The sequence below is a fragment of the Pseudomonas sp. NFACC10-1 genome, assembly GCF_900119195.1.
Classification (GTDB): domain Bacteria; phylum Pseudomonadota; class Gammaproteobacteria; order Pseudomonadales; family Pseudomonadaceae; genus Aquipseudomonas; species Aquipseudomonas cerasi.
In genome coordinates this window covers 227,928-285,598 of record NZ_FPJB01000003.1, presented here as the reverse complement: position 1 = coordinate 285,598, position 57,671 = coordinate 227,928, and the positions used below count along the sequence as shown (strand labels likewise).

Here is a 57,671-nt window from a genome sequence, read left to right as displayed (position 1 = left end):
GCGCTGGCCTCCATCAAGGCCATCGCCAGCAAGAATCAGCTGTTCAAGACCTACATCGGCCAGGGTTACTACAACACCCACACGCCAGCACCGATCCTGCGCAACCTGCTGGAAAACCCGGCCTGGTACACCGCCTACACGCCCTATCAGCCAGAAATTTCCCAAGGCCGCCTGGAGTCACTGCTCAATTTCCAGACACTGATCAGCGACCTCACCGGCCTGCCGATTGCCAACGCCTCTCTGCTCGACGAAGCCACCGCGGCCGCCGAGGCAATGACCTTTTGCAAACGCTTGAGCAAAAACAAGGCTAGCCAACAGTTTTTCGCGTCCAGCCACTGCCACCCGCAGACCCTCGACGTGCTGCGTACCCGCGCCGAGCCGCTGGGCATCACCGTGGTCGTAGCCGACGAGCACGAGCTGGGCGATGTCAGCGATTACTTCGGCGCGCTGCTGCAATACCCGGCCAGCAATGGTGACGTATTCGATTACCGAGAGCTGGTCGAGCGCTTCCACGCGGCCAATGCACTGGTCGCCGTGGCTGCCGACCTGCTGGCCCTCACCCTGCTGACCCCGCCAGGCGAATTCGGCGCTGACGTGGCAATCGGGAGCGCGCAACGCTTCGGCGTGCCGCTGGGCTTCGGCGGCCCGCATGCGGCCTACTTCTCGACCCGCGATGCCTTCAAACGTGACATGCCCGGCCGTCTGGTCGGCGTGTCGGTAGATCGTCACGGCAAGCAGGCCCTGCGTCTGGCCATGCAGACCCGCGAACAGCATATTCGTCGCGAGAAGGCCACCAGCAACATCTGCACCGCGCAGGTGCTGCTGGCCAACATCGCCAGCATGTACGCGGTCTATCATGGTCCGCGCGGCCTGACACAGATCGCCAATCGCGTTCACCACCTGACCGCAATTCTGGCTGAAGGCCTGAGCAGCCTGGGCCTGAAGGCCGAGCAGGCATTTTTCTTCGACAGCCTGACCCTGCACACCGGCGGCAGAACCGCTGCACTGCATGCCGCCGCACGCGCCAGGCACATCAACCTGCGCGAAATCGATGACCAGCGTCTGGGTCTGTCGCTGGACGAAACCACCTCGCAGTCGGCCGTCGAAACCCTGTGGGCAATCTTCGCCAGCGAAGGCCAGAGCTTGCCGGACTTCGCCGCATTGGCAGACAGCGTGCAATCGCGTCTGCCGGCCGGGCTGTTGCGTCAGTCAGCGATCCTCAGCCACCCGGTGTTCAACCGCTATCACTCGGAAACCGAGCTGATGCGCTACCTGCGCAAACTGGCCGACAAGGACCTGGCGCTGGATCGCACCATGATTCCGCTGGGCTCGTGCACCATGAAGCTCAACGCTGCCAGCGAAATGATCCCGGTGACCTGGGCCGAGTTCGGCAACCTGCACCCGTTTGCTCCGGCCGAGCAAAGCGCCGGTTACCAGCAACTGACCGACGAACTGGAGGCCATGCTCTGTGCGGCCACCGGTTATGACGCGATCTCGCTGCAGCCGAACGCCGGTTCACAGGGTGAATACGCCGGACTGCTGGCGATCCGCGCCTATCACCAGAGCCGTGGCGATGAACATCGCGACATCTGCCTGATCCCGTCCTCGGCGCACGGTACCAACCCGGCGACTGCCAACATGGCGGGTATGCGCGTCGTAGTGACTGCTTGTGATGCACGCGGCAACGTCGACATGGAAGACCTGCGCGCCAAGGCCATTCAGCATCGTGACCAGCTTGCGGCAATCATGATCACTTACCCGTCGACCCACGGCGTGTTCGAAGAAGGCATTCGCGAAATCTGTGGCATCGTTCATGACAACGGTGGCCAGGTCTACATCGATGGCGCAAACATGAACGCCATGGTTGGTCTCTGCGCTCCGGGCAAGTTCGGCGGCGACGTGTCGCACCTCAACCTGCACAAGACGTTCTGCATCCCCCACGGCGGTGGCGGCCCGGGCGTTGGCCCGATCGGCGTAAAATCCCATCTCGCGCCGTTCATGCCCGGCCATGCACGCATGGAGCGCAAGGAAGGCGCGGTCTGCGCAGCACCGTTCGGCAGCGCCAGCATTCTGCCCATTACCTGGATGTACATCCGCATGATGGGCGGTGACGGCCTCAAACGCGCTTCGCAACTGGCGATTCTCAACGCCAACTACATCTCGCGCCGCCTGGAGGAGCATTACCCTGTGCTCTACACCGGCAGCAATGGTCTGGTCGCCCACGAGTGCATCCTAGACCTGCGCCCGATCAAGGACAGCAGCGGCATCAGCGTCGACGACGTGGCCAAGCGCCTGATCGATTTCGGCTTCCATGCCCCGACCATGTCGTTCCCGGTCGCCGGGACGCTGATGATCGAGCCGACCGAGAGTGAATCCAGAGAAGAACTGGACCGCTTCTGCGATGCCATGATCAAGATCCGCGAAGAAATCCGCGCAGTTGAAAACGGCACCCTGGACAAGGATGACAACCCGCTGAAAAACGCGCCGCATACCGCTGCCGAAATCGTCGGCCAATGGAGCCATCCTTACAGCCGCGAACAGGCGGTGTACCCGGTCGATTCGTTGATCGAGAACAAGTACTGGCCTCCGGTCGGTCGTGTCGACAACGTCTTCGGCGACCGCAACCTGGTCTGCGCCTGCCCGTCCATCGAGAACTATCAGGAAGCGTGACAGCCCCGCCTGGCATTGCCTGATCGCGCTGCGCGCACAGGCAATGCCATTGGCACGGCCCGCTCAACAAGGAATCGAACATGTCCACAGAATCACTGCTGACCACTCCCCTGCACGCCCTGCACCGCGAACTCGGCGCGAAGATGGTGCCCTTCGCCGGTTACGACATGCCTGTTCAATACCCGGCTGGCGTAATGAAAGAGCACCTGCACACCCGCGCACAGGCCGGTCTGTTCGATGTCTCGCACATGGGCCAGATTCGCCTCACCGGTACGGACGCGGCCAAGGCACTCGAAGCCCTGGTGCCGGTGGACATCATTGACCTGCCGGTCGGCATGCAGCGTTACGCGATGTTCACCGACGAGAACGGCGGCATTCTCGATGACCTGATGGTGGCCAATCTCGGCAACGACCAGTTGATGCTGGTGGTCAACGCGGCCTGCAAGGATCAGGATCTGGCGCACCTGTGCAAGCACCTGGCCGGGCATTGCAAGATCGAACCACTGTTCGAAGAACGCGCCCTGCTTGCGCTGCAAGGGCCGGCCGCGGTGACCGTACTGGCACGCCTCGCCCCGGAAGTTGCCAAAATGACCTTCATGCAGTTCGCCAGCGTCACGCTGCTCGGCGTCAAATGCTATGTCAGTCGCTCGGGTTATACCGGTGAAGACGGCTATGAAATTTCAGTGCCTGCCGAACAGGCTGAAGCCCTGGCACGCCGCCTCTTGGATGAGCCGGAAGTGGCACCGATCGGTCTGGGCGCACGTGATTCGCTGCGACTGGAAGCCGGTCTGTGCCTGTACGGCCATGACATGGACACACATACCTCGCCGATCGAGGCCAGTCTGTTGTGGGCCATTTCCAAAGTGCGTCGCGCCGACGGTGCGCGTGCAGGCGGCTTTCCGGGCGCCGAGCGAATCTTTGCCCAGCAACAGAACGGCGTCAGCAAGAAGCGAGTCGGCCTGCTCCCCCAGGAGCGCACACCCGTGCGTGAAGGTACCGAGATCGTCGATGAACAGGGCGCTGTTATCGGCACCGTATGCAGCGGCGGTTTTGGACCGTCGCTGACCGGGCCGCTGGCCATGGGTTATCTGCATAACGATTACACGGCGCTGAATACATCTGTCTGGGCAATGGTGCGCGGCAAGAGAGTCCCCATGCTCGTCGCAAAAATGCCTTTTGTTGCGCAACGTTACTTCCGCGGTTAAATAGCGGCGTCAAAAAAACAGCAACACTTCGGTGTTGCTGAAGCGCTGTTCCCCAGCAGTGTTTCGTCAGTATTTCGAACACGTGAACAGCCTGTCATATATGCAAAAAATGCACCTATAAAGTGCAAAATGTTATGACGGATCAATCACCGTGCACGCGGCGCAAACACTGCACATACAAGGCCAAAGCCCCGGAAACGGGGTGCCAAGCAAGGGGGTTGTATTTGTAACGGGACTTGGCGTAGAGTTTCCGAACTGTGTTTGCATGGGTCGCCGAATCTGGACCTGGGCAGTAGCTCTAGGTTTGCTACAACCCGTTCTACGTTTCTTACTTCCTGCAACCAGCCCCAGTGCTCTTTCATACGAAAGAGGCTGTAACCAATTCAAGTCAAGCGTCAAGGAAATAAGAAAATGGCTGAACGTCAGAGCGGTACCGTCAAGTGGTTCAACGACGAAAAAGGTTTTGGTTTTATCACTCCTGAGAGCGGGCCGGATCTGTTCGTACACTTCCGCGCCATTCAGGGTAACGGCTTCAAGAGCCTGAAAGAAGGTCAGAAAGTTACCTTCGTTGCGGTGCAGGGCCAGAAAGGCATGCAGGCTGACGAAGTTCAAGCCGAAGGCTGATAACGACGCACCCACGCAGATACAAGAAGGCCTCTGGCAGCGATGCCAGGGGCTTTTTTGCATGCGGGATTTGCAGGGCTCCGCAAGCGCCCATGAAAAAAGCCGACCCAAGGGTCGGCTCTTTTCAATAAGGCGGATGCATTACCCGGCGCGGCGTAACAGAAGTACCCCGGCCAGCGCACAGGCGGCAGCAGGCAGCAGCACTGCCAGCAAAGGCGGGAAGCCGAACAGCAAGCTCGATGGACCGAGCAGGTCCTGAATGATGCGGAAGGTAAAGCCGACCACCACACCGGTGAACACGCGCTGCCCCAGCGTAACCGAACGCAGCGGGCCGAAGATGAACGAGATCGCCATCAGCACCAATGCGACGGTCACCGCCGGTTGCAGGACCTTGGTCCAGAATGCCAGCCAGTAGCGGCCATTGCTCAAGCCCTGATCAGCCAGGTAATGCGCGTAGCTCCAGAGGCCGCTGATGGACAGCGACTCGGGCGGCATGATCACCGTGCTCAGCAGTTGTGGGCTCAGCGCCACGTCCCAACGCTCGACCGGGGTGTTGATGACCTTGGTGCTGCCGTCATTGAAGTGCGTGGTGGTGACGTCCTTCAATTCCCAGTAATCGGTTTTGAAGTTGGCCTCTTTGGCAAAGCTGGAGGTCAGCATGTGGCGCTGATCGTCGAAACGATAACGTGTCACACCGAGCATCAGGCCATTGGGCTGTACCGTGTTGATGTGGATGAACTCATCGCCCTGGCGGTGCCACAGACCATGACGGGCGCTCTGCGCATCACCTGAGCCCTGCGCCAGCGAGCGCGCGGCCTGGGCCTGGTTCTCGGCGTAGGGAGCGACGTATTCGCCGACCAGCACGCCCGCGATCATCAGCAGCAGCATAGGCTTCATGACCGCCCAGACGATGCGCCCGATGGACACACCCGCCGCACGCATGATGGTCAGCTCGCTGCTGCTGGCCAGCGTACCCAGACCGATCAGGCAACCGATCAGGGCGGCCATCGGCAAGGTGTCGTAGACACGACGTGGCGCCGTCAGCATGACGTAGCTGAGGGCATCCGCCAGTGTGTAGGTGTCGCTGATATCGCCCATCTCGTCGATGAACGCGAACAGCGAGACCAGACCCAGAATGATGCCCAGAACCGCGAGAATCGCCAGCAGGACGCTTTTGCCAATGTATCGATCAAGCTTGACCACGAGTCACCTCCGTGACGCTGCGACGACTCGCCATCTTCAGACGCAGAGGCTCCCAATAGAACAGCAACAGGCCGATGGACAGGTAGATGGCATGCACCCACCACATCCCCAGACTAAGTGGCAGCTTGCCTTTCTCCAGCGAACTGCGCACCGAAATCAGAATGGCCAGGTACGACATATACAGCAGGATCGCCGGCAGCAGTTTCAGGTAACGGCCCTGACGCGGATTGACCCGTGACAGCGGAATGGCCATCAGTGTCACGATGAACACCGACAGCGGCAGCGAAATACGCCACTGCAACTCGGCCACGGAACGCGGTGCCGGGTTGCCGATCAGCTCGCTGGTCGGAATGGCTTCACGGTCGGTGATTTCTTCACTGATTTCCGGCTTGGGCAGCATCGCCCCGTAGGTGTCGTACTTGATCACGCGATAGTCGGCCGCCCCGGGATTGCCGTCATAGCGATAGCCGTTCTCGAGGATCAGGAAGCGACTGCCGTTGGGCCGTACCTCCTGGTGGCCCTTCTCCGCGACCAGCACGGTGATGCCGTTGTCCTTGCTCTTGTCGCTGGACATGCGCTTTTCAGAGATGAACACACCGGCCAGTTGCGAGCGGTCCTCCGACAGTTCCTTGGTGTAGGTGATACGCGTACCGTCGCGCAGCGCCTGAAAACGGCCCGGCACCAGCGTGTCGAACTCGGTCATGGCGTCCTGCTGATTGATCAGCAGCGAAAACTGCGTAGCGCCCTGCGGAGCCAGGCTGAAGCTCAGCCAGGCAACCAGCAGACCGACCAGCGTGGCCGGCCCCATGGTGAAGGCCAGCAGACGCTGCTGACTCATGCCGGTGGCGGCCAGCACGGTCATCTCGCTTTCCAGGTACAGGCGTCCGTACGCCATGAGGATGCCGAGGAACAGGCCAAGGGGCAGAATGACCTGCAGAAAGCCCGGCAGGCGGAAGCCCATGATCAGGAACAGTACGCCCGGATCGAGTGCACCGGATGCGGCCTGCGCCAGGTACTTGATGAAGCGTCCGCTCATGATGAAGACCAGCAGTACGGCGCTGACCGCACTCAAGGTAAGCAGCACTTCTCGGGACAGATAACGGAAGACAATCAAACCAGACACTCCAGAGTTGTCAGGCTCAGGCAGCCAAACAGGGAAAATTTGTGAGCCACGGCAACCAGAGCTTCACGCCGAAAAAAGGCGTGGGCCTCAAAAAATATGCGGCATTATCCTGTGATTGTGTGTTTCTGTCACTGCGCACCGGGGATAGTTCGCACATAGACGCCAGACAGGCAGCTCTGCGGGGTTGTCAGCAGTCGTGCAGCGGGGTCAAACTGCAAGGCTTAGCGCAGGCATCACCCCTGAAAACACTCAGGCCATGCCGCGTACGACATTTATATTGCGACTCTCATCGTCTATTCGGGGACCCCACATGGAATTGGTTGTTAAAAGCGTAAGCCCAGAAACCTTGAAAACCGCAACGCTGGTGGTCACCGTCGGTGAAAGCCGTGTACTGGCCGGTGCGGCCAGGACGGTGGATATCCTCAGCGGCGGAGCCATTTCGCTGATCCTCAAGCGCGGCGATCTGGCCGGCAAGGTCGGCCAGAGCCTGCTGTTGCACAATCTGCCCAACATCAAGGCCGAACGCGTGCTGCTGGTGGGTACGGGCAAGGAAGACGAGCTGTCGGACCGTCAGTTGAAAAAACTCGTCGGCGCAGCGCTCACCTGCCTCAAGGGCCTGGGCGGTACCGATGCAGCGATCGCGCTCGATGACCTGGCGGTGAAAAACCGCGACACCTATGGCATGGCTCGTCTGCTGGTCGAAGCCCTGGCCGACGGTGAATACGTCTTCGACCGCTTCAAGAGCCAGAAAGCCGAAGTTCGCGCCCTGAAGAAAATCACCCTGCTGACCGACAAGGTCAAGGCGGCCGATGTCGAGCGCGCGTCGACTCACGCTCAGGCAATCGCCACCGGCATGGCACTGACCCGCGACCTCGGCAATCTGCCGCCGAACATCTGCCACCCGACCTACCTGGGCGAAGAAGCCAAGGCGCTGGGCAAGGCACACAAGAACCTGAAAGTGGAAGTCCACGACGAGAAGAAACTGGCCGACCTGGGCATGGGTTCTTTCCTCGCGGTAGCACAGGGCAGCGCCCAGCCGCCGCGCCTCATCGTCATGAACTACCAGGGTGCCAAAAAAGGCGACCAGCCGTTCGTGCTGGTCGGTAAAGGCATCACCTTCGATACCGGCGGCATCAGCATCAAGCCTGCCTCGGGCATGGACGAGATGAAGTTCGACATGTGCGGCGCTGCCAGCGTGTTCGGCACCCTGCGTGCGGTGCTCGAATTGAAGCTGCCGATCAATCTGGTGTGCATTCTGGCCTGTGCCGAAAACATGCCGAGCGGCACCGCGACACGTCCGGGCGACATCGTCACGACCATGAGCGGCCAGACCGTCGAAATCCTCAACACCGACGCCGAAGGCCGTCTGGTGCTGTGCGATGCACTGACCTACGCCGAGCGTTTCAAGCCGCAGGCGGTCATCGATATCGCAACCCTGACCGGCGCCTGCGTCGTTGCACTGGGCGGCCACACCTCCGGCCTGCTGGGCAATAACGACGCGCTGATCAATCAGTTGCTCGACGCGGGCAAACAGGCCGATGACCGTGCCTGGCAGTTGCCGTTGTTCGATGAGTACCAAGAGCAACTCGACAGCCCGTTCGCCGACATCGCCAACATCGGCGGCCCGAAAGGCGGCACCATCACCGCGGCCTGCTTCCTGTCGCGCTTCACCAAGGCCTACCACTGGGCTCACCTGGACATCGCCGGCACGGCATGGCTGAGCGGCGGCAAGGAAAAAGGCGCCACCGGGCGTCCGGTTCCGCTGCTGACCCAATACCTGCTCGACCGCGCCGGCGTATAAAAAGAGACCCTGGCGTATCGACTGCACAGTCGATACGCCTCCGGTTCTGGAACCCACATGACTCAAGTCGACTTCTACATCCTGCCCAGCGCCGATCCTGCGGCCCGCCTGGACTTTGCCTGCAAGCTGACGGAAAAGGCCTGGCGTCTGGGTCACAAGGTCTATCTGCATTGCAGCGATGCTGCGCAGCGTGAGGACCTCGATGCCCGGCTCTGGCGTTTCAGAGGTGAAGTGTTTCTACCCCATGGCGACGCCGAGAGCGATCACGATGCTGCCGTGGTACTGGGCCTGGGCGACGACTCGGGCGAACACAGTGACCTGCTGGTCAACCTCGACCTGAGCATTCCGGCCTTCTTCAAACGTTTCGCCCGCGTGGCCGAAGTCGTTGTCGAAGACCCCGCCATACGTCTTGCCGCACGCGAGAGTTTCCGTTCCTATCGAGAACAGGGCTATCCTCCGCAAGATCACCGACTGCAGCGCCTTTGAGGACACGATGGATACTTCAAAAAAAGCTGAATCCGCGCACTTGCTGAACGACCTCGAGTCGATCCGCCAACTGCTCGGCGATGACCCCGCTCACTCCCCCGTGTCGAACGACACGGCTCGTCCCGAAGGCCAGATTCCCCTGTTGTTCGATGTCGTCGGCGCTCGCCCCGACGCGGCGTATCAACAGGACTTCGACGAAGACGACATCCCGACGCTGACACCTGATACCCATACAGCGCCCGCCCCGCAGGTGCAGCAGACAGCCCAGCCGCAAGCCCAGCCCAACCCTGATGCACTGTTACATCTGGACAGCGAGTTGCGCGCAGCCGCGCAATTGATCATGCAGGACGTGATCGACGACTTCGCCCCACATATCGAAAACGAGATCAAGCGCCGGCTGGAGGCAAGGCTGGAGCGGTTATTGGCGCAGCAGCGGAAGTGAAGCCTGGAACCTGGCGCTTAAATGTCTGGGCACTCTGCTAGCGTCGATTCAATTCAGCGCGGATGCTGGCTACCAACCGCCCCATGTCTGCCTCACGATGAATAAGTGAATTCAAGCTTTCGTCCAGTCGCCTATGTTCGCCCACTACTCCATCAATACTTTCCAGTATTTCGATGGAGGCTGCATGGGCTCGTCGGTTTCGAGCTACCGCATTTTGAAATTGGGAATAACTGGCGCCCGGCACGCGCGCCACGTCATCAAGAATTGATTGTGCTCGGCGACCAAGGCTTTTGATCTCTTTGTCCATTCCTTGCTTGATGTTCGCCGCTGAGCGTTCGAACTGTGCTGTGAAGGTGTCATTTTTGAGCATGGCAGGCGAAAGGTCTGTCTTGTTGCTCAACATCTTGCGAATAGTCAACAGTTCGTCTGGATCGCCTACATTAATCCACGGCTTTTTTATCAGCCCGAATACCTTTTCACGCATTGAACGGGATGTTTCCGCCAAATTGTTCGCAGCTTTTAACGGTAGGTTTTCGATTATCTTTGCCAATACTTCGTTGGGGAGACGTTGGAAATGAGTTTTCTTGGGAAACATGGTCAGCCCAAGCACCCTGAACGATGAGATATGCCCGCCCGGATCACTCCTGTTAACCGGATCCCCCTGACAGTAGGCATACGCATTCAGGCCTCCCCGTCCAAATGGACTCAGCGAGTCTGGTCGGTTGAAACGCATCAGCACCGGGTTGAACGCGCGGTAGCCGTTACCCAGCAGGTAATGCCCGGTCACAGGGTCCGCGCGCTCGCCGTTGAAGCCGGAAAACGGGCCGCCCTGTGCGCGATGTCCGTAAGGGCTATAAGCCAGCGGCTGCCGTTCCTGTGAACCCACAGCCTGCAGCACGCTGTTTTGCCTGTCGGTGCCCAGCAGGTCCACTCGCTCGGCAGCGCCGTCAGCCTCATACTCCGCCAACAAACGGTCCTCACCGTGAAACACACAACGGCGCGTTGCACCCTGTATCTCGACCGTCAGACGGTTCTTTTGATAGAACCGCGACAACGCCTCCTGCGCCTCGGGGTCGACAACGGCAATACGGTCCAGCGCGTCATAGCGATAGCGACACAGCACGCGTCTGGTTTCAGGCGTATCGTCCATGGCAGCGTCCGCCCTGCAAGTAAAGTCTGAATACCGATCATGCCGTCTGGCCGACACGCCTCCTACTGACAGAACTACCAGCTTGCAGCTTGCAGCTTGAAGCTCACAGCTACTCCTGTGGCTTGTCGCTGGCCGTCAGGTCTATACTTACCGGTTTCCGAATCAATGCCACAGGTTCCCGCCGCGCATGGACAAGACTTACCAGCCGCACGCCATCGAAACTTCCTGGTACCAGACCTGGGAGTCCGAGAACTATTTCGCTCCGCAAGGCGTGGGTGACTCGTACACCATCATGATCCCGCCGCCGAACGTCACCGGCAGCCTGCACATGGGCCACGGTTTCAATAACGCGATCATGGATGCACTGATCCGTTTCCGTCGCATGCAGGGCCGCAATACGCTGTGGCAACCGGGCACCGACCACGCGGGTATCGCCACGCAGATGCTGGTCGAGCGTCGTCTCGAAGCGCAAGGCGTAAGCCGTCATGAACTGGGCCGCGAGAAGTTTCTGGACAAGATCTGGGAATGGAAAGCCGAGTCCGGCGGCAACATCAGCCGTCAGATCCGCCGCCTGGGCTCGTCCGTCGACTGGAGCCGCGAGCGCTTCACCATGGACGACGGCCTGTCCGAAGCGGTCAAGGAAGCTTTCGTGCGCCTGCATGAAGACGGCCTGATCTACCGTGGCAAGCGTCTGGTCAACTGGGACACCAAGCTGCACACCGCTATTTCTGATCTCGAAGTGGAGAACCACGACGAGAAAGGCCATTTGTGGAACCTGCGTTATCCACTGGCTGACGGCGCAAAGACCGCTGAAGGTCTGGATTACCTGATCGTGGCCACCACCCGTCCGGAAACCATGCTCGGTGATGCTGCCGTTGCGGTGAACCCGCAGGACGAGCGCTACAAGGCGCTGATCGGCAAGTTCGTCGAGTTGCCTCTGGTAGGCCGCCTTATCCCGATCATCGCGGATGATTACTGCGATCCCGAGTTCGGCACCGGCTGCGTGAAAATCACCCCGGCCCACGATTTCAACGACTATGAAGTCGGCAAACGCCACAACCTGCCACTGCTGAACATTTTCGACAAGAATGCCAACGTATTGCCCGCCGCTCAGGTGTTCAACCTAGACGGCACGCTGAACGAAAGCGTCGACGGCAGCCTGCCCGCTGCCTATGCCGGGCTGGACCGCTTCGAAGCGCGCAAGCAGATCGTTGCCGCGTTCGACGCCGCCGGGTTGCTGGTCAGCGTTGATGATCACGCACTGAAGGTGCCGAAAGGCGACCGTTCCGGCACCATCATCGAACCGTGGCTGACCGATCAGTGGTACGTCTCCACCAAGCCGCTGGCCGAGCCTGCAATTGCCGCTGTCGAAGACGGCCGCATCGCGTTCGTGCCCAAGCAATACGAAAACATGTACTTCTCGTGGATGCGCGACATCCAGGACTGGTGCATCAGCCGTCAGCTCTGGTGGGGCCACCGCATTCCGGCGTGGTACGACGAGTCCGGCAAGGTCTACGTCGGCCGCGACGAAGCCGAAGTCCGTGCCAAGAACAACCTTGGGCCGGAAGTCGCGCTGCAGCAGGACAACGACGTGCTGGACACCTGGTTCAGCTCGGGCCTGTGGACCTTCTCCACGCTCGGCTGGCCGGAAAAGACCAAGGCACTGGAAACCTTCCACTCCACCGACGTGCTAGTCACCGGCTTCGACATCATTTTCTTCTGGGTCGCGCGGATGATCATGCTCACCATGCACCTGGTGAAGAACGAGGACGGCACGCCGCAAGTTCCGTTCAAGACTGTCTATGTGCATGGTCTGGTGCGCGATGGCCAGGGCCAGAAGATGTCCAAGTCCAAGGGCAACGTGCTTGACCCGCTGGACATCGTCGACGGTATCGACCTCGAAACGCTGGTAGAGAAACGCACCAGTGGCCTGATGCAGCCGCAACTGGCGAAAAAGATCGAGAAGCAGACCCGCCAGGAATTCGCCGAGGGCATCGCCAGCTACGGCACCGATGCCCTGCGCTTTACCTTCTGCTCGCTGGCGTCTACCGGTCGCGACATCAAGTTCGACATGGGCCGCGTCGAAGGCTACCGCAACTTCTGCAACAAGATCTGGAACGCAGCGCGCTACGTGCTGGACAAGGGCGAAGACTGCGGTCAGAACGGCGAAGCGGTCGAACTGTCGCTGGCTGATCGCTGGATCATCTCGCAGTTGCAACGCACCGAAGCCGAAGTGACCCGCCAGCTGGACCAGTTCCGCTTCGACCTCGCCGCCCAGGCGTTGTACGAGTTCATCTGGAACCAGTATTGCGACTGGTATCTGGAGCTGTCCAAGCCCGTACTGTGGGACGAAACAGCGCCGGTCGAGCGTCAGCGCGGCACACGTCGCACGCTGGTTCGCGTTCTGGAAGTCGCATTGCGTCTTGCGCACCCGTTCATGCCGTTCATCACCGAAGAAATCTGGCAGCGCCTCGCGCCGCTGGCCGGTGCGCAAGGCAAGACCATCATGCTGCAACCCTGGCCGGTGGCCAATGAAGCACGCATCGATCAAGCCGCCGAGGACGACATCGAATGGCTCAAGGGCCTGATGCTCGCCGTGCGTAATATCCGTGGCGAGATGAACATCGGTCCGGGCAAGCCGCTGCAACTGTTCCTCAAGAACGTCAGCGCCGAAGATCAGCGTCGTTTGAGCGAAAACGATTACCTGCTCAAGAAGCTCGCCAAGCTCGAATCCATGACCGTACTGACCGAAGGCGCGGAAGCACCGCTGTCCGCCACCGCGCTGGTCGGTGACATCGAAGTACTGGTGCCGATGGCCGGGCTGATCGATAAAGGGGCCGAACTGGCGCGCCTGGACAAGGAAATCCAGCGTCTGCAAGGCGAAGTGCAACGCGTCGGCGGCAAGCTGTCCAACGCCGCCTTCGTCGACAAGGCACCGCCTGAAGTCATCGCCAAGGAGCGCGCCAAGCTGACCGAAGCCGAACAGGCACTGGGCAAGCTGGCCGAGCAACACGCACGCATCGCCAGCCTGTAAGGTGGCCAGAAAAGCCAGCCCGATTATGGGCTGGCTTTTTGTTATCTGAACTTCTGTACTGACTTATTCGCGAGCAAGACCTGTCACGCCGAAGGCGACACGTCGCTTGCTCGCGAATAAGCCAGGCAACTCAACCTCACGGCTGACAATCGAATCCATGACCGATACCCGCAAACCACCGCGCAAGAAGCCTCAGCGGCCAGCCAAACCTGCTGCGCCGCGTGAAAAGGCCACCTTGCACCCGCGCAATCGGCATCAGGGCCAGTACGACTTTGCGAAGCTGATCAAATCCAGCCCCGAACTGGCAGCCTTCGTGATCCTCAATCCTTACGGCAAGGAAAGCATCGACTTCGCCAATCCGCAGGCGGTACGGGTGTTCAACCGCGCGCTGCTCAAAGCGTTCTATGGCATTGCCCATTGGGACATTCCGGCCGATTACCTGTGCCCGCCGATTCCGGGGCGCGCGGACTATCTGCACTTCCTCGCCGACCTGCTGGCTGAAGACCATGACGGCGTAATACCCCGCGGTGCATCCATCAAGGCGCTGGACATCGGCACCGGCGCCAATTGCATCTACCCGCTGCTGGGGCACAGCGACTATGGCTGGCAGTTCGTGGGTTCGGACATCGACAGCACGGCCATCGCGGCGGCTACCACGATCATCAAAGCCAATGGCCTCAGCAAGGCCATCAGCGTGCGCCAGCAGGGCAATCGCAAGCAGATCCTGCTCGGGTTGCTCGACAGCAGCGAACGCTTCCACATGAGCCTCTGCAACCCGCCCTTCCATGCTTCGCTGGAAGAAGCGCAGCGTGGCAGCCAACGAAAATGGCGCGCACTGGGCAAGGCGGATCCCAAGCGCAAGCTGCCGGTTCTCAACTTCGGCGGGCAATCTCAGGAGTTGTGGTGCGAAGGCGGCGAGATTGGCTTCGTGACCCAATTGATCCAGGAAAGCGCCACATTGCCGGGCCAGGTGGTGTGGTTCAGCACCCTGGTGTCCAAGGCATACAACCTGCCGCCGATCCAGAGCGCCCTGAAAAAAGCCGGCGCGCTTGAAGTGAAGGTAGTCGAGATGGGCCAGGGCCAGAAACAAAGCCGCTTCGTGGCCTGGACCTTCCTTGACAAGGCACAACGCACACCCCACTGATAAGGCTATCGTGCCGCATCGACGATCGTGCGACGCCACGTCGGCAGGCCTTAATCTCTACTATCGTTCGACGCCTCGTCGTCATGCCTTAGTCTCGATTATCGTGCGACGCTCCGCGTCGCATGCCGTTCTGGACGCTCTGCGTCCTCTCTTGAGTATGCAGTGCGGCACAGATCTGTGACGCGGAGCGTCACGCAAGGCATTCCCACGCTGGAGCGTGAGGAACGATAATCTCAACTACCGTACGACGCACCGCCGACATGCCTTAGCCTCGACTATCGTGCGACGCTCCGCGTCGCATGCCGTTCTGGACGCTCTGCGTCCTCTCTTGAGCATGCAGTGCGGCACAGATCTGTGACGCAGAGCGTCACGCAAGGCATTCCCACGCTGGAGCGTGAGGAACGATAATCTCAACTACCGTACGACGCACCGCCGACATGCCTTAGCCTCGACTATCGTGCGACGCTCCGCGTCGCATGCCGTTCTGGACGCTCTGCGTCCTCTCTTGAGTATGCAGTGCAGCACAGATCTGTGATCAGACGCCCACAAAAAAGCCGTGCCCGGTTAACCGGTGCACGGCTTTTTCACAGCAAGCGGTTGCTTACTTGTTGATCGAGTCGGTCAGCACTTTGGCTGGAACGAACTTGATAACTTTCTTGGCAGCGATTTCGATGGCAGCGCCAGTCGAAGGGTTGCGGCCAGTGCGAGCCGGACGCTCTGCAACTTTCAGTTTGCCGATACCTGGCAAAGTGATTTCCACGCCGTTTTCCAATTGGTCGGCAACAATTTGGCCCAATTGCTCAAGAGCATTACGCGCGGTGGTTTTTGGCGCGTCGATAGCTTCAGCGATATCGGCGATCAATTGGTCTTTAGTAAGAGCCATGGTGGTGTTCCTTCCCTATCAAATTCATTTGGATTGCAGAGCGCAACGTCGGCCCGTGGCCAGGCAATGAACCTGGCCACCCGCTAGCAGCCACGATTAATCGCGAAAGTGTAGATACTGAAACCGGGTAATGGTTCGACCTACGTGTGCGCTAACTGCATGCTTGACGCGCTAAGTGCGCAAGACCGCGCAAAACTAGCACAGAGCCGGGCAAATATCCGCCTCTACCTATCCTTTTGGTCAGGTTTTAATGCTAATTGCACAAAAAACACCCAGCAAACACTCGCTGCAGGCGAAAACCAGCCTGCCCCGGGCCATCAGGCGCATGCGTGCGTTACACTGGGCACCTTGCAACGAGCCGCACGCTCTTCACCTTTTTCAGCCGAGAAGCCCATGCCGATCCGTCACTGCATCGTCCACCTGATCGAGAAGAAACCCGACGGTACGCCCGCTGTTCTCCATGCACGCGACTCCGAACTCGCTGAGTCCCAGGCCATCGAGAACATGCTGGCCGACCTCAACGAAAGCTATAACGCCAAACAGGGCAAGGCATGGGGCCTGTTCCATCCCGAGTCCGGCGCACATCCATTCAGTGGCTGGCTGAAGGAATACATCGACGGTGGCAGCGACTTCACGGCGTTCTCGCGGGTGTCGGTCGAGCACCTGCAAAAGCTCATGGAAGAATCCAATCTGTCAGTGGGTGGCCACGTGCTGTTTGCCCATTATCAGCAAGGCATGACCGACTACCTGGCCATCGCCCTGCTGCACCACAGCGAAGGCGTGGCAGTGAATGCCGAACTGGACGTGACCCCGTCCCGACACCTGGACCTTGGCCAATTGCACCTCGCCGCCCGGATCAATATTTCCGAGTGGCAGAACAACAAACAGTCCAAGCAATACATCTCGTTCATCAAGGGCAAGAACGGCAAGAAGGTTTCCGAGTACTTCCGCGACTTCATCGGTTGCCAGGAAGGCGTGGATGGCCCCGGCGAAACCCGCACCCTGCTCAAGGCGTTCAGTGATTTCGTTGAAAGCGAAGACCTGCCGGAAGAATCGGCTCGCGAGAAGACCAAGACCCTGGTCGACTACGCCAGCAGTCAGAGCAAGATGGGCGAACCGATGGGCCTGGAAGAGCTGTCCGAGCTGATCGACGAAGATCGTCCGCGCGCGTTCTATGATCACATCCGCAACAAGGATTACGGCCTGTCCCCGGAAATACCGGCGGATAAGCGCACCCTCAACCAGTTCCGCCGCTTCACCGGCCGCGCCGAGGGCCTGTCGATCAGTTTTGAGGCCCACCTGTTGGGCGACAAGATCGAATACGACGAAACCGCCGGCACCCTGATCATCAAGGGGCTGCCGACGCAACTGACCGACCAGTTGAAGCGGCGGTAATCAACATGCTGCTGCGCACCCTGAAGAAGTTCGCCCTGATCATGCTGGTGGTAGTGATTTACCAGAACTGGGGCAGGATCGAGAATGTCGTCAACCCTCCCCCGGCAGACGTCGCGCAGCGCTACAGCCAGGCAAAAGTGGTGATGTACGCCACCGACTGGTGCGGCTACTGCAAGCAGACCCGGCGTTTTCTGGACAGCAAGGGGATTGCGTATCAGGAGTTCGACATTGAGAAGTCGGAAGAAGGCCGCAAGGCCTATGAAGCGCTGGGCGGCAGAGGCATCCCGCTGATCGACGTCAACGGCACGCTGATCAGGGGGTTTGACCCGGATCAGATACTGGCAGCGCTGAAGTAGCCTACCTGACTATTGTGCCAATGCTCTGCGTCCTCCTTGCGACGCAGAGCATCGTAGAACCTCAGCGCTTCTCGATCCGATAGCCCATTCTCGGGAAGTGTACGTGCACGACACCTGCACGTTCGTCCTCGCGGCGCAGGATCAGTTCTTCGCGGCCGGTAAATACCAGCTCGCCCTCAACCGCTTCGACGCCATAGTCGACTGCAGAAACCGCGACCTTGTCGCCTGCCTTGAAGCCATTTGGATCGACGAAGGTTTCATCCGGTAACGACGCAGGCGTGGCGTTTCTGGCGATGTCGATGGCATCTGCCGAGCTCAGGTCGCTGAACGTGCCATGGCCAAAACCCAGCACACGATCGAGCCAGGCCCTGACACTCGGATAATCATCGACAAAGGGTGCAGTGACCGGCGTCTGCTTGAGAAACCACAATGTATGGGCGACCGAGAAATCGGCAATCGACGGTACGCCGAACAGGAAGTCACCGCCGTGCGAGAGTTGCAGTTCCAGACGCGACATCAGCGTAGGCCATTGATGTTTGACCTGCTCCACAGGCGGGCGCGACGCAGTGCCGCCGTTGAACAGCGTCGAACGGTCGGCGACGAACGCCTTGGCGGCGTCTGGTGGCACCTTGGCAAAGCGCACAGCCATTGATTCAGGCTGAAACACCAGGCTCACGGCATGCATGAACAACACCGAATCGGCCCAGGCGGCCAGGCCGGTAACCGTGAACTCCTGTCCCTTCGGATAAAACGCTGGCGACGCTTTTTCCTGCTCCAGACGCCGCGCCATCAGCGCAGTGTCACAGTAGATGTCCGCACCCGCCTGCAACACCGGGGTTCTGCGATAACCGCCCGTCAATGCAGTCAGGTCAGGCTTGGGCATGATCGAAGGGATAGTCACCGAACGCCATGTGAGGCCTTTGAAGCCCAGCATCAGGCGGGCTTTTTCGGCGAACAGCGAAGTGGGGTAGTGGTGAAGGATCAACTCGGACATGTTCAGCCTCTGTGCACATGGGAAAAACACAGCTTAACCCGCAGCACCCTGCCCGCACACAGCCTCAAACTGATGGGACGGCATCACGCTCATGGATCGATGACGTTGCGTAGCTGGCAGCCAACGCCTCTTTGGCGCTTTTTTTGAGCTTCTTGATCAGCCGCTCATGGCGCAACGCCTCGCCCTTGCTGGGCCATTGTTCAACGTAGACCAGTGCCATCGCCGGACTCGAAGAGAAAAAGCGCGCGCCCTTGCCGCTCTGGTGCATAGCGAATCGGCGCTGCGGATCATCACTGATGCCACAGTACAGCGAGCCGTTGGCAGCGCGCACCAGATAGACAAACCAGGGTTTGCCGACCGCCTGTTCGGCAGTCGGCGCACTCGCGGTGCTGGCAACCTCAGGCACGGCGATTCTCTGAAAAGGTCTTCAGACCCTTGAGCGCCTGAGCCCTCACGGCGTTGCGTACCAAAGGCGTCCAGCCAAGCAACAGGCCCTTAAAACCCAAGGCCTGACGCGACCAGCGCCATATGTCGAAATGATCGTGATGCTCGCAGATCTTGCCATCGCGGAACATGAACCGGGCCTGAATATCGTTCACCACCGTGCGCCCGGTCTGACTGAACAGGTACGTCGCCACCCAGTGCGCGCTGCCAGTCTGGTCATCGGCTCGCACCTGATCGAAGACCACCGAGAAATTCTTCGCCCGGGAAGTCAGCATGCGCCACATGTCGCCGACCTGAGCGCCACGCAATTCACCAAAGGCCGGGTCGCTGAACAGCACGTCATCGGTATAACAGGCACTCATCGCCTCGGCATCCAGCTGCGCAAACGCCTCATAAAAGCGGGTGATCAGTGCGCTGTTGGCCTGACTTTGTTCCTCGTAGTTCATGCGTGCACATCCCTTGGCGAATTATCCGTGCACGATAAGCGGCGCCGCTGAAAATGGCGAGGGTTGATGGCGCATCAGCCATCACTTTTACCTGTCCGCATAACGATTTCGCGCTGCACTGAACGCCTCTGAATTTTCAATCACCCAAGTCCACAGCGGAATCATTTGTACCAGCAGCCCCATGCCCAGGTCGGTCAACGAATATTCCACCCTGAGCGGCTTCTCGCAGTAGTCATGGCGGGTGATCAACCCGTCCTGTTCAAGCTGGCGCAAGGTATGAGTGAGCATGCGCTGGGTGACACCGTGCAGCTTTCGGCGCAATTCGGCATGGCGCAAAGGGCTGCTGAGGCCGAGGGCATGTACCACGCCCAATGACCAGCGGTTTCCGGCGTGGCCGAGAATATCGCGCTTGAGACCATCCTCATCATCGCTGAGCGCAGCACAGGCCGCTTCGGAGCGTCTGACCACTTCCTGCGCGTCCAGCCCGCCCGGTATCACCGATGTGCCTACTTTTTGTATGTCGACAGGCATGCCAGCATCTCTCCCGCCTGAATTGAAAGACTGTCCAAAGGGGTCACCATGCAAGCCGATAACGCAAACGTCAAACAACGCATTCTGGTAATAGGCGCAGGAGAGCTTGGGCTCGCCGTGCTGCGAGGGCTGGTCGAGAAAGCCGGAGCATATGACTTGAGCATTGCCGTGCTGCTACGCCAAAGCAGCTTGAGCACTCAAGCGCCCGCCAAGCGTGTGGAAATCGAAGAAATCCGCGCGCTGAACATTGCCATCGAAACCGCCGATCTGGCCGATGCCACCGTGGACGAACTAGCCACTGTCATGAAGCGCTATGACACGGTAATCAGTTGTGCGGGTTTTGCCGCTGGCCGGGGCACTCAACGCAAACTGACCGATGCGGCGCTCAAGGCCGGCATAAAACGCTACCTGCCCTGGCAGTTCGGCGTTGACTACGACCTTATCGGCCGGGGCAGCCCTCAGGATCTGTTCGATGAGCAACTCGATGTACGAGAAAAGCTGCGCGCCCAGCAGCAAACCGAGTGGGTAATCGTTTCGACCGGTATGTTTACAAGCTTCCTGTTCGAACCCGCGTTCGGTGTCGTCGATCTGCAAGGCGGTCGGATCAATGCGCTGGGCAGCCTCGATACGGCCGTGACAGTCACCACCGCAGAGGACATTGGCAGGCTGACTGCTGCCATCGTGATGCACGAGCCGCGCATAGTGAATCAGGTGGTGTACACCGCTGGCGACACATTGACGTACGCCGGGCTGGCCGATCTTGTGGAGCGTGTCACGGGGCGCGACATCGAGCGGCACGTATGGAGTGTTGCGCAGTTGCAGGCCGATCTGACGGAAATGCCGGATGACAATCTGCGCAAATACCGGGCAGTCTTTGCCATGGGCCGAGGCGTGGCATGGGACGTCGCCCGTACCTACAACGCGAAATCAGGGCTGAGCGTCACCAGTGCCGAACAATGGGCCCTGGCCAATCTGGCTCAGACCTGAAGCAGCTCAAGCCCGGTCCGAACGATCAACAATCATCGAAAATCAAACCTTCTCGCTACTGACCTGCACCTGCAGCGCCCGACCGGCACCCATGCCCGCGATGATGGCGCCCAGCCCGAGTACCGCGAAGATCCAGCCAATCGCGCTCCAGCTGCCGGTCATGTCATGCACCACGCCCACGGCAAACGGGCCGGTCGAGGCGATGGTGTAGCCGAAGCCTTGCGCCATGCTCGACAGATTGGCAGCGACATGTGAGTCACGCGAGCGCAGGACGATCAAGGCCAGCGCCAGACTGAACGTGCCGCCCTGCCCGATCCCCAGCAGGATCGCCCAGCCCCACAGACCGCCGAGTGGCGCGTACAGGCAGCCGAACAGGCCGATCAGGGTCAGCGACATGACCAGCATGATCGCCAGACGCTGATCCTTGCCGCGTGTGGCCAGATAGGGCACCGCCAGCGCGCTGATGACTTGCGCGATGATCGAGCCGGACAGCAGCAGACCGGCCTGGGTCGGCGTCAGGCCGCGACCGATGAGGATCGACGGCAACCAGCCGAAAACGATGTACGACAGCGACGATTGCAGGCCCATGTACAGCGTGACCTGCCAGGCCAGTGGATCACGCAACAAACCGCGGACCCGGTAGACATCGCGATGCGTGCCATGCACCTCACGCGCCTGCGGAAGCCACAGCGCTGCGGCAATCAGCGCAGGAACCAGCCAGAAACCCAGGCCAATCTGCCAACTGCCACCAACGTACTGACTCAGCGGCACCGTCGAACCCGCTGCAATTGCTGCGCCCAGGCACAAGGCCATGGTGTAGACACCGGTCATGGCTCCGGCCTTGCGCGGGAAATCACGTTTGACGATACCCGGCAGCAGCACGCCGATGATTCCGATGCTCGCGCCCGCCAGCAGACTGCCGGAAAACAGCCCGATCTGGCCAAACAGACTGCGCACTGCCAGACCTGCTGCCAGCGTCAGAAGCACCACCAGAACCACGCGCTCACTGCCAAACCGGCGGGCAAGAATCGGTGCCAGCGGCGCGAACAAGCCCAGACACAGGACCGGCAAGGTGGTCAGCAGTCCGGCTTCGGCGGCGGACATGCCGAGGCTGTCTGAAACTGTATTGAGCAGTGGCGCAATGCTGGACAACGCTGGGCGCAGGTTGAGGGCAACCAGCACCAGGCCCAGCAACAGCAGCCAGGGGCGCTTCAAAGCAGAATGGGGTTGATCGGTAGTCGGTTGGGGGCTGGGTTGAGCCTTGGCAGTCATCAGTTTCTCGGTCATCAGGTATGTCGACCCTTTTCAGGGGGTCGGTATCCTGTTGGAGAATCATCGCGAATACAAGGTTCAGCGTAATTGCATACAACCCGAACAGCACCGACAGGCATAAAAAAACCGGGCACATGGCCCGGTTTCCTTGTTCAGCAGATGTCCACTCAGTGGATGATCTGACTGAGGAACAGCTTGGTACGGTCGCTCTGCGGGTTATCGAAGAAGTCGTTCGGCGCAGCCTGTTCGACGATTTCACCCTTGTCCATGAAGATCACCCGGTTTGCCACGGTACGGGCAAAGCCCATCTCGTGGGTTACGCACAACATGGTCATGCCTTCTTCAGCCAGGCCGACCATGGTGTCGAGCACTTCCTTGACCATTTCCGGGTCAAGCGCCGAAGTCGGCTCATCGAACAGCATGATTTTCGGCTTCATGCACAAGGCACGGGCAATCGCCACACGCTGCTGTTGACCACCGGAAAGCTGACCCGGAAACTTGTGGGCCTGCTCCGGAATACGCACACGCTCCAGATAGTGCATGGCGATTTCTTCAGCCTTCTTTTTCGGCATGTTACGCACCCACATTGGCGCCAGCGTGCAGTTCTGCAGGATGGTCAGGTGCGGAAACAGGTTGAAGTGCTGAAACACCATGCCCACTTCACGGCGAATGGTTTCGATCTGCTTCAGGTCCGAGGTCAGCTCGGTGCCGTCGACGATGATACGACCCTGCTGATGCTCTTCCAGACGGTTGAGGCAGCGAATGGTGGTCGACTTGCCCGAACCCGACGGGCCGCACAGCACGATACGTTCACCCTGACGCACATTCAGGTTGATGTCCTTGAGTACATGGAACTGGCCGTACCACTTGTGTACGCCCTCCATGCGGATCATGCCTTCAGCGCCCAGAGGCTTATTGATAACTTCACTCATCACAAAACTCCTAACGCTTGTGGCCTGTGTCCAGCTTACGTTCCAAATGCATGGAATAGCGGGACATACCGAAACAGAAGATCCAGAACACCAGGGCCGCGAAGACGTAGCCTTCAGTGGCCATACCCAGCCATGCCGGGTCGGCGGTAGCCTGCTTGACGCTGTTGAGCAGGTCGAACAGACCGATAATGATCACCAGACTGGTGTCTTTGAACAATGCAATGAAGGTGTTGACGATGCCGGGAATAACCATCTTCAGCGCCTGCGGCAGGATCACCAGCCCCATGCTGCGCCAGTAACCCAGGCCCATCGCCGAGGCTGCTTCGTACTGCCCCTTGGGAATGGCCTGCATGCCGCCACGCACCACTTCGGCAATGTACGCGGACTGGAACAGGATGACGCCGATCAGCGCACGCAGCAGCTTGTCGAAGTTCATGCCCTCTGGCATGAACAGCGGCAGCATGACCGACGACATGAACAGCACGGTGATCAGCGGCACGCCGCGCCAGAACTCGATGAACGTCACGCACACCACGCGCACAGCGGGCATGTTTGAGCGACGACCGAGCGCCAGAACTATACCCAGCGGCAAGGCACCGACGATACCCACGGTAGCGATCACCAGGGTCAGCATCAGACCGCCCCACTGGCTGGTCGGTACGTTGGTCAGACCGAACGCGCCGCCATGCAGCAGGTAGAACGCAACAACCGGATAGATCACCAGGAAGGCGATACCGTAGACAGCCTTGCGCGGAAACTTCGAAATGAACAGCGGCGCAGCGCCGACGATCGCCAGGATAGCGGTCAGGTCGACCCTCCAACGCAGCTCATTGGGAAAGTAGCCGTACATGAACTGACCGAAGCGCTGCTCGATGAACACCCAGCAGGCGCCCGCCTTGGTGCAGTCTGCCTTGGTCGTGCCGACCCAGTTGGCGTCCAGCAGGGCCCAACTGATGATAGGCGGCACGACCAGATAGATCAGATACAGGGAGAACAGGGTCAGCAGGGTGTTGATCCAGCTGGAGAACAGGTTCTGCCGCATCCACGCCATCGGGCCGAACACTTTGCCCGGTGGTGGCATATCAGGTTTGAAAGTATGAGTTGTCATGCGCTTTTCCTCACCGCTCGATCAGCGCAATGCGCTTGTTGTACCAGTTCATCAGCAGGGAAATGCTGATACTGATCGCCAGGTACACACTCATGGTGATGGCAATGACTTCAATCGCCTGCCCGGTCTGGTTGAGCACCGTACCGGCAAACAGGGAAACCATTTCCGGATACCCGATGGCTGCTGCCAAAGAAGAGTTTTTCGCCAGGTTCAGGAACTGACTGGTCAGCGGCGGAATGATCACGCGCAGCGCCTGCGGAATGATCACCTTGCGCAGCGTCGGCCCAGGGCGCAGGCCCAGTGAGCGGGCAGCTTCGGTCTGGCCGTGGCTGACCGACTTGATGCCGGAACGCACGATTTCAGCGATGAACGCCGCGGTGTAGATGGTCAGTGCCAGGGTCAGGGAGATCAGTTCAGGGATCAGCACCCAGCCGCCCGTGAAGTTGAAGCCCTTCAGTTGTGGCAGTTCCCAATGCACCGGGCTGCCGAAGATCAGCATGCTCAGACCGGGGATGACCAGCAACAATGCCAGGCCGACCCAGAACTTGTGAAACGGCTGGCCAGTGGCTTCGAAGCGTTTGTTGGCCCAGCGCACCATCATGACGATGGCGATCACGGCAACAACCAGACTGACCAGGAATGCCCAGGCGCCTTCGGCAGGCAACGCTCTGGGCATGTTAAGCCCGCGGCTGCTGACGAAGAACATGTCCAGATAACCATGCGCCTGACGCGGACCGGGCAGCGTGAGGAATACGGCGGTGTACCAGAACAGGATTTGCAGCAGTGGCGGAATGTTGCGGAAGACTTCGACATACACAGTGGCCAGCTTGCTGATCATCCAGTTCGGAGACAGACGAGCGACACCAATGACAAAGCCCAGCAAGGTCGCCAGGACAATACCGATAACCGACACCAGCAAGGTATTCAGCAAACCGATGACGAACACACGGGCATAACTGTCCGCTTCGCTGTAGTCGATCAGGTGCTGAGCAATACCGAAACCGGCACTGTTCTCAAGAAAACCGAAGCCCGAGGTAATACCACGGTGTTGCAGGTTGGTCTGGGTGTTGTCGAAGATGAACCAGCCCAACGCGATCACCGCCACGACAGTGATGATCTGAAATAACCACGCGCGCACTTTCGGATCGCTCAGAGAGAGCTTTTGCTTGGGTGCGACGATTTGCTTTTCCATGAAATGCCCCAGGAAAAATCCAACAGAACAACGCCCGACAGGCTGGGAAGCCTGTCGGGCGCCGGGTCAATCAACGAATAGGTGGAGCGTACTGGATGCCACCGGCATTCCACAGGGCATTCTGACCACGCTTGATTTTCAGCGGGGTGCCTTCGCCCAGGTTGCGTTCAAACACTTCGCCGTAGTTACCGACCTGCTTGACGATCTGCACGACCCAGTCTTTCGGCAGCTTGAGGTCCTTGCCGTAAGTACCGTCGGCGCCCAGCATACGGGCTACGTCGGGGTTCTTGGTCGACTTGGCTTCAGCTTCAACGTTCTTGGAAGTGATTTTGGCTTCCTCGGCGTTGAGCATGGCGAACAGGGTCCAGCGAACGATCGAGAACCAGTCTTCGTCGCCTTTACGCACGACTGGGCCCAGAGGCTCCTTGGAGATCACTTCAGGCAGAACAATGTAATCGTCCGGCTTGGCCAGCTTGCTGCGCTGTGCGTAGAGCTGCGACTGGTCGGAAGTCAACACGTCGCAACGGCCGCCTTCCAGCGACTTGGCGCTTTCGTCAGAGGTGTCGAAGGTGATCGGGGTGTATTTCAGGCCGTTCGAACGGAAGTAGTCGGAGACGTTCAGCTCGGTGGTGGTACCGGCCTGGATGCAGATGGTTGCACCGTCCAGTTCCTTGGCGCTTTTCACGCCCAGCTTGTTGTTTACCAGGAAGCCGATACCGTCGTAGTAGGTAACGCCGGTGAACACCAGGCCCATGCCCGCATCACGGGAACTGGTCCAGGTGGTGTTACGCGAAAGGATATCGATCTCGCCGGATTGCAATGCGGTGAAGCGCTCCTTGGCGTTCAACTGGCTGAACTTGACCTTGGTGGCGTCGCCGAACACAGCGGCTGCAACGGCGCGGCAGACGTCAGCGTCGATACCGGTGATCTTGCCGGTGGAGTCCGGAACGGAAAACCCTGGCAGGCCATCGCTGACGCCGCACTGGATGAAACCCTTCTTCTGAATAGCGTCAAGCGTGGCACCGGCGTTGGCAGCCCCGGTCACACCGAATGCGGCCAAGGCGGTGACGACAGCCAGGGTAGATTTCAACATCTTCATTCAAAAACCTCCAGTTTGCTCTTTGTTGTGTAGGTGTCTCAGTCGCGTCGCACCTTTGTGAGGCGCTAATGACCCGTGCTGGCTTATTTTTGGGTCATGCAACGCTGGGCCTGAATCATGAATTGCCTGCAGGATCATCCCGTCATTCGTCTTCATCATTCAGAATCGGCCCCGTGGACTGAAACCCCATGATTTTCCCGGACCGGAGCGGTACAGGTTGAATCGTGCCGCGAATCCTGACGCATGGACTCCCGAGCTGCTTTTCGATCGCTATAAGTAATAGCCTTATAGTGTTACCGAACGATGTGAGCGACTCGACTCCAGTCCTGCTGTAGCAAAGCCCGTACCAGCATGCTGGCTAAGTCGAATTAGCGACAGGTCAAGACAAAAACTTGTAACCTTGCGACATCTTCTTTCATTTTTAATCTACCCGCGCACCTTATTAATGCGCTCAAAAAGAGCCCGCGCACACAAATGGAGCAGTCATGAGCGATTCTTTGATCATTGAACCTTCCAGCCCCGCCGACGCCTGCGTTATCTGGCTGCATGGATTGGGTGCCGACCGCTATGATTTTCTGCCGGTCGCCGAGGCGCTGCAGGAGTCGTTGCGCACCACCCGCTTCGTACTGCCTCAGGCACCGACGCGCGCCGTGACCGTCAATGGCGGTTATGAAATGCCCAGCTGGTATGACATCAAGTCCATGAGTTCAGAGGCCCGGGCCATTGATCATGATCAGATGGAAGCCTCGGCGCAGAAGGTGCTGGACCTGATCGAGCAGCAGCGCGACAGCGGCATCGACCCGGCGCGAATCTTCCTGGCCGGTTTTTCCCAGGGGGGCGCGGTGGTCTTGCACGCTGGCTACCGTCGCTGGCAGGGCCCATTGGGCGGCGTACTCGCGCTGTCCACTTATGCCCCTACATTCAGCAACGAGATGACCCTGTCGGCGAGTCAGCAACGCATCCCGGCCTACTGCCTGCACGGCAAGCACGACGCGGTTGTGCATTATCCAATGGGCCGCGCCGTCTACGACCACCTCACCGCCCAGGGTGTAACCGTTCAATGGCAGGAATACCCAATGGAGCATCAAGTGTTACCGCAGGAAATTCGCGACATCGGCGTCTGGCTGGCTGAACGGCTTCGCTGAAGCGCTCTGAGCCCCTTGCGACGGACCGCTTTTGTAGCTCGCCATGGATGGCACTACGCCGAGCACGGTTCTTGCTTTACACTGCTCGGCGTACATTCCTTAACCAATTGATGAGATGACCGTGCTCAAAGCACTTAAAAAGATGTTCGGTAAGAGCGAGGCTGAGCAGCCTGCGCCTACTCCGATAACCTCTATTCCCACCTCTCCCGCTGCCACAGGCGACACACCGGATCATGCTGTCCAGACTCAGGCTCTGGACACGACCAGCGAGCCCTCCAAAGCCAGAGCGCCGCGCACCGACAAGCCGAGGGCCGAGCGCCCGCGTCGCGAGCGCGTGACAAAACCGCCCGCGCCGGCCTGGAAACTCGAAGATTTCGTCGTCGAACCCCAGGAAGGCAAGACCCGCTTCCACGACTTCAACCTCGCGCCTGAACTGATGCATGCGATTCAGGACCTGGGTTTCCCGTACTGCACACCGATCCAGGCGGGCGTACTGGGCTTCACCCTCAAGGGCAAGGATGCGATCGGACGCGCCCAGACCGGCACCGGCAAGACCGCTGCGTTTCTGATCTCGATCATCGAACAGCTGACCCAGACGCCGCCGCCTGCAGAACGCTACATGGGTGAGCCGCGCGCGCTGATCATCGCACCGACCCGCGAGCTGGTGGTGCAGATCGCCAAGGACGCCGCCGACCTGACCAAGTACACCAACCTGAACGTCATGACGTTCGTCGGTGGCATGGACTTCGACAAGCAGCTCAAACAACTCGAAGCACGGCACTGCGACATCCTGGTCGCCACGCCTGGCCGCCTGCTGGACTTCAACCAGCGCGGCGAAGTGCATCTGGACATGGTCGAAGTGATGGTCCTCGACGAAGCCGACCGCATGCTGGACATGGGCTTCATCCCGCAGGTACGTCAGATCATTCGTCAGACGCCGCACAAGGGTGAGCGCCAGACCCTGCTGTTCTCCGCGACCTTCACCGAGGACGTGATGAACCTCGCCAAGCAGTGGACGACGGACCCTTCGATCGTCGAGATCGAATCGCTGAACGTTGCCAGTGACAACGTCGAACAGCATATCTATGCCGTCGCCGGCGCCGACAAGTACAAGCTGCTCTACAACCTGGTGACCGACAACGGTTGGGAACGGGTGATGGTCTTCGCCAACCGCAAGGACGAAGTCCGGCGCATCGAAGAGCGTCTGGTGCGCGATGGCGTTAACGCGGCGCAGCTGTCAGGCGATGTGCCTCAGCACAAGCGCATCAAGACCCTTGAAGGCTTCCGCGAAGGCAAGATCCGCGTGCTGGTCGCCACCGATGTGGCCGGTCGCGGCATTCACATCGACGGCATCAGCCACGTGATCAACTTCACCCTGCCCGAAGTGCCGGACGATTATGTGCACCGCATCGGCCGTACCGGTCGCGCCGGCGCCGATGGCGTGTCGATCAGTTTTGCCGGTGAGGATGACTCTTACCAGTTGCCCGCCATCGAGGAAAAACTGGGCCGCAAGATCAGTTGCGAGACACCGCCGACTCATTTGCTCAGGGCCGTGGTACGCAGCAACGCCTGATGCTTACTTCCAGCGATCAGCCGCTTGGTGATCGCTGTGACGACCTTCCACCCAGCGCGTGCCTTCTGACGTGTTTTCACGCTTCCAGAACGGCGCGCGGGTCTTGAGGTAGTCCATGACGAAATCACAGGCTTCGAACGCCGCCTGACGGTGCGCGCTGGCAACGCCGACGAACACGATCGGCTCGCCAGGCTCCAGCGCTCCTACCCTGTGCAACACATCGACGCGCAGCAACGGCCAGCGCTGTTCGGCCTCGGTAACGATTTTTGCCAGTGCCTTTTCGGTCATCCCCGGATAGTGCTCCAGAAACATGCCGGACACTTCGCGCCCGTCATTGAAATCCCGAACATAGCCGACAAAACTGACCACTGCGCCGATGCCGAGGTTGGCAGCATGCAGCGCGTTGACTTCAGTGCCTGGGTCGAAGGCTGCCGCCTGGACGCGAACGCTCATCATCAACCTCCGGTCACGGGCGGAAAGAACGCGACTTCATCGCCATCGGCCAACGGCTCGGTCGGCTTGCACAGTTCCTGGTTGCGAGCACACATCAGGTTCTGTTCGGCAAGCACCTGCCAGGCCTCGCCACGCTGCAGCAGCGTCTGGCGCAACGCATCCAGCGTAGCGAACTCGCCTTCGACGGACTCGTTGTCCACGCCCAGGACTTCACGGTAACGAGCAAAATACTGGACCTGAACCTTCATGACGATACCTGTGCCTGATCGGCAATGAAGTGACCGCTCTTGCCGCCCAGCTTCTCCAGCAGCCGGACCGACTCGATGACCATGCCCCGGTCTACGGCCTTGCACATGTCGTAAATGGTCAGCGCGGCAACGCTGGCGGCCGTCAGGGCTTCCATTTCCACACCGGTCTGCCCGGCCAGCTTGCAGCTCGCGGTGATGCGCACGGCATCATCACCCTCAGCGGCGAGGTGGACCTTGATGCTGGTGAGCATCAATGGATGGCAAAGCGGGATCAGATCGCTGGTTTTCTTCGCCGCCTGAATACCGGCGATACGTGCGACGGCAAACACGTCACCCTTGGGATGACCACCGCTGACGATCATTTGCAGCGTCGTCGGCAGCATGCGCACAAAGGCTTCGGCCACCGCCTCACGGGACGTCACGGCTTTATCCGTGACATCAACCATATTGGCGCGACCCTGGGAATCGAGATGAGTGAGCACAACGTTACTCCTTGGCAGAAGCAAGAAGTGTAGAGGGAGTGGCAGTTACACGCTACAAGCCGTGAGCTGCAAGCAAGGAACCCATTCACACATGGGCTCCCCGCATGCATCTGATTTACAAATGACTCTCCGCGTATTCGGCCAGTATCGAGCGAGGCACGCCCTGCAGGGTGATGTGCACGCCGTTCGGGAAGTCCTTGAAGCGCTCCGTCAGGTAGGTCAGCCCGGAACTGGTGGCCGACAGGTAAGGGGTGTCGATCTGCGCCAGGTTGCCCAGGCAGACCACTTTGGAACCGGCACCGGCACGCGTGATGATGGTTTTCATCTGGTGCGGGGTCAGGTTCTGGCATTCATCGATCAGAATCAGACTTTGCTGGAAGCTGCGACCTCGAATGTAGTTGAGGGATTTGAACTGCAACGGCACCTTGCTGAGGATGTAATCGACACTGCCATGGGTGTTTTCGTCATCCATGTGCAGCGCTTCGAGGTTATCGGTGATAGCGCCGAGCCACGGCTCCATCTTCTCCGCCTCGGTGCCGGGCAGGAAACCGATTTCCTGATCCAGCCCCTGAACGCTGCGGGTGGCGATGATGCGCCGATAGCGCTTGGTGACCATGGTCTGCTCGATGGCAGCGGCCAGGGCCAGAATGGTTTTACCCGAGCCCGCAGCGCCTGACAGGTTGACCAGATGAATATCCGGGTCGAGCAACGCAAACAGCGCCAGCCCCTGATAGATATCGCGCGGCTTCAGCCCCCAGGCCTCCTGATGCAGCAAAGGCTCCTGGTGCATGTCGAGAATCAGCAGTTCGTCGTTCTTGACGCCTTTGATCCAGCCGACAAAACCCTGCTCATCGACAATGAACTCGTTGATATGAACCGCCGGCAGCATTTCAGTGAGCTGCACGCGGTGCCAGGTACGACCACGCTCCTGACGCGTATCGACCTTGCTGACGCGGTCCCAGAACGAACCGGTCATGTCATGGTAGCCACGCGACAACAGTGAAACGTCGTCGACCAGTTGGTCTGTACTGTAATCCTCGGCAGCAATGCCACAGGCGCGCGCCTTGAGGCGCATGTTGATGTCTTTGGTCACCAGCACGACGCTCAAGTCCTTGTTGCGCGCATGCAGGTCAATCAATTGGTTGATAATGATGTTGTCGTTCAGGTGCTCGGGCAGCAGGCTGTTGGGTTCCTCGCGTTTGCTCATCAAAATCGACAGGTAGCCCTTGAGCACGCCTGTACCACGATCGATGGGCACGCCCTTCTCGACTTCCTCAGGCGAAGCTTCGCCCAGGGTCTTGTCGATCAGACGGATGGCCTGACGGCATTCGGCAGCAACCGAATGTTTACCGGCCTTGAGTTTGTCCAGTTCCTCCAGAACCGTCATGGGGATGGCGACGTGGTGTTCTTCGAAGTTCAGCAGTGCGTTTGGATCATGAATCAATACGTTGGTATCGAGCACGTAAAGGATTGGCTGGTTGGTGGAAGGGGTGCGTCCGTGGTCATCCATACTCGCTCACCTTTGTAGAAGCCGGGCGACGCAGAACCACGACAGTACTGCGCCACGAAAAGGCCGCCGGATTCTCCCCTTCAGGCAGGGCAGAAATGTCGCTCAAGGTGGGTCTTGGAAGACGCCACCTGTGTTGCAGGTTTCGGCGGTCTGTATTCGTAATACAGCAAAAGGGATGACAGAAAAAAGCTCTTTGACAGTTTTTTGAAGTTTATTTCACAGCCTGACGAATAGGACTTGGCGGACGTACCCCGCACGTTTAAAGTCAGAAGTCCACCCACGCCGAATCTGCCTTCATTCCCCTTCCGGCGCAGCCTCTTCACTGCTCTGCAGCCCTTGTTCTTCGGGCGCTTCAGAGATATTTCGGCAATCGTCCCAGATCAACTCGCTTTGCGCGGTATTGGCCAGCAGCAGTGGCAGCGCCGACTGCGCCTTGTTGGCCACATCGTGGAATACCACCGTCCCTTTGCGCCAGAGCAGCATGAGGGTCAGTACACGGTCGCCCACCTGCTCTGCAGAAAGCCTTCCGGTGTCGTCTTCGGCGTCGATATTCCACAATGACACGCGCAAATGCTCGGTGCGGAAGAAGTTGCCGCTGTCGGCACGTCGATGGCCATAAGGAGGGCGAAACAGCGGCACGAAGTTGTCCGGCAACACCTGCTGAACCAGTGCCGCGCTGCGTTGCACTGAATTCTGCCAGTCCAGCCACTGACTGTGCGAACGGTACTCCCAGCCCTGGATGCCCACACACTGCTGGCGATACAGCGCCTGCAAACCTGCAACCGACGTGCTTTCGAGACGCTCCTGAAGACTCTTGCCCAGCACGAAGAAGGTGGCGGTCATTTTCTGCTGGCGCATAAAGTCAGCCAGCCAGTCGGTACCACCGTCGGCCGGGCTCGGGCCACTTTCGAAGTTGAGCATGAAGGTGCGATCCGGCATCTCGTCGCCGCTCATCTCATCGGAGTTGTAGCGTTCGATCTCGCTGCTGGTCTGCGGAAACAGGGCTGCCATGAACAGCAGCTCGTTCAGGTAACGCTGGTGGAATGCGGCGCTGGGTCTGGCCCAGTTGGCATAGAACGAATCGTTGGATACCTGGTATTCCTCGGCGCGCTGCCGCAACTGATCCATGTCCTCGACCAGCACACAGAAATTGGCGTCCTGCTCACAGCTCTTCTGTGCGTTCTGGTAGTTCTCCAGCAACCGCAGCCACAGCCGATGACGAACCACATTCAACGACGGCACGTTGACGAAGCGCAGGCCGAGGCGCTGCTTGAGGCCCTCCTCGTCGAGCTTTTCGCTCAGGTACAACTCGTGGGCAAAGGCGAGGATCTCCGCACGCGACGCGACGTCGAACAACCCCGGCGTCTCGAGCCGTTCAGGCCAGACGCTGCGGTCAATGGTGGCGATGACCGGCGCTGCCGCCTGCGCCTGAAGCCAGAACAGACCTGCACACACTGCTAAAACGATACGCAAACCCGATGTCCTCTCGATCAACCATTAACGTCATGACCAGCGCGCCACTATAGCTGATATGCGCCGGGCTTCTTATGTCGGCGCGCATACAAAGCCGCAGGTCATGCTGCCATCACCCGCGGAACGGTCTCTATCGCCACCATAGCTGGAGTCGCAGGCTGTCAGCCCCTAGAATCCACGGACGATAAAAGGAGACGATTTCATGCTGATGGTGATTTCCCCGGCAAAAACCCTCGATTTCGAGACACCGCCCACGACCGGCCGCTTCACTCAGCCGCAGTACCTGGACCATTCCCGGGTGTTGATCGAGCAGCTGCGTGAACTGACGCCGGCGCAGATCAGCGAACTGATGCACCTGTCCGACAAGCTGGCCGGATTGAACGCGGCACGCTTTGGCAGCTGGAACCCGGACTTCACCCTCGACAACGCCAAGCAGGCACTGCTGGCCTTCAAGGGTGACGTCTATACGGGCCTGGAAGCGGAAACGCTGAGCGAAACGCAGCTCGACTACGCGCAGGGCCACTTGCGCATGCTGTCAGGTCTGTACGGCCTGTTGCGTCCACTGGACCTGATGCAGCCCTACCGGCTGGAAATGGGCACCCGGCTGGCCAACGCTCGCGGCAAGGACCTCTACGCCTTCTGGGGCACGCGGATCAGCGAATGGCTGAATGAAGCGCTGGCAGACCAGGGCGACGACCTGCTGCTCAACCTGGCCTCGACTGAATACTTCTCTGCCGTCAAACGTTCGTCGCTCAAGGCAAGGATCATCGACACCGAGTTCAAGGACTTCAAGAATGGCCAGTACAAGATCATCAGCTTCTATGCGAAAAAAGCACGCGGCATGATGAGCCGCTTCGTTATAGAAGAGCGCATCAACGATCCCGAAGCATTACAAGCGTTCGATGTACAGGGCTATCGTTACAACCGCGAACAGTCGACCCCTGACAAGTTGGTGTTTTTGCGCAACATCGCAGAACACTAGATGATGTAACCGTCGTGTAACAGAGCGCTGTTACACGGCCTGTCCTACGATCCAACACCAAATGCCAACTTCATGACGCCAGACAAACGTCAACTTTTCGACTCGCCACTCACGTGCGATTTTTTCTTAAAAAAAAATCCATTTTTTTAACTAGTGGCGTTTCAGCTTTTTACAGTAGTGGCACTTTCATATTCACCCCTCTACACCCCTCGTAAATCGAGGCTTTTACGAAAAAAGCCATCATCTCGATACCCTCCCTGTGACAAATCGGATACCGCAAAATCTGCAAATCAGGACGAGCGGCCAGGAACTAAATACGAATTCATACGCTCCTACATCCCGTAACAATTCTGGGCTGACGTGTAAGAGATCACTTACAGGTCGCCTCGAAAAACGGGAAGTTACCGACACGGAAGCCAGGCCCACGTGATCCTGGCGTCAGGTACCAGAACTAAACTCACATCACTAGTTGATGTTGTAGACAGGCGAAGCGCCGAACCGGTGTGATGCGCAGGATTCGAACAGGACGGCCCTGGCTTGCGCCAGAGGCAGGCTTACCGAGGTCCGCCGTCAATCGTCGAACAAGGAGTGGTTTACTGCATCCAAGGAGAGCAAGGCCCTGACCGAACGGACAGGTTACTTGCCGCTTGCACTTAGTGTCATTTGAGTTCGCCTTACTTGTTTTGGGCACTCACTCATTAAATATGCCTGCGTTAGTTCCACGGCGTTGTTAGCCGTGAGGGATGGCGCGTGACATCTGCTGGCCAAAATTAATATCCAGCCAATTTATGGCGTGAAAAATCGAGGAGAATACGATGCGTATCAGCATATTTGGTTTGGGTTACGTCGGTGCAGTCTGTGCCGGTTGCCTGTCTGCCCGCGGTCACGAAGTAGTTGGTGTGGATATTTCCAGCACCAAGATCGACCTGATCAACAACGGCAAATCACCTATCGTTGAACCGGGTCTGGAAGAGCTGTTGCAGAAAGGTATCAGTACCGGAAAACTGCGCGGCACTACAGACTTCGCCGAAGCCATTCGCGCCACCGACCTGTCGATGATCTGCGTCGGTACGCCGAGCAAGAAGAACGGCGATCTGGAACTGGATTACATTGAATCGGTGTGCCGCGAAATCGGTTATGTCCTGCGTGACAAAGCCACTCGCCACACTATCGTGGTTCGCAGTACCGTACTGCCGGGCACTGTTGCCAACGTTGTTATCCCGATTCTGGAAGACTGCTCCGGCAAGAAAGCCGGTGTTGACTTCGGCGTCGCCGTCAACCCTGAGTTCCTGCGCGAAAGTACTGCGATCAAGGACTACGACCTGCCGCCAATGACCGTGATCGGCGAGTTCGACAAAGCGTCGGGCGACGTTCTGCAATCGCTGTACGAAGAACTCGATGCACCGATCATTCGCAAGGACATCGCTGTTGCCGAGATGATCAAGTACACCTGCAACGTGTGGCACGCCACCAAGGTTACTTTCGCCAACGAAATCGGCAACATTGCCAAGGCCGTCGGCGTCGATGGCCGTGAAGTGATGGACGTTGTCTGCCAGGACAAGGCGCTGAACCTGTCCCAGTACTACATGCGCCCTGGCTTCGCATTCGGCGGCTCCTGCCTGCCGAAAGACGTTCGTGCCCTGACCTACCGCGCCGGCAGCCTGGACGTTGAAGCTCCCCTGCTCAACTCGCTGATGCGCAGTAACACGTCGCAAGTACAGAACGCTTTCGACATGGTTGCCAGCTACGACACCCGCAAGGTTGCACTGCTGGGCCTGAGCTTCAAGGCCGGTACTGACGATCTGCGTGAAAGCCCGCTGGTAGAGCTGGCCGAAATGCTGATCGGCAAGGGCTTCGACCTGAGCATCTTCGACAGCAACGTTGAATATGCACGCGTTCACGGTGCCAACAAGGACTACATCGAATCCAAGATTCCGCACGTTTCCTCGCTGCTGAACTCGGACTTCGACCAAGTCATCAATGACTCCGACGTCATCATCCTCGGCAACCGCGATGAGCGTTTCCGCGCCCTCGCCAACAAGACCCCTGAAGGCAAGCGCGTCATCGATCTGGTGGGCTTCATGGCCAACGCCACCAGCGAAGACGGTCGTGCCGAAGGTATCTGCTGGTAAATCAGCCGCAAGCCACAAGCGCCAGGCTCCAGGCCACAGGCTCAAGCAATGTGCTTGCAGCCTGGGGCTTGAGGCTCGCAACTGACTTAGGGATACGATTATGCAGAGGCTCAAGCACGGCCTGTTACAGGCCGCAGGTTGGCTGTTCTATTTAAGTTTACTCATGGGCCTTGCCGCGGCATTGCCTACCAGTATCTTCGACTCACAGTCGAAGAACTTTATATTCCTGATTGGCGCCGTTGGTATCTGGCGCTACTCGATGGGGATCACGCACTTCGTGCGCGGGATGATTTTCCTGTACATCGTCTACCCGCACTTGCGACGCAAGGTTCGCAAGCTGGGCAGTGCAGCAGACCCGTCCCATGTGTTTCTGATGGTCACCAGCTTCCGCATCGACGCACTGACCACCGCACAGGTCTACAACTCGGTTATCCGCGAAGCCATAGACTGCGGCCTGCCGACGACTATCGTCTGCTCGCTGGTGGAAATGTCCGATGAGCTGCTGGTCAAGAGCATGTGGGCGAAGTTCAACCCGCCGGAGCGCGTCAAGCTGGACTTCGTACGCATTCCGGGCACCGGCAAGCGCGATGGTCTGGCCTATGGCTTCCGCGCCATCTCGCGTCACTTGCCTGACAGCCGTGCGGTGGTTGCAGTGATCGACGGCGACACCGTGCTCAACGAAGGAGTGGTCGCCAAGACCGTGCCGTGGTTCCAGCTGTTCGACAACGTCGGCGGCCTGACCACCAACGAGTTCTGTGAAGTACGTGGTGGCTACATCATGAGCGAGTGGCACAAGCTGCGTTTCGCTCAGCGTCACATCAACATGTGCTCGATGGCCCTGTCCAAACGCGTGTTGACCATGACCGGTCGCATGTCGGTGTTCCGCGCAACCGTGGTAACCGACCCCGAGTTCATTGCCGACGTGGAAAGCGACTCGCTCAATCACTGGCGTCTGGGCACCTTCCGCTTCCTGACCGGCGACGACAAGTCCAGCTGGTTCAGCCTGATGCGCCTGGGTTACGACACGTTCTACGTGCCGGACGCAGCGATCAACACCGTGGAACACCCGCCCGAGAAGAGCTTCCTGAAAGCCAGCCGCAAGCTGATGTATCGCTGGTACGGCAACAACCTGCGTCAGAACTCGCGTGCACTGGGTCTGGGCGTACGTCGCCTGGGGATTTTCACCAGCATCGTGCTGTTCGACCAGCGTGTGTCGATGTGGACCTCCATCCTCGGTCTGACCGTCGCCCTGATCGCCAGCTTCAAGTATGGCGGCGCGTTCCTGTTGATGTATCTGCTGTGGATCGGCATGACCCGTCTGATCCTCACCCTGCTGCTGTCCCTCTCGGGACACAGGATCGGGCCTGCCTACCCGATCATTCTCTATTACAACCAGATCGTCGGCGCGCTGATGAAGATCTATGTCTTCTTCCGCCTGGACCGCCAGTCCTGGACTCGCCAGGACACCAAACTAAGCCGCGACATGGCCAGCTTTCAGGGCTGGTTCAACACGTGGTCGTCCCGAACCATGACTTTCTCGGCTGGCACCATCTTCGTCGCTGTGCTGTTGACGATGGTTTGACCGGGCCAACGGATTAATCGCTTAAGTAGGAAAAATAGCCATGAATACAGCCGTGAATGCGAACGTCGTACATGAATCCGAAGCCCAGCGCCAACACGCGCGGATCAAGATCCCTGCCAAGCTGCGTCTGCTGAATGATCAGCCCAACGCGCCACTGGTACGTGTCGAAGACCTGTCGGCCGGTGGCCTGAGCTTCGTTGCTCCGTCCGGGCAGAAATTCAGCGAAGGGCAGATCGTCAAGGGACGCCTGCAATTCATCATCGACAACCTTGGCCTGGCCATGGACGTCGATCTGCAGGTGCGCTCGATCGACAACGCCAGCAACCGCATCGGTTGCCAGTTCCAGAATCTGGAACCTCAGGACATCGCTACCCTGCGCCACCTGATCACCTCGCACCTGTCCGGCGAAGTCGTCACCCTGGGTGAAGTGCTGGCCACGCTGCAGCGCGATAACTTCACCAAGGCACGCAAGGTCAAGGGCAAGGACAGCGGCATGAGCGCCATGGGTCGCCTGCGCGCCGTGACCTTCAGCCTGGGCGTGTTCATTGTCGGTCTGGCCGCTTTCGGCTTCATCTTCAAGACGATCTACGGCCTGTACTTCGTCAGCCATGCATCGGCCGGTCTGGTCACCATTCCAAGCATGGACGTGACCATGCCGCGTGAAGGTACCGTACAAAGCCTGGTCGCCCAGAATGGCGAAGCCGCCAAAGGCGCGCCACTGGCGTCCTTCAACACCAGCATGCTGGAAATGCTCAAGGGCAGCCTGACCGGTGAAGACCTGCAGCCGGCCAAGATCGAAGAGCTGTATGGCAAGCAGATGAGCGGCACCATGACCAGCCCGTGCGATTGCGTCGTGGCTCGCCAGCTGGTTGCCGACGGTCAGTTCGCGTCCAAGGGTCAGGTGATCTTCCAACTGGTGCCACGCAACGCGCCGGCCACGGTTGAAGCTCGCTTCACCTATCGCCAGTTCAACGACGTCAAGCCAGGCACACGTGTCAGCTTCCAGATCGCTGGCGAAGATAAACTGCGCACGGGTCAGATCATCAGCAGCACCAACCTGAGCGACGCCGACCTGTCCACCGACATCCGCGTGCAGATCAAGCCTGACGAAAGCCTGAGCAGCTCGCTTGCCGGTCGCCCTGTCGAAGTGGTCAGCGATCGCGGCCCGTCCGTGAACTGGCTGATCGATAAAGCAATGGCTGCGGGTCTGTAACCATGAACAGCCCACTACGACGCCTGTCGACCCCCACGCTACTGAGCCTCGCCGTCGCGCTCGGCCTGAGCGGCTGTGCCGGCCTGCCTGATCAACGCCTTGCCAATGAAGCCCTGAAAAGCGGCGACACTGCATTGGCGGAGCAGAACTATCGGCAGCTGGCGGACCTGGGCTACAGCGACGCGCAAGTCGGCCTGGCTGATATTCAGGTCGCGACTCGCGACCCGGCTCAGCTCAAGCAGGCCGAAGCTACCTACCGCGCTGCCGCGCAGACCTCCCCCCGTGCGCAGTCGCGCCTGGGCCGTCTGCTGGCTGCCAAGCCCGACGCTACCGAAGCCGAACATCGCGAAGCCGAAGGCCTGCTGAAAAAGGCCTTCGCCAATGGCGAATCCGGCACGCTGATCCCGCTGGCGATGCTGTATCTGCAATACCCGCACACCTTCCCTGAAGTGAATGCGCAGCAGAAGATCAGTGAGTGGCGCGCTGCCGGTTATCCGGAGGCAGGTCTGGCTCAGGTGCTGCTGTATCGCACTCAAGGCACATATGCTCAACACCTCGATGAGGTCGAGAGCATCTGCAAACAGGCGCTGTCGGCCACGGATATCTGCTACGTCGAACTGGCCACTGTCTACCAGACACGTGGCCAGGCCGAGCAGCGCACGGCCTTGATCGAAAAGCTCAAGAGCGACTACGCCGCTGGCCGCGTCAATGCTCAACGTGTGGACAGCGTCGCGCGTGTACTGGGTGACTCCACCATCGGTACACCAGACGAAAAGACCGCTCAGCAATTGCTGGAAAACGTTGCGCCGGGCTACCCGATCTCGTGGGTCACGCTGGCCAAACTGCTTTACGACTTCCCCGAACTGGGTGACGTCAACAAGATGATGGAATACCTGAACAACGGCCGCGCGGCAGACCAGCCTCGCGCCGAGCTGCTGCTTGGACGCCTGTACTACGAAGGTAAATGGGTCACGCCCGATGCCTTCAAGGCCGAGGAGCACCTGAAGAAAGCCACCGCCACGGAAATCTCTGCCCATTACTACCTGGGTCAGATCTACCGTCGCGGCTACCTGGGCCAGGTCTACTCGCAAAAAGCCGTGGACGAGCTGCTGACCGCCGCCCGTGGTGGCCAGAACAGCGCCGACTTCGCCCTTGCGCAACTGTTCTCGCAGGGCAAGGGCACTATGCCCGACCCGGTCAACGCCTGGGTGTTCGCGCAACTGGCGCTGGCCAGTCAGACCCCGCAAGCGACCGAGCTTGCCGAGGCCCTCAATACACAACTGCCGCCTGAAAAGCTCGCCACCGCCAAAGACCTGTTGGCACGCGAGCAAAAAGTCCGGGGCGCTAACGCCACTCAGAACGCGATGGCATTGCAGGCCCTGCAAGAAGAAAAAGACGGTGAGGAAGCATTATGAAGTTGAATCCCCTGATGGCCGCCGGCATGGGCCTTGGCTTCACCCTGTTGTGGGCCTGCCCGACACTGGCAGCGCTGACCGAACAACCGCAAAATTTCGGTATCGAAATCAAAGCCACGGCGCAGGCCGAGGATGATCGCGATCTGGGCACCCGTTCGGGCGGCGACGTCAACGGTGTGGGCCTGGATCTGCGTCCCTGGGTCTATGGCGAGCGCGGCGACTGGAGCGGTTACGCGATGGGCCAGGTGGTCACCGCCACCGACATCATTCAGACCGACCCGCTGGAGCAGAGCAACAGCGACGGCAGCGGCACCCAGACTTCGCGTGGCACGGCCAGCGAGCGCGAAGCCGACAAGACCTACGCCGCACTGCGTGAGTTCTGGATCGGCTACAGCGGTTTCACGCCCTACCCTGGCGAGATCCTGAAAGTCGGTCGTCAGCGTCTGCGCAACGACGACGGTCAATGGCACGACACCAATATCGAGGCCATCAACTGGTCGTTCGATACCACGCTGCTGCGCGCTGAACTGGGTGCTGCCCAGCGTTTCAGCGAATACCGCACCGACCTGACCGAACTGGCACCTGACGACGAAGATCGCAAGCACCTGTTCGGCTCGGTCAGCTACCAGTGGACACCAGGCCATTGGGCCGGTATCCGTGCTCACCACAGTGCCGACGACGGCAAGCTCAAGTCGCAGGGCCAGGTGCTGGATGATCTGGACAAGACCTCCAATGGCGATCTGACCTGGGTCGGCCTGCAGGCTGACAGCGATGCCTACAACTATCGCAGCAACACCAATCAGCTCAACTACTGGGGCAGCCTGACCTGGCTGAACGGAACGCGCGACGAGATCGGCGTGACCTCCGCTCCCAACGACCAGTTCATCGCCGGCGAAAAGAACAGCCGTGACATGAATGGCTGGGCCACCGACCTGGGCCTGCGCCTGCGTCTGGACCCACAATGGCAAGTCGGCGCCGCCTACTCGCGCGCCAGCAAGGACTACGTCCAGAACGGTCTGGAAAGTAACCGCTCCAACTGGACCGGTACGCGTTCGCGCATCCATCGTTTCGGTGAAGCCTTCCAGGGCGAAATGGCCAACGTGGAAACCGGCTCGCTGTTCGCCTCCTGGCAGATGAACGAGGAATACGACGCGTCGCTGATCTACCACAAGTTCCGTCGCGTGGACGGCAACACCGGTATCGGTGGCTCGGGCATCAACGCGGTGAACGACAACCAGAACGGTACGTTCAGCTCGCTGCCGCTGGAAGACGGCAGCAAGGACCTGGGTCAGGAAATGGACCTGGTCGTGACCAAGTACTTCAAGCAAGGCCTGCTGCCGGCTTCGCTGAGCCAGTCGTTCGATGAACCTTCGGCACTGGTGCGCCTGCGCGCAGGTGTCTTCAAGCCAGGCGACGCGTATCAGAACAACGTGGACAGCTACATGCACCGCGCTGTTGTCGACGTCATCTGGCGCTTCTGATGCGAACCGCCAAAGGAGTGCCAGAGATGAACAGTCATACAAGCAACGGGCGTAGCCGACACTGGCCGCACACCCTGCTCGAAAGCGCACTGCTGACCAGCGCCCTGCTGCTGGCCAGCGGTGTGGCGCTGGCCAACGCGCCTGTCGTACCCGACACACAGAAGGCGGTGGTCAAGGAGTTGCACCAGGCCAAGACCTACACCATCACCAGCCCGCCGACCGAGCCGTTGGAAATGGCCAAGCCGGTGTTGCCCGACCTCAAGGGCTACACCGCCGAAGCCGCCCTGAAAAAGATCGTGCGCAACAAACCGGGCAAGGTCACTGTTTCACGGATGATGGAAGAAACCGGCCTGAAGGAATTCATCGGCGGCGATAACAAGATGGCCGAATGGGTCAACCGTCAGCGCGGCATCCCCCAGGCCATCATGATTTCCGACGGCTACGTGAGCCTGCAGGACCTGGCCAGGAAGGTGCCCAAGCAGTTCCTCAACGAGGTTTCGCCAGGTGTCTACGTGGCGCGCCTGCCAATCCTGATCAAGGAAACCGGGATCTTCGAGATCGACAGCAAGACCAAGGAGTTGCGTCTGTCTCAGGAAAAGGGCTCGTTCATCGTCAGTGAAGGCAAGATGCTGATCACTCACACTCAGGTCAACGCCTGGAGTGAAACCCGCAACAGCCTGGCGACCTATCGCAAGCCTGACGAGTTTCGCCCTTTCCTGCTGACCTGGGGTGGCTCGGAAACCTGGATCGCCAATACCAAAATGGCGAGCATGGGCTACGACCAGAGCAAGTCCTATGGCATCAGTATTTCCCAGTACACACCCAACACCGCGAAGATTCTCAAGCGTGCCGAACCGACGGGCTGGATCATCGATTCAGAGTTCTCGGACATGTGGTACGGCTTCTACTGCTATGAAACCCGCGACTTCGTGGTCAAAGGCAACACCTACCGCGACAACATCATTTACGGCATTGACCCGCACGACCGTTCGCACGGTCTGATCATCGCCGAAAACGACGTTTACGGGACCAAGAAGAAGCACGGGATCATCATTTCCCGGGAAGTCGACAACAGCTTCATCTTCCGCAATAAGAGCCACAACAACAAATTGTCCGGCGTGGTTCTGGACCGTAACAGCGTCGGCAACATCGTCGCCTACAACGAGATTTACCAGAACCACACTGACGGCATCACCCTGTACGAAAGCGGCAACAACCTGCTGTGGGGCAATCGCGTGATCGCCAACCGCCGCCACGGTATCCGCGTGCGCAACAGCGTGAATATCAAGCTGTACGAGAACGTCGCCATGGGCAACGGCCTGATGGGCGTTTACGGCCACATCAAGGACTTGAGCGACACCGACCGCGACATTGAGCTCGATCCGTTCGACGCTCAGGTCTCGCTGATCATGGTTGGCGGCGAACTGTCCAGCAATGGTTCCGGCCCGCTGTCCATCGACTCGCCACTGAGTGTCGAGCTGTATCGCGTCTCGATGCTGATGCCTACCAAAGAAGTCGGCATCAGCCTCAACGGCGTCCTCGGTGAGCGCCAGGACGAAATCCTCGACCTGCTGGTACGCCAGAAGAAAGCCGTATTGATCGACCCCGTCGAAAGCCAGACCGAGCTGCGGGAATGAGGAAGGGTATTGTTATGCACGCACATCTGATCAAGCTGTTGAGCCTGTCCAGCCTCACCGCCGCCTTGATGGCCGCCGCTGGTGTCGCTCGGGCAGACGACTCGCAAGCGCCGACGTTCAAGGCCGAGCCTTGCTGCTCGCTGTGCCCGGCCGCGCATGATGCGAAAAACTACACAACGCGCTATCAGCAGAACTTCACCACGCTGGTCCAGGCTCAGGGTGACTGGCTGTTCCGGACTCAGGAAGACCTGCGCACCGAGTTCGACACCACGCCTGCCGGCTATCGCCGCATGAAACAACTGCACGATGCGTTCAAGAGCAAAGGCGTCGAACTGGTCGTGGTGTATCAGCCGACCCGTGGCCTGGTGGATCGCAACAAATTGTTCCCGGCCGAACGCGACAAGTTCGACTACGACAAGGCGCTGAAAAACTATCAGGCCATGCTTGGCCGCTTCAGCAAGATGGGCTACTGGGTCCCTGACCTGTCGCCGTTGACCAACGAGCAGCAGGCGCATGACTTCTACTTCCGCGGTGACCAGCACTGGACGCCGTATGGCGCACAGCGTACGGCGAAGATCGTCGCCGAAACCGTGAAAAAGATTCCGGCCTACGGCGATATCCCCAAGCGTGAGTTCGAAAGCCATATTTCCGGACGCATGGGCAAGACGGGCACTTTGCACAATATGGCAGGTCAATTGTGCGGTACCAGCTACGCGATCCAGTACATGGACCAGTTCACCACCGAGCCCAAGGGTGAGGCGGGCGACGGCGACCTGTTCGGCGATTCCGGTAACCCGGAAATCACCCTGGTCGGTACCAGCCACAGCGGCAAGAACTACAACTTCGCGGGCTTCCTGCAGGAATACATGGGCGCTGACGTGTTGAACGTGGCGTTCCCTGGTGGTGGCCTGGAAGGTTCGATGCTGCAGTACCTGGGCAGTGAAGACTTTCAGAAGCGTCCGCCGAAGATTCTCATCTGGGAATTCTCGCCGCTGTATCGCCTGGATCAGGAGACCATCTATCGCCAGATGATGTCGCTGCTGGACAACGGCTGTGAAGGCAAGCCTGCCGTCATGAGCGCCAGCACCACGCTTAAGCCGGGTACCAACGAACTGCTGGTCAATGGCAAGAATGGCATCAAGGACATTCGCAACGGCAGCAATCAGATCGACATCAAGTTTGACGACACCTCGGTGAAAGTCCTTCAGGCCAGACTCTGGTACATGAACGGTCGCCATGAGGATCTGAAAATCGAGAAACCGGAAACGTCAGACACCGATGGACGCTTCGCCTTTGAATTGCGCGAGGATGAGGATTGGGCCAACCAGCAACTGCTGGCGCTGGAAGTCCAGGGACCGGAAGCAGGCACGGCACCACAAAAAGTCGAAGCCAAAGTATGCAAACGCAACGTGTTCCCGAGCGCTGCGACACACACCGCTCAAGCCGGACTATGAGGTGACTTATGCAGACTCCTAAACTGATACGCCCTACCCTGCTGTCGATGGCAATCCTGTCATCGATGGCGTGGGCCACGGGCGCGTCCGCCGCACTGGTTCCACCCAAGGGCTATGACGCCCCGATCGAAAAAATGAAGACGGGCGATCACAACTTCAGCTGTGAAGCCATTCCAAAGCCCTACACCGACAAGCTGGTCTTCCGCAGCAAGTACGAGGGTTCGGACAAAGCACGCGCAACGCTCAATGCGGTATCCGAAGAAGCGTTCCGCGACGCGACCAAGGACATCACCACCCTTGAGCGTGGCGTCAGCAAAGTCGTGATGCAGTACATGCGCGACGGTCGTCCGGAACAACTCGATTGTGCGCTGAACATGATGACCACCTGGGCCAAGGCCGATGCGCTGGAGTCGCGCGAGTTCAACCACACCGGTAAATCCATGCGCAAATGGGCACTGGGCAGCATGTCCTCCGCCTACCTGCGTCTGAAGTTCTCCGAGTCGCACCCGCTGGCCAATCGTCAGCAGGACGCGAAGATCATCGAGACCTGGTTCAGCAAGCTGGCCGATCAGGTGGTCAGCGACTGGAGCAATCTGCCGCTGGAAAAAATCAACAACCACTCGTACTGGGCTGCCTGGTCGGTGATGGCAACCGCTGTCGCCACCAATCGTCAGGACCTGTTCGACTGGGCCGTGAAGGAATACAAGGTCGCTGCCAATCAAGTGGACAAGGACGGTTTCCTGCCCAACGAGATGAAGCGCCGTCAGCGGGCACTGTCGTATCACAACTATGCACTACCGCCGCTCGCGATGATTGCCAGCTTCGCCCAGGCCAATGGCGTGGACCTGCGTCCGGAAAACAATGGCGCCTTGAAGCGTCTGGGCGACCGGGTGCTGGCCGGCGTCAAGGATCCTTCGATTTTCGCTGAACACAACGGCGAGAAACAGGACATGACGGACCTGAAGAAAGATCCGAAATTCGCCTGGCTCGAACCGTACTGCTCGCTCTACACCTGCAGCCCGGATGTGCTGGAAGAGAAACACGAAAAGCAGCCATTCAAGACATTCCGTCTGGGCGGTGACCTGACCAAGGTCTACGACCCGACGCACGAGAAAGGCGACAAGGGCGATAACGACGGTTCGTGATTCACAGAGTTCTTTGTGGGAGCGAGCTTGCTCGCGAAGAGGCACGCCCAGGCGCTTAATCCGTAAGACCGGACCTCGCCTGAGCTGCTTCACCGACAAGCCGTAACGCGACGTGTTTTACCCCCCAATTTCAACGGGGGGTTTGGGGGGGCTTTAGCCCTTGAATGTTGGACAAACGGAGAGATAAGGATGGTTTTCTCATCCAACGTGTTCCTGTTCCTGTTCATGCCGATTTTCCTCGGCTTGTACTACCTGAGCGGGCAACGCTATCGCAATCTGCTGCTGCTGATTGCCAGCTATATCTTCTACGCCTGGTGGCGAGTGGACTTTCTGGCGCTGTTCGTCGGCGTGACCGTCTGGAACTACTGGATCGGTCTCAAGGTGGGCGCAGCAGGTGTGCGGACCAAGCCGGCACAGAAATGGTTGCTGCTTGGCGTGATAGTGGACCTGTGTATTCTGGGCTACTTCAAATACGCCAACTTCGGCGTGGACAGCATCAACGCAGCCATGACCTCGATGGGTCTGGAACCGTTCATCCTGACTCACGTGCTGTTGCCGATCGGTATCTCGTTCTATGTCTTCGAGTCCATCAGCTACATCATCGACGTTTACCGCGGCGATACTCCGGCCACGCGCAATCTGATCGACTTCGCTGCATTCGTCGCGATCTTCCCGCACCTGATCGCTGGCCCTGTGCTGCGTTTCCGCGATCTGGCCGACCAGTTCAACAACCGTACACACACGCTGGACAAGTTCTCCGAAGGTGCCACGCGCTTCATGCAGGGCTTCATCAAGAAAGTGTTCATCGCCGACACCCTGGCGGTGGTCGCCGACCACTGCTTCGCCCTGCAAAACCCGACCACCGGCGATGCCTGGCTGGGTGCGCTGGCCTACACCGCGCAACTGTATTTCGACTTCTCCGGTTACAGCGATATGGCTATCGGTCTGGGTCTGATGATGGGTTTCCGCTTCATGGAAAACTTCAAACAGCCCTATATCAGCCAATCGATCACCGAGTTCTGGCGTCGCTGGCACATCAGCCTGTCCACCTGGCTGCGTGACTACCTGTACATCACGCTGGGCGGCAACCGCGGCGGCAAGTTCGCGACCTACCGCAACCTGTTCCTGACCATGCTGCTCGGCGGTCTGTGGCACGGTGCCAACGTCACCTACATCATCTGGGGTGCCTGGCACGGCATGTGGCTGGCGATCGAAAAAGCGGTCGGTATCAACACCAAACCTTACAGTTTCAACCCGATCCGCTGGGCACTGACCTTCCTGCTGGTGGTCATAGGCTGGGTCATCTTCCGCGCTGAAAACCTGCATGTCGCCGGTCGTATGTACAGCGCCATGTTCAGCTTCGGCGAGTGGCAGCTGTCGGAACTCAACCGCGCCAGCCTGACCGGTCTGCAAGTGGCAACACTGGTGGTGGCGTATCTGACGCTGGCGTTCTTCGGTCTGCGCGACTTCTACCAGAACCGCGAAAAAGACACCGGCAAGAGCGCCAAGGCTGACGGTCCTGCGACCGCCCAACCGGGCACCATCAAGGCCGTTCCCGGCGATGCTCCCGGCAGTCTGCACCTGCCAGGCTACACCGTGGGCAGCGAAGCTCAGGTGCAGCCTGCGTACTGGGTTGCCGACTGGCCACGTTACGCCATGCGTGCACTGATCCTGCTGCTGTTCGTGGCTTCGATTCTCAAACTTTCGGCGCAAAGCTTCTCGCCGTTCCTTTACTTCCAGTTCTGAGGAGCCTGACATGACGCGTTCATTACGAATCCTCTACATCGCCATCTTCCTGGCCATTCTGCTGGTCCTGGGCGTCTGGTCGCTGCGCAGCTTCAGCACCTTCTCGACGTCGGCCGAGACCACTGTGCTCAACGGCAAATGGACCAAGGCGGCGGAAACTCATTACGATGATGAGTTCCCGATCAAGCGCCTGGGCACCAACCTCTGGGCGGCGCTGGATTTCAAACTGTTCAACGAAGGTCGTCCGGGCGTCGTGCTCGGCAAGGACCAGTGGTTGTACACCGACGAAGAGTTCGATGCGGTTGCCAACGGCGAGCAGAACGAAGCCGACAACCTGGCGATCATTCAGGGTGTGCGTGACGCGCTGGAAAAACAGGGCACCAAACTGGTCCTGGCGATCGTTCCGGCGAAGACCCGTCTGTACCCGGAACACATCGGTGACAACAAGCCTGCCAGCCTGCACACCGACCTGTATCAGCAGTTCCACGCGCAGGTCGCCAAGGCCGGGATCTTTGCCCCGGACTTGCTGGCGCCGCTGCAAGCTGCCAAGCAACAGGGCCAGGTTTTCCTGCGCACCGACACCCACTGGACGCCAATGGGTGCCGAAGTCGCCGCGCAGCAACTGAGCGCCGCGATTGCCCAGAAAACACCACTGGAAGGTGAACCTGAGCAGTTCGTCACACAAGCCAAGGGAACCGAAGCCTACAAAGGTGACCTGACTACATTCCTGCCGCTCGATCCGTTGTTCAGCAACATGCTGCCCAAGCCGGACGAGTTGCAGAAACGCAGTACCGATCCGGTAGCAGGCGAGGCGGCAGGCGGTGACGCACTGTTCGCAGACAGCGACATCCCGGTGGGTCTGGTGGGCACCAGCTACAGCGCCAACCCTAACTGGAACTTCGTCGGCGCCTTGAAAGAAGCGCTGCGCAGCGATGTCGTCAACTACGCCGAAGACGGCCATGGCCCGATCCTGCCGATGCTCAAGTACCTGCAGACCGATGCCTTTAAGAACACCCCGCCGCAAGTGGTGATCTGGGAGTTCCCGGAGCGCTACCTGCCGGCACACAACGATCTTGGCGAGTTCGATCCGAAGTGGATCGCCGAGCTGAAGAAATCGCGTGACACCCAAGAAAACGTGGCGCTCAACGCCAAACAATCCGAGTCGCCCAACCGGGCGCAAAACTGAGAGGACTGACTCATGACTTTCAACACTACTGCCAACCGTTCGGCCGCAAAACGCATTTTCAAAACCTGCGCAATGGCCGCAGGTCTGGGCCTGATGTCCCTGCAGGCTTTCGCCGGTGACTCCGCCCTGTACGGCCCGACCGCACCGAAAGGCTCGACCTTCGTGCGTGTCTACAACGCCAGCAACGCTGAAATCAGCGCCACCGTTGGCAACACCAATCTCAACGAAGTGGCGCCACTGGGCAGCACTGCGTTCAGCTTCATGCCGCAGGGCGACTACACCGCCAAGCTGGGCAGCCAGAGCCTGCCGGTGAAACTGGCGGGTGATCACTACTACACCATCGTCAACAACGCCAGCGGCAAGCCACAGCTGGTCGAAGAGCCACCGTTCAAGAACAAGCAGAAATCCCTGGTTCGTGTGCAGAACCTGAGCGACAAGTCCCTGACCCTGAAAACCGCTGATGGCAAGACCGACGTGGTCAAGGCTGTAGCGGCCAAAGGCACCGGCGAGCGTGAAATCAACCCGGTCAAAGTCAGCCTGGCGCTGTACGACGGCGACAAGAAAGTCACCGATTTGAAACCTGTGGCACTGGAGCGTGGCGAAGCCGCTGTGCTCTACATCACCGGCAGTGGCAGCAGCCTCTCGCCAGTGTGGGTCAAGCCACCGGTTGCTACCCGCTAAACGGATTATGCCGGTCGGTTCAGGGCATCAGCGTTGAACCGACCCGCGCGGAACAAGAACAAGACAGAAACGACAGACACCTCGTACGGCCCTAATTGAATGCTTTTGGAGAAACAAAATGATTCCAGTTATCTTGTCAGGCGGTAGTGGTTCACGACTCTGGCCGCTTTCGCGTAAACAATTCCCTAAACAGTTCCTGGCGTTGACCGGCGAGCACACCCTGTTCCAGCAAACCCTGGAGCGTCTGGTGTTCGAGGGCATGCAGGAGCCTATCGTGGTCTGCAACAAGGACCACCGTTTCATCGTCAACGAGCAACTCGCTGCGCTGAACCTGGAAACCCAGGCGATCCTCATGGAACCGTTCGGCCGCAACACGGCACCCGCCGTTGCACTGACTGCCATGAAGCTGGTCAACGAAGGCAACGACGGCCTGATGCTGGTGCTGCCAGCCGACCACGTCATCGAAGACCAGAAAGCCCTGCAACGCGCACTGGCACTGGCGACCGTCGCCGCAGAGCGTGGCGAAATGGTGCTGTTCGGCGTACCGGCCAACAAGCCTGAAACCGGCTATGGCTACATCAAGTCCACCGCCGATGCCCTGCTGCCGGAAGGCGTCAGCCGCGTGTCGCAGTTCGTCGAAAAACCTGACGAAAAACGCGCCAAGGAATTCGTCGAAGCCGGTGGCTACTACTGGAACAGCGGCATGTTCCTGTTCCGCGCCAGCCGCTTCCTGGAAGAACTGAAAAAGCATGATCCGGACATCTACGACACCTGCCTGCTGACCCTTGAGCGCAGCGTGCAGGACGGCGACGCCCTTGAAATCGACTCCTCGACCTTCGCCTGCTGCCCGGACAATTCCATCGACTACGCGGTCATGGAAAAAACCCAGCGCGCCTGCGTCGTACCGCTGTCGGCCGGCTGGAGCGATGTCGGCTGCTGGTCGTCGCTGTGGGAAGTCAACGCCAAGGACGCCAACGGCAACGTCACCAAAGGCGACGTCGTCATCCAGGACAGCCGCAACTGCATGATCCACGGCAACGGCAAACTGGTGTCGGTGATCGGTCTGGACAACATCGTGGTCGTCGAAACCAAGGACGCGATGATGATTGCCCACAAGGACAAGGTCCAGGGCGTCAAGCAAATGGTCGCCACCCTGAACGAACAGGGCCGCACCGAGACCCAGAACCACCTCGAAGTGTACCGTCCGTGGGGCTCCTACGATTCGGTAGACATGGGCGGTCGTTTCCAGGTCAAGCGTATCTCCGTCAAGCCGGGTGCCTGCCTGTCGCTGCAGATGCACCACCACCGCGCCGAACACTGGATCGTGGTATCCGGTACTGCGCAGGTGACCTGTGACGAGAACGTGTTCCTGCTCACCGAAAACCAGTCCACCTACATCCCGATCGCCTCGGTCCATCGCCTGCGCAACCCAGGCAAGATCCCGTTGGAAATCATCGAAGTACAATCGGGCAGCTACCTGGGCGAAGACGACATCGAGCGTTTCGAAGACATCTACGGTCGCTCGAACGCGCTGGAAGCGGGTGTGAAGACGCAAACTATCGCTCGTTGATAGGGTTTTAGCTGCACGCTACAGGTAACACAGCCCTCGACAACTCTTTGCGCAGATTTATACGCAGAGAGTTGTCGGGGGCTTTTCATTTGCGCGACGTCCCCCTCCCAGGTTCTGTAGGATGTCCAGCATTACCTTTGCTGGAGACCTGCATGTTTATCGGCATCCTGTTGATCCTGACCTGGCTCATCCTTCTGCTCCGCTACCCGGCGAAGGCCTTGCCCGTCTCGCTGGCTGCGGCGGTCGGGCTTGGGGCGGTGGCGGCCATCGTCATCTGGCAGGACAGCCGCGAAACACGCCAGCTTGAGCGTCTGGATATCCGCCTGAGTTACGATCCGCAAAACTGCCCGGCAGATCGTCCGTTGCAGGTCAGCATCACCAACACCAATCAGGTCACCCTGCAGGAACTGCGTTGGCGAATAGCGGCCTATGCGCCTGGTGATTCAGTGAATCTGATCGACAACACCTACGCATCCGCGCGCTACCGCGGCCCCGGCGAACTTCAGGCCAAAGGTACGTGGCAGGATTGCGTGCCGGTGCCGGCACTGCGCAACGGGTACCGCCCGCAAACCCTGGAATTTCGCGCAGAACATCTACAAGGCAGTTTCTCGGACTGACCACAAGGATCTCCCTCATGCCCATCGCTTTGATTACAGGCTGTTCTAGCGGAATCGGCCGTGCTCTGGCCGACGCGTTCAAGGCCACTGGCTATGAAGTCTGGGCCACTGCGCGCAAGACCGACGATGTCGCGGCACTCAGTGCAGCGGGTTTCATCGCCGTACAACTGGACGTCAACGACAGCCTGGCGCTGGAGCAACTGGCCGCCGGTCTGGAGCACAGCGGCCTGGATGTGTTGATCAACAACGCTGGCTATGGCGCGATGGGTCCCCTGCTCGACGGCGGCGTGCAGGCCTTGCAGCGACAGTTCGAAACCAATGTGTTTTCCGTCGTCGGGGTGACCCGGGCGCTGTTTCCGGCACTGCGCCGCAACAAGGGGCTGGTGGTGAACATCGGCAGCGTATCCGGTGTGCTGGTCACGCCGTTCGCGGGCGCTTATTGCGCATCCAAGGCGGCGGTGCATGCGCTCAGTGATGCGCTGCGTCTGGAGTTGGCGCCATTCGGCGTACAGGTGATGGAGGTTCAGCCAGGCGCGATCGCGTCGAGCTTTGCGCAGAATGCCAGCCACGAAGCCGAGCAGCTGATCAGTGAGCAATCGCCGTGGTGGCCGATTCGCGAAGGCATTCGTGCACGCGCCAGAGCTTCACTGGACAACCCTACCCCCGCCACAGCATTCGCTCAAGACTTGCTCAAGGCCGTGCAACACACCCATCCGCCACGCCTTCTGCGTCTTGGCAACGGCTCACGCCTGCTGCCGCTGATGGCGTGGTTGCTGCCCAAAGGGCTACTGGATATGGGCCTGAGAAAACGCTTTGGATTGAACACAGACTTGTGACGCAGAGCGTCACGAACTGCATTCCCACGCTGGAGCGTGCGGAACGATCACCTGCCTATCGTGCGACGCTCCGCGTCGGCATGCCGTTCTGGACGCTCTGCGTCCTCAAGCATCAGCCCTCTACCGGCCTGACAATCACCGTGCAGGTCATTCCCGCTGCCAGAAGTACGCCTTCAGGTATAGCGTCCAGATGAATACGCACCGGCACGCGCTGGGCCAGACGCACCCAGTTGAAAGTCGGGTTGACGTCGGCGATCAGTTCGCGGCTTTGCGGGTTGTCACGGTCGTAGATGCCGCGTGCAATGCTTTCGACATGGCCCTTGAGCACCTCGCCGCTCATCAGTTGCAGGTCCGCAGCATCACCCACTTTCAGATGCGGCAATTTGGTTTCCTCGAAGAAGCCGTAGACCCAGAACGAGTTCATGTCGACCACGGCCATCTTCGCTTCACTGATACGCGCATAGTCACCGCGATGGACATTGAGGTTGGTGACGTAACCGTCCACCGCCGCCAGTACCCGCGTGCGTGACAGGTTAAGCTCGGCCGCCTCCAGTTGCGCCTGGGCCAACTGGTAATCGGCCAGGGCCGAGGTGGCTACGTTACTCGCGTCGTCACGATTTTCCGCCGAGATGACCAGTTCATCCATGTCGGCACGCCGCCTGGCATTCAGTTTGCGCATCTCCCAGGTTGCCTTGCGTGAAGCCAGTAACGCCTGCGCCTGCTTTACGGCGATCCGGTAATGCTCCGGGTCAATCTGCATCAGCAGATCGCCACGCTTTACCCACTGGTTGTCACGCACCGGCACCTCGACCACAGTGCCGGACACATCGGCGGCCACGTTGATGATATCGGCGCGCACCCGGCCATCGCGGGTCCATGGGCTATCCATATAGTCGATCCACAGCGTACGACCGATCCAGAGCGCGACGGCCAGCACCAGCAACGTGGCAAACAGACTGAAGAACTTTTTCATCCAGAGATTTTTCCCGACTCAGGCGTCAACGATAAAGGGGCAGCGCCAACGCGCCGAAGATGCAGATAAACAGGCTCAGACGCAGCAAGGCCGGGTGCCAGAAATGCCGATACAGGTCAAAACCAGCCAGCAGACGATCCAGCGCCCATGCCAGAACCACGGCCAGCAGAAAGATCAGCGTGAGGGTCGGCATATACAGACCGTGGAAGGCTATTTCACGCGGCATGGGCGACTCCTGAAGCGGTTCGCGCAACGCCATAAGCGGCCAGCGGCGATTGCGGGTCCAGCAGTGACGTGCGGATAAAGTGCAGGTAGCTTTTTACCCGGCGCAGCACCGACGTATCGAAATGCGAGGCGAAGGGTTCATCGGCCTCCTGCACCCGCTTGATGGCCTGATCGACTGCCGAGAGACAGCGCTGCAGATTGACCGCATCAGGCTGGATGAACAGCCGCACCAAAGCGCGCCCCATGACTCGCAGCGCGATGCGCCAGGGCTGGTACTCGGCGTAGGCAGGGTGAATCGGCAGCAGCGCCTGTTCATGGCGCAGCTCGATAATGGCGTGGCCGATTTCCAGCACCACGAACATCCAGCGCAACAACTCGCGCTGAACCAGCGGTTTGCCAATCGCCAGGCCGTACGCCTGATGTATCAGGTCGCGGGTCTGGCTCTCGAAGCTTGAGCCCAGACGCTTGAGCGGCGCACTGATCGCAAACACCACTTGATTGCGCAAGGCCTGTTCCAGGCGTTGCCACATCCAGCGGCTGTTGGGCGGCAGGATGATTGCTCCGGCAGCGGCACAGATCAGCATACCGACGACCATCGCGAGGTAATCGTTGATGAAGGTGTAGGGGTCGTAGACCGTCAGGTTGTCCGGCACCGAGCCCAGGCTGAAAAAAATCAGCAGCCCCAGTCCGTATCCCGTCCACTGTGGACGTGAGCCCAGGTATGCACCGAGCACAAACACTGGGGCCAGTAGCAGGCACAGCAACGGAAAACCGTCGATGTGCGGGAACAGAAAAAAGGTCTCGATAAATCCCGACAGCGCGCCGAGCAATGTACCGCCAGCCATTTGCAGCGACATGCGTCTGGGGTTGTGGGTGGTCGACGACAGAGCAACGGTGGCCGCCGAGGCCAGGACCATGCTCGCGCCGCTGGGCCACGCCGTCAGCACCCAATACACACTCATCAGACCGACCACGCAGGTCGCCCGGGCGCCGGCTGCCAGCGCGGTCATCCAGTGGGTACGCGGTACGAACGAGCCCTTCCACTGTTCACGCTCATGGCTGTGGTCGGCCAGTGATGCATGGGTTCGTGCGTAGTCGAGCAACTCGCTGAGCAGGCGGTACAGCAGCTCGAACGAGGTGTGAAAGTCCAGTCGTTCGGCGTCGCTGGGCAGGGTGTGCTCCAACTCGGCGCGCAGGCTTCTGACCCGTTCGGGGAAGTGCGCCCTGCACGACTCCAGACGCGTGACCAGCAGCGCCGCGTCATCGTTGGTCAAGGCGCGGTCGGCGAACCCGTCAAGCAGTGCTGCAAGGTTTTCAAGGCCGGGATCGATATGCTTCAACACCTGTTCGGCCTGCTCGAGACGCAAACGCTCGAGCAATTGGTGCAGGGCATTGAAGCGCGTGGTAACCGCCATGAATTCGCTGTTCAAACGGTTGAGTCGACCGTTGCGGCGACGCATGTGCGGGTCTTCGAATACCGTGACGCTGCGCAGCCCTTCAAGGCCGATGGCCTCGGCCACAAAACGTACATTGCCGGTTTCAAATTCAGCGCGTGAAATATCGCCGCGCAGGCCGTTGACCACGAAGCGCGCGAACCCGCCGAAGCGCAGATAAAGCGCGTTGCGCATCGCTGCGCTGGAGCTCTGCGGCAGCACCGCTGCGCTGATGGCCGTGGAACACAGGATACCCAGAGTGATTTCCAGTACCCGCCACACCGCCGACATGAACGAACCTTCCGGATGCGCCAGGGCAGGCAGCCCCACCATGGCGGCGGTGTACCCGGCCAGCACAAAACCGTACGCGCGAAAGTTGCGATAGCGCGCCGCACCGGCCGAACACAGACCGACCCAGAGCGCGAGGCTGCCGAGAAACGGCAGCGGGTTCTGCGCAAACAGGGCCATCAACAGCACCATCATCGCCGACCCGGCCAGCGTCCCCAGCAGGCGATAAAAACTCTTGGCGAACACCTGTCCGCTCTGTGGCTGCATGACGATGAACACCGTGATCATCGCCGTGTGCGGCTGCGGCAGTTCCAGGCGCAGTGCCAGCCAGTAGGTGAGGAATGCGGCGAGCAGCACCTTGAAGATGTAAACCCAGGTCACCCCGTCACTGCGCGCCCAGCTGTGTAATTCGCGACGCCACGGCAGGTCGGTGATGCGCTGTAGCGAGGCGATCATTGCCCGCCCCCGGACTTGGCAGCAGTGTCAGCGGAATGACCAGTGGGATTGCCACTCTCGCCACCGTCACCGCCCAGCGCCACCACCAGCCCGGCGTAGGCTTCCAGCCGCGCGGCCTCGACCTGCTGCTGAATCTGCTGCTGGCGGAACAGCTGCGTGCGCGCATTGAGCACGTTCAGGTAATCGGTCAGGCCGCGCTGCCAGGCGATCAACGCGATGTCGTAGGTCTTTTGCGCAGACGCCACCGACTCGGCAGCGAGTGCCTGCTGCTTGTCCATCGAGGCACGCCGAATCAACTGGTCGGAGACACTTTTCAGCGCCATCACCAGCGTCTGGTTGTAATGCGCAACGGCCTGATCGTAAGCAGCCGACGCCTGCCCCAGTTCCGCCCGCAAGCGTCCAGCGTCGAAGATCGGCAGGCTGATGGCCGGCCCGACCTTGTAACCCAGTTTGCTGCCGGTCAGAAACTCCAGCATGCCGCCGCCCGTGGCCATGTAGCTCAGGCTGCCGACCAGATCGACATTGGGATAAAAGCCCGCATGCGCAACGTCGATACCGCGCGCCTGCGCCGCCACCTGCCAGCGAGCGGCCACCACGTCAGGCCGCTGGCCCAGCAGTTCGGCAGGCAATGTCGAGGGCAATGTGAGTGAGGTGTGCAAGGACAGCGCAGGCCGCTGCAAGGCCGCACCCTGCCCCGGCCCCTTGCCTGCCAGCGCGGCCAGCTGGTTTCGACCCAACGCGATGGCCTCTTGCAGCGCGTCGATCTGCCGATGCGCCTCAGGCAGCGGGGTTTCGGCCTGACTGACATCGAAGTGCGTACCGATCCCGCCCTTGAGGCGACGCTGCGCCAGGTCGAGTATCTGTTGCTGCTGGGCCAGTGCCGCCTCGGCGATATCCAGTCGGGCGTAGTCGAGGGACAGCTGGATGTAGGCGCGCACCACGTTTTCCTGCAATTCGAGCTGCGCCTGACGCTGCTCGGCAGCACTCACGTGCGCCAGATCAACGGCCTGCTCGCTGGCGTTGCGTTCACGTCCCCACAGATCCAGCGCGTAGCTCAGGCCCAGTGACGCATTGTTGTCCCAGGTGCGAGTATCGGCCAGCGCGCCGGGGCCATAAAACTGATCCTCGGGCCAGTCGTGACGCATCAGGCTGGCGTTGCCTTGCAGTTGCACAGCCTCGGCGGACTCGGCGACCTGCGCCATCGCTCTCGCCTG

Annotated in this window: 50 protein-coding genes (2 of these 50 cut by a window edge); 28 read left to right on the top strand and 22 right to left on the bottom strand. The window is 59.5% G+C overall.

Annotated features, from left to right (window positions below; translation table 11 throughout):
- The 3 genes from gcvP to BT119_RS09955 form a co-directional block, all read left to right on the top strand.
- Positions 1-2,670: the 3' portion of an aminomethyl-transferring glycine dehydrogenase gene (gcvP, locus tag BT119_RS09965; protein WP_072365564.1), read on the top strand. It extends 195 nt beyond the left edge of the window; only the last 2,670 of its 2,865 coding nucleotides appear in the window; its start codon lies beyond the left edge, outside the window; it ends in the stop codon at positions 2,668-2,670.
- Positions 2,671-2,750: 80 nt separating this feature from the next.
- Positions 2,751-3,875, top strand: coding sequence for a glycine cleavage system aminomethyltransferase GcvT (gene gcvT, locus BT119_RS09960; RefSeq protein WP_003365335.1), 1,125 nt, complete (start codon positions 2,751-2,753; stop codon positions 3,873-3,875).
- Positions 3,876-4,286: 411 nt separating this feature from the next.
- Positions 4,287-4,499 (top strand): cold-shock protein, encoded by a 213-nt coding sequence (locus BT119_RS09955; protein WP_003365337.1) that lies wholly within the window; start codon positions 4,287-4,289, stop codon positions 4,497-4,499.
- 141 nt (positions 4,500-4,640) lie between these two features.
- Here the strand turns inward: BT119_RS09955 and lptG are convergent, their stop codons facing one another.
- Together lptG and lptF are read right to left on the bottom strand one after the other, a co-directional pair.
- A complete protein-coding gene (gene lptG / locus BT119_RS09950) occupies positions 4,641-5,702 on the bottom strand; it encodes an LPS export ABC transporter permease LptG (protein ID WP_003433604.1) in 1,062 nt (353 codons plus the stop codon).
- Positions 5,689-6,816 carry an LPS export ABC transporter permease LptF gene (lptF, locus tag BT119_RS09945; RefSeq protein ID WP_072365562.1) on the bottom strand — a complete coding sequence of 376 codons (1,128 nt, stop codon included), beginning with the start codon at positions 6,814-6,816 and terminating at the stop codon, positions 5,689-5,691. The genes lptG and lptF overlap by 14 nt, the downstream gene beginning before the upstream one ends.
- A 319-nt stretch (positions 6,817-7,135) precedes the next feature.
- Here lptF and BT119_RS09940 point away from each other — a divergent pair, with 319 nt between their 5' ends.
- Genes BT119_RS09940 through BT119_RS09930 form a run of 3 tightly spaced genes read left to right on the top strand, consistent with a single transcriptional unit; the run spans position 7,136 to position 9,554 of the window.
- The gene (locus tag BT119_RS09940; RefSeq protein WP_003365340.1) at positions 7,136-8,626 is read left to right on the top strand and encodes a leucyl aminopeptidase; all 1,491 of its coding nucleotides are present in this window, start codon (positions 7,136-7,138) and stop codon (positions 8,624-8,626) included.
- A 57-nt stretch (positions 8,627-8,683) separates the two neighbouring features.
- Positions 8,684-9,112, top strand: a complete 429-nt coding sequence (locus BT119_RS09935) for a DNA polymerase III subunit chi (protein WP_002552284.1) — start codon at positions 8,684-8,686, stop codon at positions 9,110-9,112.
- Between the two features lie 7 nt (positions 9,113-9,119).
- Positions 9,120-9,554, top strand: coding sequence for a DNA polymerase III subunit chi (locus tag BT119_RS09930; RefSeq protein ID WP_072365560.1), 435 nt, complete (start codon positions 9,120-9,122; stop codon positions 9,552-9,554).
- A 37-nt stretch (positions 9,555-9,591) separates the two neighbouring features.
- Here BT119_RS09930 and BT119_RS09925 read toward each other — a convergent pair whose 3' ends face one another.
- On the bottom strand, positions 9,592-10,704 hold the full coding sequence (locus BT119_RS09925) for an RHS repeat-associated core domain-containing protein (protein ID WP_072365558.1): 1,113 nt from the start codon (positions 10,702-10,704) through the stop codon (positions 9,592-9,594).
- Between the two features lie 187 nt (positions 10,705-10,891).
- Between BT119_RS09925 and BT119_RS09920 the strand changes: the two genes are divergently transcribed.
- Positions 10,892-13,738 (top strand): valine--tRNA ligase, encoded by a 2,847-nt coding sequence (locus BT119_RS09920; RefSeq protein WP_072365556.1) that lies wholly within the window; start codon positions 10,892-10,894, stop codon positions 13,736-13,738.
- A gap of 157 nt (positions 13,739-13,895) precedes the next feature.
- Positions 13,896-14,882 (top strand): 23S rRNA (adenine(1618)-N(6))-methyltransferase RlmF, encoded by a 987-nt coding sequence (rlmF, locus tag BT119_RS09915; protein WP_072365554.1) that lies wholly within the window; start codon positions 13,896-13,898, stop codon positions 14,880-14,882.
- A 601-nt stretch (positions 14,883-15,483) separates the two neighbouring features.
- Here the strand turns inward: rlmF and BT119_RS09905 are convergent.
- Positions 15,484-15,765, bottom strand: coding sequence for an HU family DNA-binding protein (locus BT119_RS09905; RefSeq protein WP_002552279.1), 282 nt, complete (start codon positions 15,763-15,765; stop codon positions 15,484-15,486).
- Positions 15,766-16,158: 393 nt separating this feature from the next.
- Between BT119_RS09905 and yejK the strand changes: the two genes are divergently transcribed.
- Complete coding sequence (gene yejK / locus BT119_RS09900; protein WP_003365349.1) at positions 16,159-17,160, top strand: nucleoid-associated protein YejK; 1,002 nt, start codon at positions 16,159-16,161, stop codon at positions 17,158-17,160.
- A gap of 5 nt (positions 17,161-17,165) precedes the next feature.
- Positions 17,166-17,516, top strand: a complete 351-nt coding sequence (locus BT119_RS09895; RefSeq protein ID WP_054080679.1) for a glutaredoxin family protein — start codon at positions 17,166-17,168, stop codon at positions 17,514-17,516.
- 61 nt (positions 17,517-17,577) lie between these two features.
- Here BT119_RS09895 and BT119_RS09890 read toward each other — a convergent pair whose 3' ends face one another.
- From BT119_RS09890 to BT119_RS09875, 4 genes are all read right to left on the bottom strand, one after another.
- A complete protein-coding gene (locus BT119_RS09890; RefSeq protein WP_072365552.1) occupies positions 17,578-18,510 on the bottom strand; it encodes a glutathione S-transferase family protein in 933 nt (310 codons plus the stop codon).
- A 64-nt stretch (positions 18,511-18,574) separates the two neighbouring features.
- Positions 18,575-18,916: a GIY-YIG nuclease family protein gene (locus tag BT119_RS09885; RefSeq protein WP_003365356.1), complete on the bottom strand. Its 342-nt coding sequence runs from the start codon at positions 18,914-18,916 to the stop codon at positions 18,575-18,577.
- The gene (locus tag BT119_RS09880; RefSeq protein ID WP_072365550.1) at positions 18,909-19,400 is read right to left on the bottom strand and encodes a nuclear transport factor 2 family protein; all 492 of its coding nucleotides are present in this window, start codon (positions 19,398-19,400) and stop codon (positions 18,909-18,911) included. Before BT119_RS09880 ends, BT119_RS09885 begins: the two co-directional genes overlap by 8 nt.
- 87 nt (positions 19,401-19,487) lie before the next feature.
- Positions 19,488-19,931 (bottom strand): winged helix-turn-helix transcriptional regulator, encoded by a 444-nt coding sequence (locus BT119_RS09875; protein ID WP_058416390.1) that lies wholly within the window; start codon positions 19,929-19,931, stop codon positions 19,488-19,490.
- A gap of 48 nt (positions 19,932-19,979) precedes the next feature.
- Between BT119_RS09875 and BT119_RS09870 the strand changes: the two genes are divergently transcribed.
- Positions 19,980-20,918, top strand: a complete 939-nt coding sequence (locus BT119_RS09870) for an aromatic alcohol reductase (RefSeq protein WP_003433615.1) — start codon at positions 19,980-19,982, stop codon at positions 20,916-20,918.
- Between the two features lie 42 nt (positions 20,919-20,960).
- Here BT119_RS09870 and BT119_RS09865 read toward each other — a convergent pair whose 3' ends face one another.
- The 5 genes from BT119_RS09865 to BT119_RS09840 all read right to left on the bottom strand — a co-directional run bounded on the left by BT119_RS09865 (position 20,961) and on the right by BT119_RS09840 (position 26,521).
- Complete coding sequence (locus BT119_RS09865) at positions 20,961-22,190, bottom strand: CynX/NimT family MFS transporter (RefSeq protein WP_042930392.1); 1,230 nt, start codon at positions 22,188-22,190, stop codon at positions 20,961-20,963.
- Between the two features lie 167 nt (positions 22,191-22,357).
- Positions 22,358-23,122 (bottom strand): amino acid ABC transporter ATP-binding protein, encoded by a 765-nt coding sequence (locus BT119_RS09855; protein ID WP_003365366.1) that lies wholly within the window; start codon positions 23,120-23,122, stop codon positions 22,358-22,360.
- A gap of 10 nt (positions 23,123-23,132) precedes the next feature.
- Positions 23,133-24,230: an amino acid ABC transporter permease gene (locus tag BT119_RS09850; protein WP_003433619.1), complete on the bottom strand. Its 1,098-nt coding sequence runs from the start codon at positions 24,228-24,230 to the stop codon at positions 23,133-23,135.
- Positions 24,231-24,240: 10 nt separating this feature from the next.
- Complete coding sequence (locus BT119_RS09845) at positions 24,241-25,422, bottom strand: amino acid ABC transporter permease (protein WP_003365371.1); 1,182 nt, start codon at positions 25,420-25,422, stop codon at positions 24,241-24,243.
- A 70-nt stretch (positions 25,423-25,492) separates the two neighbouring features.
- Positions 25,493-26,521: an amino acid ABC transporter substrate-binding protein gene (locus tag BT119_RS09840; RefSeq protein ID WP_003365373.1), complete on the bottom strand. Its 1,029-nt coding sequence runs from the start codon at positions 26,519-26,521 to the stop codon at positions 25,493-25,495.
- Positions 26,522-27,006: 485 nt separating this feature from the next.
- Between BT119_RS09840 and BT119_RS09835 the strand changes: the two genes are divergently transcribed.
- Positions 27,007-27,666, top strand: coding sequence for an alpha/beta hydrolase (locus tag BT119_RS09835; RefSeq protein WP_072365548.1), 660 nt, complete (start codon positions 27,007-27,009; stop codon positions 27,664-27,666).
- 115 nt (positions 27,667-27,781) lie between these two features.
- Positions 27,782-29,239 (top strand): ATP-dependent RNA helicase RhlB, encoded by a 1,458-nt coding sequence (gene rhlB / locus BT119_RS09830; RefSeq protein ID WP_162490649.1) that lies wholly within the window; start codon positions 27,782-27,784, stop codon positions 29,237-29,239.
- A 3-nt stretch (positions 29,240-29,242) separates the two neighbouring features.
- Here rhlB and moaE read toward each other — a convergent pair whose 3' ends face one another.
- From moaE to BT119_RS09805, 5 genes are all read right to left on the bottom strand, one after another.
- Positions 29,243-29,692: a molybdopterin synthase catalytic subunit MoaE gene (gene moaE / locus BT119_RS09825; RefSeq protein ID WP_058397465.1), complete on the bottom strand. Its 450-nt coding sequence runs from the start codon at positions 29,690-29,692 to the stop codon at positions 29,243-29,245.
- Positions 29,693-29,694: 2 nt separating this feature from the next.
- Positions 29,695-29,940: a molybdopterin converting factor subunit 1 gene (moaD, locus tag BT119_RS09820; RefSeq protein ID WP_003365381.1), complete on the bottom strand. Its 246-nt coding sequence runs from the start codon at positions 29,938-29,940 to the stop codon at positions 29,695-29,697.
- The gene (gene moaC, locus BT119_RS09815; protein WP_003341741.1) at positions 29,937-30,422 is read right to left on the bottom strand and encodes a cyclic pyranopterin monophosphate synthase MoaC; all 486 of its coding nucleotides are present in this window, start codon (positions 30,420-30,422) and stop codon (positions 29,937-29,939) included. Before moaC ends, moaD begins: the two co-directional genes overlap by 4 nt.
- A gap of 115 nt (positions 30,423-30,537) precedes the next feature.
- Complete coding sequence (locus BT119_RS09810; RefSeq protein WP_003365383.1) at positions 30,538-31,932, bottom strand: PhoH family protein; 1,395 nt, start codon at positions 31,930-31,932, stop codon at positions 30,538-30,540.
- A 294-nt stretch (positions 31,933-32,226) separates the two neighbouring features.
- A complete protein-coding gene (locus BT119_RS09805) occupies positions 32,227-33,405 on the bottom strand; it encodes a polysaccharide deacetylase family protein (protein WP_054080675.1) in 1,179 nt (392 codons plus the stop codon).
- A 202-nt stretch (positions 33,406-33,607) separates the two neighbouring features.
- Here BT119_RS09805 and yaaA point away from each other — a divergent pair, with 202 nt between their 5' ends.
- The 15 genes from yaaA (at position 33,608) to BT119_RS09730 (ending at position 53,082) form a co-directional block, all read left to right on the top strand.
- Positions 33,608-34,387, top strand: a complete 780-nt coding sequence (gene yaaA, locus BT119_RS09800) for a peroxide stress protein YaaA (protein WP_058397466.1) — start codon at positions 33,608-33,610, stop codon at positions 34,385-34,387.
- 815 nt (positions 34,388-35,202) lie between these two features.
- Positions 35,203-36,519, top strand: a complete 1,317-nt coding sequence (locus BT119_RS09795; RefSeq protein WP_003365389.1) for a nucleotide sugar dehydrogenase — start codon at positions 35,203-35,205, stop codon at positions 36,517-36,519.
- 100 nt (positions 36,520-36,619) lie between these two features.
- Positions 36,620-38,101 carry a mannuronan synthase gene (gene alg8, locus BT119_RS09790; RefSeq protein ID WP_002552255.1) on the top strand — a complete coding sequence of 494 codons (1,482 nt, stop codon included), beginning with the start codon at positions 36,620-36,622 and terminating at the stop codon, positions 38,099-38,101.
- A 40-nt stretch (positions 38,102-38,141) separates the two neighbouring features.
- Positions 38,142-39,314: an alginate biosynthesis protein Alg44 gene (locus BT119_RS09785; RefSeq protein ID WP_003365396.1), complete on the top strand. Its 1,173-nt coding sequence runs from the start codon at positions 38,142-38,144 to the stop codon at positions 39,312-39,314.
- Between the two features lie 2 nt (positions 39,315-39,316).
- Positions 39,317-40,729 (top strand): alginate biosynthesis TPR repeat lipoprotein AlgK, encoded by a 1,413-nt coding sequence (gene algK, locus BT119_RS09780; protein WP_072365546.1) that lies wholly within the window; start codon positions 39,317-39,319, stop codon positions 40,727-40,729.
- Positions 40,726-42,210 carry an alginate export family protein gene (locus BT119_RS09775; RefSeq protein ID WP_003433626.1) on the top strand — a complete coding sequence of 495 codons (1,485 nt, stop codon included), beginning with the start codon at positions 40,726-40,728 and terminating at the stop codon, positions 42,208-42,210. Before algK ends, BT119_RS09775 begins: the two co-directional genes overlap by 4 nt.
- 26 nt (positions 42,211-42,236) lie before the next feature.
- A complete protein-coding gene (gene algG, locus BT119_RS09770) occupies positions 42,237-43,847 on the top strand; it encodes a mannuronan 5-epimerase AlgG (RefSeq protein ID WP_003433627.1) in 1,611 nt (536 codons plus the stop codon).
- A gap of 14 nt (positions 43,848-43,861) precedes the next feature.
- Entirely contained in the window at positions 43,862-45,301 is a 1,440-nt protein-coding gene (locus BT119_RS09765) for an alginate O-acetyltransferase AlgX-related protein (RefSeq protein WP_003365406.1), read from the top strand.
- A gap of 8 nt (positions 45,302-45,309) precedes the next feature.
- Positions 45,310-46,446, top strand: a complete 1,137-nt coding sequence (locus tag BT119_RS09760; protein WP_003365409.1) for a mannuronate-specific alginate lyase — start codon at positions 45,310-45,312, stop codon at positions 46,444-46,446.
- Positions 46,447-46,635: 189 nt separating this feature from the next.
- The gene (locus BT119_RS09755) at positions 46,636-48,192 is read left to right on the top strand and encodes an MBOAT family O-acyltransferase (protein WP_003365411.1); all 1,557 of its coding nucleotides are present in this window, start codon (positions 46,636-46,638) and stop codon (positions 48,190-48,192) included.
- A gap of 10 nt (positions 48,193-48,202) precedes the next feature.
- The gene (locus BT119_RS09750; RefSeq protein ID WP_003365413.1) at positions 48,203-49,378 is read left to right on the top strand and encodes an alginate O-acetyltransferase; all 1,176 of its coding nucleotides are present in this window, start codon (positions 48,203-48,205) and stop codon (positions 49,376-49,378) included.
- A gap of 12 nt (positions 49,379-49,390) precedes the next feature.
- Entirely contained in the window at positions 49,391-50,059 is a 669-nt protein-coding gene (locus BT119_RS09745; RefSeq protein WP_072365544.1) for an alginate O-acetyltransferase AlgF, read from the top strand.
- Between the two features lie 118 nt (positions 50,060-50,177).
- Positions 50,178-51,629 (top strand): mannose-1-phosphate guanylyltransferase/mannose-6-phosphate isomerase, encoded by a 1,452-nt coding sequence (locus tag BT119_RS09740; RefSeq protein ID WP_003415201.1) that lies wholly within the window; start codon positions 50,178-50,180, stop codon positions 51,627-51,629.
- Between the two features lie 152 nt (positions 51,630-51,781).
- Positions 51,782-52,246 carry a hypothetical protein gene (locus BT119_RS09735; protein ID WP_003365419.1) on the top strand — a complete coding sequence of 155 codons (465 nt, stop codon included), beginning with the start codon at positions 51,782-51,784 and terminating at the stop codon, positions 52,244-52,246.
- 17 nt (positions 52,247-52,263) lie between these two features.
- Complete coding sequence (locus BT119_RS09730) at positions 52,264-53,082, top strand: SDR family oxidoreductase (protein WP_072365542.1); 819 nt, start codon at positions 52,264-52,266, stop codon at positions 53,080-53,082.
- 112 nt (positions 53,083-53,194) lie between these two features.
- Here BT119_RS09730 and BT119_RS09725 read toward each other — a convergent pair whose 3' ends face one another.
- The 4 genes in view from BT119_RS09725 to BT119_RS09710 are tightly spaced (at most 25 nt apart) and all read right to left on the bottom strand, a layout consistent with a single transcriptional unit that may run on beyond the window.
- Positions 53,195-54,055, bottom strand: coding sequence for an efflux RND transporter periplasmic adaptor subunit (locus tag BT119_RS09725; protein ID WP_072365540.1), 861 nt, complete (start codon positions 54,053-54,055; stop codon positions 53,195-53,197).
- Positions 54,056-54,080: 25 nt separating this feature from the next.
- On the bottom strand, positions 54,081-54,281 hold the full coding sequence (locus tag BT119_RS09720) for a DUF1656 domain-containing protein (RefSeq protein ID WP_003365425.1): 201 nt from the start codon (positions 54,279-54,281) through the stop codon (positions 54,081-54,083).
- Positions 54,271-56,457 carry an FUSC family protein gene (locus tag BT119_RS09715; RefSeq protein WP_072365538.1) on the bottom strand — a complete coding sequence of 729 codons (2,187 nt, stop codon included), beginning with the start codon at positions 56,455-56,457 and terminating at the stop codon, positions 54,271-54,273. The genes BT119_RS09720 and BT119_RS09715 overlap by 11 nt, the downstream gene beginning before the upstream one ends.
- A protein-coding gene (locus tag BT119_RS09710; protein ID WP_072365536.1) for an efflux transporter outer membrane subunit crosses the window boundary here: on the bottom strand, positions 56,454-57,671 show its 3' portion. It continues 279 nt past the right edge of the window; 1,218 of the gene's 1,497 nt are visible here — the last part of the coding sequence; the start codon falls outside the window, past its right edge; its stop codon occupies positions 56,454-56,456. The genes BT119_RS09715 and BT119_RS09710 overlap by 4 nt, the downstream gene beginning before the upstream one ends.

Bases quoted from the DNA above. Each gene is read 5' to 3' on its own strand.
- gcvT (WP_003365335.1), top strand. From the start codon at position 2,751: ATGTCCACAGAATCACTGCTGACCACTCCCCTGCACGCCCTGCACCGC.
- BT119_RS09955 (WP_003365337.1), top strand. From the start codon at position 4,287: ATGGCTGAACGTCAGAGCGGTACCGTCAAGTGGTTCAACGACGAAAAA.
- BT119_RS09940 (WP_003365340.1), top strand. From the start codon at position 7,136: ATGGAATTGGTTGTTAAAAGCGTAAGCCCAGAAACCTTGAAAACCGCA.
- BT119_RS09935 (WP_002552284.1), top strand. From the start codon at position 8,684: ATGACTCAAGTCGACTTCTACATCCTGCCCAGCGCCGATCCTGCGGCC.
- BT119_RS09930 (WP_072365560.1), top strand. From the start codon at position 9,120: ATGGATACTTCAAAAAAAGCTGAATCCGCGCACTTGCTGAACGACCTC.
- BT119_RS09925 (WP_072365558.1), bottom strand. From the start codon at position 10,704: ATGGACGATACGCCTGAAACCAGACGCGTGCTGTGTCGCTATCGCTAT.
- BT119_RS09920 (WP_072365556.1), top strand. From the start codon at position 10,892: ATGGACAAGACTTACCAGCCGCACGCCATCGAAACTTCCTGGTACCAG.
- rlmF (WP_072365554.1), top strand. From the start codon at position 13,896: ATGACCGATACCCGCAAACCACCGCGCAAGAAGCCTCAGCGGCCAGCC.
- BT119_RS09905 (WP_002552279.1), bottom strand. From the start codon at position 15,765: ATGGCTCTTACTAAAGACCAATTGATCGCCGATATCGCTGAAGCTATC.
- yejK (WP_003365349.1), top strand. From the start codon at position 16,159: ATGCCGATCCGTCACTGCATCGTCCACCTGATCGAGAAGAAACCCGAC.
- BT119_RS09895 (WP_054080679.1), top strand. From the start codon at position 17,166: ATGCTGCTGCGCACCCTGAAGAAGTTCGCCCTGATCATGCTGGTGGTA.
- BT119_RS09890 (WP_072365552.1), bottom strand. From the start codon at position 18,510: ATGTCCGAGTTGATCCTTCACCACTACCCCACTTCGCTGTTCGCCGAA.
- BT119_RS09880 (WP_072365550.1), bottom strand. From the start codon at position 19,400: ATGAACTACGAGGAACAAAGTCAGGCCAACAGCGCACTGATCACCCGC.
- BT119_RS09875 (WP_058416390.1), bottom strand. From the start codon at position 19,931: ATGCCTGTCGACATACAAAAAGTAGGCACATCGGTGATACCGGGCGGG.
- BT119_RS09870 (WP_003433615.1), top strand. From the start codon at position 19,980: ATGCAAGCCGATAACGCAAACGTCAAACAACGCATTCTGGTAATAGGC.
- BT119_RS09865 (WP_042930392.1), bottom strand. From the start codon at position 22,190: ATGACTGCCAAGGCTCAACCCAGCCCCCAACCGACTACCGATCAACCC.
- BT119_RS09855 (WP_003365366.1), bottom strand. From the start codon at position 23,122: ATGAGTGAAGTTATCAATAAGCCTCTGGGCGCTGAAGGCATGATCCGC.
- BT119_RS09850 (WP_003433619.1), bottom strand. From the start codon at position 24,230: ATGACAACTCATACTTTCAAACCTGATATGCCACCACCGGGCAAAGTG.
- BT119_RS09845 (WP_003365371.1), bottom strand. From the start codon at position 25,422: ATGGAAAAGCAAATCGTCGCACCCAAGCAAAAGCTCTCTCTGAGCGAT.
- BT119_RS09840 (WP_003365373.1), bottom strand. From the start codon at position 26,521: ATGAAGATGTTGAAATCTACCCTGGCTGTCGTCACCGCCTTGGCCGCA.
- BT119_RS09835 (WP_072365548.1), top strand. From the start codon at position 27,007: ATGAGCGATTCTTTGATCATTGAACCTTCCAGCCCCGCCGACGCCTGC.
- rhlB (WP_162490649.1), top strand. From the start codon at position 27,782: ATGACCGTGCTCAAAGCACTTAAAAAGATGTTCGGTAAGAGCGAGGCT.
- moaE (WP_058397465.1), bottom strand. From the start codon at position 29,692: ATGAGCGTTCGCGTCCAGGCGGCAGCCTTCGACCCAGGCACTGAAGTC.
- moaD (WP_003365381.1), bottom strand. From the start codon at position 29,940: ATGAAGGTTCAGGTCCAGTATTTTGCTCGTTACCGTGAAGTCCTGGGC.
- BT119_RS09810 (WP_003365383.1), bottom strand. From the start codon at position 31,932: ATGGATGACCACGGACGCACCCCTTCCACCAACCAGCCAATCCTTTAC.
- yaaA (WP_058397466.1), top strand. From the start codon at position 33,608: ATGCTGATGGTGATTTCCCCGGCAAAAACCCTCGATTTCGAGACACCG.
- BT119_RS09795 (WP_003365389.1), top strand. From the start codon at position 35,203: ATGCGTATCAGCATATTTGGTTTGGGTTACGTCGGTGCAGTCTGTGCC.
- alg8 (WP_002552255.1), top strand. From the start codon at position 36,620: ATGCAGAGGCTCAAGCACGGCCTGTTACAGGCCGCAGGTTGGCTGTTC.
- BT119_RS09785 (WP_003365396.1), top strand. From the start codon at position 38,142: ATGAATACAGCCGTGAATGCGAACGTCGTACATGAATCCGAAGCCCAG.
- algK (WP_072365546.1), top strand. From the start codon at position 39,317: ATGAACAGCCCACTACGACGCCTGTCGACCCCCACGCTACTGAGCCTC.
- BT119_RS09775 (WP_003433626.1), top strand. From the start codon at position 40,726: ATGAAGTTGAATCCCCTGATGGCCGCCGGCATGGGCCTTGGCTTCACC.
- algG (WP_003433627.1), top strand. From the start codon at position 42,237: ATGAACAGTCATACAAGCAACGGGCGTAGCCGACACTGGCCGCACACC.
- BT119_RS09765 (WP_003365406.1), top strand. From the start codon at position 43,862: ATGCACGCACATCTGATCAAGCTGTTGAGCCTGTCCAGCCTCACCGCC.
- BT119_RS09760 (WP_003365409.1), top strand. From the start codon at position 45,310: ATGCAGACTCCTAAACTGATACGCCCTACCCTGCTGTCGATGGCAATC.
- BT119_RS09755 (WP_003365411.1), top strand. From the start codon at position 46,636: ATGGTTTTCTCATCCAACGTGTTCCTGTTCCTGTTCATGCCGATTTTC.
- BT119_RS09750 (WP_003365413.1), top strand. From the start codon at position 48,203: ATGACGCGTTCATTACGAATCCTCTACATCGCCATCTTCCTGGCCATT.
- BT119_RS09745 (WP_072365544.1), top strand. From the start codon at position 49,391: ATGACTTTCAACACTACTGCCAACCGTTCGGCCGCAAAACGCATTTTC.
- BT119_RS09740 (WP_003415201.1), top strand. From the start codon at position 50,178: ATGATTCCAGTTATCTTGTCAGGCGGTAGTGGTTCACGACTCTGGCCG.
- BT119_RS09735 (WP_003365419.1), top strand. From the start codon at position 51,782: ATGTTTATCGGCATCCTGTTGATCCTGACCTGGCTCATCCTTCTGCTC.
- BT119_RS09730 (WP_072365542.1), top strand. From the start codon at position 52,264: ATGCCCATCGCTTTGATTACAGGCTGTTCTAGCGGAATCGGCCGTGCT.
- BT119_RS09725 (WP_072365540.1), bottom strand. From the start codon at position 54,055: ATGAAAAAGTTCTTCAGTCTGTTTGCCACGTTGCTGGTGCTGGCCGTC.
- BT119_RS09720 (WP_003365425.1), bottom strand. From the start codon at position 54,281: ATGCCGCGTGAAATAGCCTTCCACGGTCTGTATATGCCGACCCTCACG.
- BT119_RS09715 (WP_072365538.1), bottom strand. From the start codon at position 56,457: ATGATCGCCTCGCTACAGCGCATCACCGACCTGCCGTGGCGTCGCGAA.